This is a genomic window from Parabacteroides gordonii MS-1 = DSM 23371 (assembly GCF_000969825.1).
GTDB lineage: Bacteria > Bacteroidota > Bacteroidia > Bacteroidales > Tannerellaceae > Parabacteroides > Parabacteroides gordonii.
The window spans coordinates 643,958-701,628 of sequence record NZ_KQ033919.1 but is presented as its reverse complement, the minus strand read 5'-3'; the positions used below and the strand labels follow the sequence as shown (position 1 = coordinate 701,628).

Genomic DNA, 57,671 nt, shown 5'->3' with positions numbered 1-57,671 from the left:
TAAGTCATACAGAGCTTCGTATTGTGCCAGTTGCTTTTCGTTCAGCTCCGGAAAATAAGTCTTTATAAGTTCCATAAATTGTTTTTAAAATGCCAGATGAGCGATCGGACTGTCTTTTTTCAGCAGGTATTGTATCTCTTCGTACGGAAGATGTACGTTAGTTGCCCCCACTACATAGGCCGCGATCTCGTATTCATTAAATGTATAGGTAATACCATAATCGTCTATCAGGAAGTTTCCGTTGGGGAAAATCTCTTCCACGCTGAAGAAACCTACGTTTTCCAGTTCTTTCGGATTATCCACATTGTTTTGTTTGGCGATCCGGTCTACCAGTATCTGTGCCAGGTCGTCCTGATAATTATCAATAAATATATCTTCTTCTTTGATCAGATCACCAGTTTTCAGGTCGATGACATTGTTGCTGAAACTGTGCGCTCCATGTGCTCCCCCCGTGTAATTATCGAAATTGACTGTATAGCTCAGGATTCCATTTTGGTTATAAGCAATATCGTTCGACGACATTTCGTAGTAACCGAACCAGGCTCCCACCGGAGTTTCATCCGATTTGGCTACTTCATCCTTATATTCCTCTTCCAGTTCCTTGTAGCTATCCAGGTAGTCTTGTGTATATTTGGCTGTTGCCTCTTCGGGGGATAAAGCATCATAGTTATCTCCGAAGTAAGAGGAGACGAACTGTTTCTGAATCTTTTTCAGTATGTCTTTATTGTCGTATTTGACCGGGAACGTGAAGTTTATCTGCAGGTTACAGTTTGGATTTTCTGGGTTTTCCAGCAAATGATAGGTTTTGTCCACACTGATCGAGTCGAATTTTATATCATTATCCGCCGTCTTTTTTGTTCCGGTATTACAACCACTGACAAAAATACTAATGAGAAATAGAGCCACCAGTTTTTGGCATAATTGCGTCTTCATCGTGATACAGATTTAATTTTATACTTATAAGACGCAAATGTACAAGTTTCTCTTCGAATTACCGAATAGATAACTGATTTTATCAATCTTCTTCATCTATCAAATTGTCATTACTATACTATGTTATTGAGATTACTATAGCGGATATTTTAAATTACCCTTGCGAGTAATATTTTTTTTGAGAAAAATTGATTATTGAAATCTTCTGCTTATCTTTGCCCTGCGCATGAAATGCAACGAGTTGCAACGTGTGTCGTTTTTTGTTGGACATAAGCGTTTTAAATATTATTTGGCATTGAAATCTCGACAATTTCATACCTAACAAATAATAGACAGTAGATGCAAATGTTCTTATCTGTTTATGCACAATGAGAATTGTTTGAAATTGATTCGTGTATATGGACAAGAGCGTGGTACTGTGATATATTTGTTGGGGGGCCTGTCGAGAGCCTCAATGTCTATATATCAACAGTATCCACGCTTCTTTTTTCTTTGTCCGGTCGGAATGTTTAATGGCTGGTCGAGCCATCCGGGATTAGCAGGGAGTATCTTCCCACAAAAATATCATATATTTTTTACGATGTTATTCATATTCTTGAAAATCAAGAAAGTTTAGTGTAAATGTACATTTTGTCCGAAGCAGTCCGGAAGTGTATGTAAATGTGATCTTTTGTTTTATAAATTAGCTTTAAATGAACTAAATCAACGTTTGCTTGTTCTATAGATGTGGCACGGGATAAAAAGCCACAACCTGAGGAAAAAACAATTCAAAATTTTACAGTTAAAAGTTTATCGGATCCATCGTCTGGTTCCGGTACTGGATTATACTTGTCTGAACTACCGGTTCAGGGAGATAATATCGCTGTATTATAAACTAAAGATATATGGCAAAAATAGAAATAAAAAACTTATCCATCCTTTTCGGGCCTGAGAAGACTAAAGCGAAAAAGATGATCGTGAAAGGAAAAAGTAAACAGGAAATCCTGAAGGCAACAGGGTGTACCGTGGCGGTACGCAATGCCAATCTGGAAATAGAGGAAGGAGAGATGTTCGTTATTATGGGACTATCCGGTAGCGGTAAGTCGACTTTACTCCGGTGTATTAACCGGCTGAACGAACCTTCGATGGGGGAAATTCGCCTCAATGGTGTCGATATAACCCGCTCGTCGGATAAGGAGCTGTTGCAGATACGTAGAAAAGAAATGGCAATGGTGTTTCAGCATTTCGGACTTCTGCCTCATCGTACGGTGCTGAACAACGTGTCGTTCGGGCTCGAATTGCAGGGTGTCCCTAAGGATGAACGCATGCGGAAAGCACAGGAGAGTGTTTTGCTTGTAGGGTTGAAGGGATACGAAAACCAGCGGGTAGATGAATTGTCGGGAGGTATGCAACAACGTGTCGGACTGGCTCGTGCACTGGCGAATAATCCTGAGGTGCTTCTGATGGATGAGGCTTTTTCGGCTTTAGACCCGCTTATCCGCGAACAGATGCAGGATGAGTTACTCCTTTTGCAGGAGAAGATGAAAAGAACGATTGTCTTTATTACGCACGACCTGGATGAAGCGATCAAATTGGGTGACCGTATCGCGATCATGAAGGATGGTGAGATCGTGCAGGTGGGAACGCCTGAAGAGATCCTGACCGACCCGGCGAACGCTTACGTAACGCGCTTTACCGAAAGTGTAGATCGTGGACGCATCGTTACGGCTTCTTCCATCATGCTGAAACAACCTATCGTAGTAAGGCTTAAAAAAGACGGGCCGGAAACGATTCTCCGTAAGATGCGTGAGAAGCATTTATATGCTTTGCCTGTTATCGGGAATGAGGATCAGTTTATCGGTGAAATACAATATAAAGATGTATTGAGGTTGCGAAAGGAAGGTAGCAAGGATGTGAGTTCTATCGTTATAAAGGAAGTTCCTTCTGTATTGGAAAATACTACGGTAGAGGATATGTTGCCGTTACTTCCTAAAGTACGCCAGGCTTTACCCGTTGTCGACGAGAATAACCGCTTGACAGGCGTTGTTTCTCCTTCGGCCATCATTATCGAGATGACAGGTAAAGACCAGAAAGAAATAGAAGAAATAATTCAAAACGCAATAGACTTATGATCAATATCGGACAATATATAGAGATAGCCATCAACTGGCTGACGGAACATTGGGCACCTTTCTTTGATATAATAAATAATGGCATCGGTGGTTTTATCGATGGCTTCCAGCACGGGTTACTTTGGATTCCCTTTTATGTAATGATCCTGGCATTAACCGTTTTAGCTTGGCTTAAGGCCGGGAAAGGAACGGCTGTATTGACTTTACTCGGCTTGTTCCTGATCTATGGCATGGGATTCTGGGAGCAGACGATGCAAACAGTGGCATTGGTTTTATCCTCTACCGTTATCGCTTTGGTTTTAGGCGTTCCATTGGGGATATGGACGGCACGCAACCATATTGCCGCAAAAATAATCCGTCCGCTGATGGACTTGATGCAGACGATGCCTGCTTTTGTCTACCTGATACCTGCTGTTTTATTCTTCGGGTTGGGGCCGGTGCCGGGAGCTTTTGCGACAGTGATATTTGCGATGCCACCGGTTGTCCGCCTGACCGATCTGGGGATTCGCCAGGTGCCGGAAGATATTGTCGAGGCTACCCGCTCATTCGGGGCTACTTCACGTCAGTTATTGTTTAAGGTGCAGTTGCCGTTGGCTTTGCCAACTATTATGACAGGCGTTAACCAGACGATTATGATGGCGTTGTCTATGGTGGTGATTGCCGCTATGATTTCAGCCGGAGGGTTGGGTGAAATTGTCCTGAAAGGGATTACCCAGATGAAGATCGGTCTTGGATTTGAGGGCGGTATCGCAGTGGTGATCCTGGCTATTGTTCTGGATCGTATAACTCAGGGGTTTGTTCGTAAGAACTGATCCTTAGTCATTAATTAAAAAGAGATTTATATGAGAAGATTTATTATACTTATCAACCTGATCCTGCTTCTGGCTGTGATCATGTTCCTGGCTGGATGTAGCCGTGCCAAAGACCCGAAAGAGATCTCTATCGGGTATGTGAACTGGTCGGAAGGGATTGCCATGAGTTATCTGGCAAAGGCGATGCTGGAAGAACAAGGATATAAAGTAACATTGAAGAATGCCGATATCGCACCGATCTTTACCTCGGTAGCTGCCGGAAAGGTAGACCTTTTCCTGGATGCCTGGCTTCCGGATACGCATGTCGATTATATGCGGCAATATGGCGACCGGTTGGAAACGATCGGCGTCCCGTTTGAAAATGCCCGTTTGGGATTGGCTGTCCCTTCGTATGTGACGATCAATACGATCGAAGAACTGGAAACGAACCGGGAACATTTCAAGGATGAGATCATCGGTATCGATATCGGCGCCAGTCTGATGAACCTGACGGAACAGGCGGTCGATGACTATGGCTTACATCTGAAGCTGATGCCTTCGAGCGGCCCGACCATGACTGCCTTCCTGCAAAAGTCGGTCGAGCATAATGAATGGATCGTTGTCACCGGCTGGATGCCCCACTGGATGTTTTCGCGCTATGGATTGAAGTTCCTGGAAGACAAAAAAGGTATTTATGGAGAAGCAGAACATATAGAAGCAGTTGCAACAAAAGGTTTCTCGGAAACTCATCCTTATGTAGCCGAGTTCTTCCGGAACTTTAAATTTACGGGCGAGCAATTAAGCGAGCTGATGGATATAATGGAGGATTATCCGATGAGGGAACTGGAAGGAGCAAAAGTTTGGTTGAAAAAACATCCGGAGGTAATCGATTTATTTTTACCTTCGTCAGCAAATCAATTAACTCTGTAAAACGAATATGAAACTGATCGGGAAAATAACTTGTTTGTTGCTGGGACTGGCAATCGGTAGTCCCTTTATGAAGGGGGAGAATATGAAAAATGTAAATGTTGTATTTATAGGCAACAGCATAACGCAAGGAGCGCTGATACAGGATCCTGTGCATGATGCGCCACCGGTGAAGGCGGCCCTGTATCTGACCAAACAGCCTTCGATCACTTCCATCAAGTATTCTAATCAGGGGGTGAGCGGTTGCACGACAACCGATTACCTGCCGCAGACGGAAACACTTTTTCCGAAAGCAAAGGCCGCAGCCGATAAATTTGCCGATGAAACATGGGCGACGCTTGTCTTCTCTATCATGTTGGGAACGAACGACAGTGCGATTACCGGCCCGAACGGTGCTCCGGCTTCTCCGGAGAAGTATGAAGAAAATATGAAAGCGATTATAAACCAGCTGCTGGCCTTGTATCCGAGCTGTAAGATCGTGTTGCATCGTCCGGTCTGGTATAGTCCGAATACGTATAATGGTGCGATGTACCTGAAAGAAGGGCTGAACCGCCTGCAAAGCTATTACCCTGTCCTGCAATCCCTGGTGGCGGATTACGCTAACCGTTTCCCCGGCCAGGTCTTTATGGGCGATACGGAAGGTTTCGATTATTTCAAAGCCAACTATCAGACGGATCTGTTCCCCGAAGACGGTAATGCCGGAACCTTCTATCTTCACCCGAACGTAAAAGGAGCCGCCGTATTAGGTGAGCTTTGGGGAAAGGCGATCATGAAGATCCTGGAATAACAGGAACGATTTGGAACAATAAAAAAAATCCATCCGAATGAAATTTGATTTTCTTTCGGATGGATTTCTTTTTTCTACCGGATGACCGGCTTTCCGTTATCTTTTAGCTAATTGATGATCCATGATCGCTACATGATGTTCGCCATACATTTTGAGTTTCTCAACAATGTTCTTGGCGGTAGCTTCTTCTTCCACCTGTTCGCGGACGAAGCCCCAAAGGAAGTCCTGAGTCGCTTTATCTTTTTCGGCTGCGGCAACATCAACCAGTTTGTCGATCAGTTCGGAAACATGTACTTCATGCTCATACACGTGTTCGAATATTTCGAGCGGCGTGCCGAATGCTGTCGGAACCACGTTGATCTGTTCCAGTTTAACCTGGCCACCGCGTTTGATCGAGTAATCGATCATTGTGTAAGCATGTTCCAATTCTTCCTGCGACTGTTTTTTCATCCAGTGTGCAAAACCGTCCATACCCAGCTGGGAAAAATGGATTGACATGGACAAATAAAGGTTGGAAGACCACATTTCTGCAAGAATCTGCTCGTTAAGAGCATCGGATAATTTTCTACTAAGTGTCATAATTGTATGTTTTATGTATGTTCGTTGTTTTATTTATAGAACAAACTGCTTTTCGATTTGTTTTGTTATTCTGCTATTTCTTATGACATGCAATAAGAAATTCTTATCTTCGTTACCAATTAATAAACATTGTTTGATATGAGAAAGAAACTGGAAATACTTGCCGCAAGGTTACGGCAAGCCGTCCGGATGCATCCGGTAGAAGTTTTATTGTCCGTCGCTTTCAGCCTGCTTGGATGTTTCCATTATGAGAACGCCTTTGCCTATCGTTTCCTGACAGCTCCACTAGCTTATTTCCCGGTACTGTTTCTGGTCACTTTTACATTAAACGGATGGACGGCACAGCATAAGTTCCGGCCTTTATATTATCTGTCCGCTTTCTTCTTTATCCCTTTCCTGTGGATAGAAAGGGATAATTTCTGGACAGCCACCTATCTGGTTTCGCTGATTGTAGTGCAGTTGTTTTATCTGGTAAGCGGATGGAAACGGGATAATGAAGCCTTTGTGTCTACCGGCCTGCGTTATCTGCGGGCATTGTTTTCTGCGGGGCTGTTGGCCGGTATTGCTTATCTGCTGGCTTTATCGATCTACTATTCGGTGCAGTATATATTTGAAATAGGACATTCGTACGACAGGAATTTTAATACCGATTCCGCTTTCCTTATTTTTATGTGCGGGATGCCTTTGCTGTTCCTGATGTTCATCCAAAAGAAGGAGGGGGAGGAGACTCCGAACCGCTTGTTTGAAGTATTGTTGAACTATGTCCTTTCGCCGGCCTTACTGATCTATGCGGTGATCCTCTACCTTTATTTTATAAAGATCGCCATTCAATGGTCGCTGCCGAAAGGGGCGATCGCCTATATTGTCGTCAGTTTTATTTCGGCTACTTTTATATTGAAGGGCTGCCAGGCATTCTTAAGGAAACGGTATTATGATTGGTTTTACCGATTCTCCAGTTTGGCCGTACTTCCGGCTTTGGTGATGTACTGGGTAGGAACTTGTTACCGCATCAACGAATACGGATTTACCGAGCCGCGTGTGTATCTCGTAGTGACCGGCTTGATCCTGACTGCTTTAACCCTGCTGTTCTTTACGAAGCGGTGGGGGCGTTACCTGTATGCAGCCTGCCTGGCCATCGTGTTCCTGTCCGCCGTCACTTATATACCCGGCATTACGGCCAAGAATATCGAAATCATTTCGCAGACACGGCGCGATAATTATCCGCCGAAGGAAAAGGGGTACGATTACGACTCTTATATACAGATTAACTACGACAACCCGGTCGATATATCCGGCTACCGTACATTGATACCGGTCACCGGATATAAAGGCAATGCCCTAATGTGGACTTCTGTCGATCGGGATAGTTTTTATATTTTTAACAAGCCCGAGACGCTTGTTTATGGTGAAAGCCTTTCTACTTTCTGGAACAACCAGTTGAACAAAGCAGGCATCAACCCCGGCGACACCATCCCCGATGCGGCTTTCCCCATTCTTCTTGAGTTTGATATGGATTCGGCGAAGCTCATTTTCCAGCAGATCAGTTTATACCGGAACTCTCCCGATTCGGCTTATGCCATTTCCTATATAACTCCATCCTATTATCTGAAAAAGAAATAGCAGATCAAGGTGTCCGGCAAGGTCGGGCACCTCGATTGCGCATCCGTTTATCAACGGAAAATCGTACCTTTGCAATTCCTTAAAATTATATTTATGAAGAGATATTGTCAGACACTGGATTTAAAAGACGACGAAACACTGATACAGGAATACATGTATTGGCACTCACCCGAACACTCCTGGCCGGAAATCAGTAAAGGTATTCGCGAAGTAGGCATCCTGGATATGGAAATATACCGCCTGGGTAACCATTTATTTATGATTGTGGAAACCCCCGACGACTTCGACTGGGACACCGCCTTTGCCCGTCTCGCCACCCTCGACCGTCAGGCCGAATGGGAAGCTTTCGTGGCCAAGTATCAACAGGTCGCTCCCGGTGCCACATCCGCCGAGAAATGGCAGTTGATGGATCGTATATTTAAACTACCCGAATCAAAATAATCCGATGGAAAAGAAAAACAAACAAAGCTTATTCGCCGCCCCCAATGGGAAATCTTACATTATACCGTTTATACTGATCACCAGCCTGTTCCTTCTGTGGGGATTTGCGCATGGGTTGCTCGACGTGCTGAACAAGCATTTCCAGGGCGCGTTTACGATGACGAAAGCCGAGAGCGGCCTGGTGCAGTTCTCTACCTATATCGCCTATTTCCTGATGGCACTCCCGGCCGGAATGTTCATGAAACGCTACGGCTATAAGAAAGGGATCATCCTGGGATTGCTGTTGTTTGCCGCCGGCGCATTCGCTTTTATCCCGGCAGCTTTCCTGCATTCGGCCACGCCTTTCCTGGTGGCACTGTTCATTATTGCCTGCGGGCTTTGCATACTGGAGACGGCTGCAAATCCCTATTCGACCATCCTGGGGCCGGCGGAGTCGGGGGCACAACGCCTGAACCTGTCGCAATCGTTCAACGGACTGGGCTGGATACTGGGGCCGTTGGTAGGAGGCGCCCTGATCTTCGGGGGAGCGCAAGACGATCCGTTCGCCCTGACGAAGCCTTATATCCTTGTCGGCAGTGTCGTGCTGCTCGTGGCTGTCCTCTTCTTTTTCACCCGGCTTCCGGAAGTGAAGGTGGAGGAGGAAGAGGTGCAGGAAGATGTAAAGTTTCCTGCTACTTCGATCTGGAAGCACCGTCAGTTTGTTAGAGCCGTAGTGGCGCAGTTCTGCTACTGTGCGGCGCAGACCGGGATATTCAGCTTCTTCATCAACTACGTAACGGAACTCGATCCGCAAATGACGAATATCGAAGCCTCGCGCATCCTGGCATTTGGCGGGATGGCCTTGTTTATGATCGGCCGCCTGTCGGGAAGTTTTACGATGAAATGGATGGCTCCCGGTAAGCTGCTTACCTGGTTTGCGTTGGCGGATGCCATCTGTATGGCGCTGGTCGTTGTTTCGGCAGGGACGGTTTCGCTGTATGCCCTGTATCTTTCTTTCTTTTTTATGTCGATCATGTTCCCAACCATCTTCGCGCTGGGGTTGGAAGGGATGGGCGGCTATACGAAGAAAGCCTCTTCTTATATCGTGATGGGAGTTGCAGGCGGCGCATTCAGTCCGATGCTGATGGGATATATCGGGGCGGACAACATGGCGATGGGATTTTTTGTCCCGCTGCTGGCCTTCCTCTACATCCTATACTTCGCAATGAAATGTAAAAAGGAGAATAGCCGGTAAGTATATCCGGTATCGTTTTTATATAAAAAAGGGTGTATCAAAAAGGTTAAATACATAGGAACTGAGAAATTTGTGTTTACCATATAATTATATAGGAGATGTCCTACTTAACTAACCCTTTGATACACCCTTACGTAGGGACCATTTCATGTCATCACGACATAAAATGCACTTGAAACCTCACGGTTTCTTTCATCTAAAATCTATCTGCCACCCTCTGTGGGCAAATAGGGTATCGTAAACCAAAAACAGGTCCATTTCCCGACCTCGGAGTTTACCCATATCTCGCCTCCCAGCGTATGCACAATCATTTCACAGATACTTAACCCGAGCCCGGCTCCCTGAACAAAAGTATTCAACTGTGTAAACCGTCCGAATATATCATTCATCTTATCTTTCGGTATGCCGATCCCTGTATCTCTTACGAAAAACCTTAACTGTTCTTCATCCGGCAAATAATCGTAACCTATGCTGATTGTTCCTTCTTTTGTGAACTTCATCGAATTGTTCAGTAAATTGATTAACACTTGCATCACTCGGCTTCGGGAAGAACGGATTATATAATCTGAAAATCCTTTGTTACAAAGGATCTCCACTTTATCATTATTATGTCTGAGCAGAGCCGAATGTACCACCTCATCAAGAAGTTCATTGACCGAAAAGGTCGTTTTACTAAAGTCGAGTGTTCCCGCTTCGATCTTTGCCAGGTCGAGAATATCATTTATCAATTGCAGCAAAAGAGAGTTGTTACTTTCAATAATGCTGATATATTCATTTCTCTCCTCTTCAGATTGGGCAGAGGGCAGGAGACTTGAAAAACCGATAATGGCATTCAATGGTGTCCGTATCTCATGGCTCATATTGGCTAGGAAAGCCGACTTCAGCCTGTTTGATTCTTCTGCCTTGTTGAGCGCATTACGCAAACTTTGTTCAAGTTGTTTTTGCTCCGTGATCGGCAGGAAGATCCCCGACAATTCTATTACATTTTTGTCGGAATCGTACTCGGCTTCGGCAACCATTTCTTCCCATCTTCCTTCTACGTTATAAAAATTTCGCAGATTACTCAACTCATATTCAATACGTCCCTTCGCTATCTCCCCTTTTAGTAACTGGTTGAACAAATAGCGAACCTTGGGACGGTAGTCGATATGCACGACTAACAATGCATCTTCCAACGAAACCTGTATATTCTTTTTCAGACTTTTCGTCTCTTTACCGGTCACAGGATCAATATTTGTTTCCAGCATTTCTATCGTGACGAGATCTTCACTGATATCATAAAACCAATAGACTATATCTGCCGCATCGATCGCCATTAACAGTTTATGGTTGTACTCCTCCAGGTTTTTCCTGATATATCTTTGTTCCGTTACATCGATGAAGAATATATCGATCACATCTTTTTCTTTCGCAGGTGTGACGATTGTTTTATAAATATTTTTACCGATATGGTAGTCACCTATATACGGTTTCCTTGTTTTAAGTACATCCTTTGTCACCCCTATATATTTTTCCAGCGAACCAATCTTGGTCTTTTCAATTTCAGCTCTGTTTTTATACTGGATATCTTTTTTCGGGACTAATTGATCATTAAATGCCTTGTTGACATCCAACACTTCCGTATCGTTTACACCTTCGTTGTCGATTATTTTGCATCGTATATAAGGAATAGGCATGTTATCAAACAAATCCTGATATTTCAGAATCAATTTATGTTCATTCTTGCGCATATTTGAGCGCATACGCCTTACATATATAATATTCAAAAGGAATACTATAATTACTAGCAAAATACAGCAAATCAGTATCAAAAGCCAGTTAGATTCCATCGACTTTCAGGATTTTATTGGTACAGTTTATTCTATTACAGGCCTGTCGTCTTCGCCTCCTTTTCCGGAAGTAGACGGGCGCGTCGTTCCGGTGCTTGTTCTTCCTCCCATGCCTGCTCCCAGATTATTTGAGATCACAACACGGTAATGATCAATACGTGCATTCCACCAGGCGAAGAGTTCGGCATATTTATCATCACCGTTTACAATCGCCAATGCATTCAATTTTTCTACCAAAGCATTATATGCCTTCTCAAAGGCAGGACGTGTTACTTCGGTACTGCCTTTTCCCGACTTCACGGAGTATTCTTCTGTGCGTTTAATTGTAAGGGAGGAGCAAAGGTCGTTTACCTTCTGTAATTCCTTCATCCAGTCATCCAACTCTACCAGTGTAACATCTTCTTTATATTTATCGGAAGATAGTTCTTGTATAAAATTATTGATAAAACTCGTCTGATCGTCGAAAGAACGCCGTTGTGCTCCTACGAACGTATTTGTGAAGGCCATTAGCCGCTCTGCCGCACTCCGTTTTTCCGGTTTGAAATGCCGAAGAAAGTTCTTTATTTGTGAGATAATTGCCACGTGAAGATTCCCGCGTTGTTTATTGGCTTCGTTCATTTGGCTGGTATAGAAACTCTTAGCGATGTTGACTATACTATCATCAAAGGCTTGTAATTTTGCTTGATAATCCGGAAACAAATCATCAACTACAAGCTCCGCTGCTCCTTTTGCTTCGATTGCCGACTCAACCTCACGGCCAAACGTGAGGCTTTCATTATTCTTTAATCTGGTTTTCGTTCCAAATGTCTGTATTTTGGCCATAGATTTAGGTATTAATGAATAAATTTAGACTTAGAGAATACATCATTCTTTTATTTTTATGCCCTGCTTTAAGTTTCATCCTTCGATAAACTTATCGAAGGGCCATGTTGCTTATAAATGTTCTTCGATATAGTTATCGAATGATTATGTTGATCGTCTTGGCCTTTAAATATCAATATCGAAAGGCTTTGCTGGCGTCGGCGTTCATCCGTGTTTTTATCGAAGGGTTTTGCGGGCTGCATGGTCTTTCGATAAAATAACCGAAGAGATATTATTTGATAAATGGATCTTCCATATTTTGATTTTTTATATACATTAACAATTAGAATGACTAGATTAAACGATCGTTTTTTCTAGTCATGTTTTAACATTTATGAACAAAATTGATTTTTTAATCCAAAATTTTAAAGAAACAAAGAAAATCAATATTTTTGGAGAATTTTTATTGCGTTTTCTTTGCTCGTTTTACATTTTATAATACTTTTGTAGGTGACTAAGAAAAACGATCCTTAAAACTAGTCATTGCTATTTAACATATTATTCTTTTGAATATCATAGCTTGTATTGTGTTGAATATGGGTGATTTAACAGGTGTATCCGCTTAATAAACCTTATTGTTGTAAATTTATTTTTGTAACTTCTTGCTTTCCTGATAATGTAATCATTGTTCATAATAAAAAAGCCCACATGCAGATGAATGCATGCAGGCTTCCTTATTTATATAATGTATAGTCGGCTTATTTTAGAAACGATTCCGCTCTTCCCGGAGAGAACAACTCCCATAAGGAAGCGACCGTCCAACCCGGGGCGAAGATGTCGTTGTAATAGCCTTTACCATTTTTACCATAATCCCAGTTGGTGTGCTGCACGACTTCGGGGTAGTACCCTTTTTTCGCAACCCCGCACATATGTCCCTCGTAAGGTAACAGTTGTCGCATGGATGTACTGATAACCTCGGCGAAGGTGGAGAAGCGTTCTTCCTTATATTCCTTTGCCAGCCAGTGAAGTACATCTACGAAATCGAAGATGAAGACGTCAATATGGTTATTTTCAACAGAGACGTTTCCCCAACCGCGCGTTTTCAGTCCGATGTCGCCCAGCATTTGTCCCGGTGCGAAAGGCACGTCCCAGGTGTAATACCATGAGAGGGCGAAATAGGCGGCCTTGCGTGCCAGGGCGGCGTAATGGGCACGTTCTTCGCCTTTCGTGGCCAGTGCCAGGTAATAGGCGGCGGTGGAACCGTAGAGAGAGGCTTCCTTATCTTCGCAGTTGGCGTCGAGGGTGGAGGAGAAGTAATCCGATTTGGAGATCAGCTCTTTCTCCAGGTAGTCTACCGAACGTTTGGCGGCTGTCAGGTAACGTTTGTCCTTGAAGTATCTGGAAGCCATAATCAGCGGGAGGGTTGCCGAGGGTGTGCTGCCTCCGCTCTTATCGACGATGGAATAATCGTCCTTGAATTTGCGGGGGAAACTGCCGTCCTCGTTCTGCAAACGGAGGAAACTTTCCAACATACTCTTGATCCGTTGTTCCCATTCCGGGTGTTTGCGGCCGTGTTCTTTCTCGTAACCGAGATAATACATCAGGGCGTAGACGCCTTCAGATTGGCGGCGGATGCTATGCACGTCGTCCTGCTTGTCGTTCTTGTAATGGACTCTTTCGTTGAAGAAACCGCCCGTGGAGAAGCCGTTTTGCAGGTAAGTGTCGAAGATGGAGTTGGCATTTGCCACGAGGTCTGAACGCTGTTGCTTCTCGCCGTATTCAAGGGCATTGAAGGCATTGAGCAGGGTGCGGCCTACGAAGCCGACTTCGGCTACATCGGTGTTGTCGCAAGTCTCGGTGCGCAGTTCCACGCCTGAATAATAGTGGGTGGGGTAGTCGCTGACGTAACTTTCCACGAAGAAGTTGCTTAAGACTTCCTTCATCTTGTCGGGCGTGTAGGCGGTCTGAACGGGTTGCGGGCGGTTGGTGTCGAAACTGTATTCCCAGGCATGCTGCACGCATTCGGAGAAGTCGGCGGCATTGAATTCGTTCACTTCCCAGGTCAGCGTGATGCTTTCGTCCTTGCGGAGCAGCTGGAAGGCTTCGACGGCGGGGGCAAGTGTGAGTTTGCGGATATAGGTTTTCGGGGCTTCCTTGTAGGGGAAACCGAAGGAGAGGGCGGCTGCTCCCGCAAGGTTCTCGAAACCGGTGTAGCCGATGGAAGTCTTGCCGGAGAGGATCACTTCGCCTTCTTTATGGGTGGTCAGGGCGTCGGCCTTGAATTCGTCGAGACGGATCACGGAGATCGTTTTACCGTTTTTGGCATCGAAGATAGCGGTCATGGGGGTACTCAGGCGGTCTTCCCGTACGATCCAGCTGTCGGACGTGTGGAAAGAGGGGGCTTTCTCCGGCGAACGGAGGTTGCGACGGTACCAGAAGCCGGGCAGGTAGAACTGGCAGTCGTCGTGGCTGAAACCGGTCTTGATCTGCTCCGCGTAATTGAACCAGATATCTTCGTAGGCGGTGATGCAGACTGTGATCTGTTGTTTACCGTCCTTGTCTTCTACTTTCTGGTAGATCGAAAGGGGGAGTTTGTCTCCTGCCTTGAGCTGGTAATCGAAATAATTGTCCTGCAACTTCTGCATGGTCAACGGGTACTGCCGGGCATCGTTTCCGGGTACTTTCAGGGCAATCGAGGCTTTCACATTTTCCGGTGAATAGTTCACTGCTTCCACGCCGGTCGTTCCGGCCAGCAGCAGCAATGAAAGGGCTACGTTTTTCAAATTCATATTGATATATTTAAAAGTTAGAATACGGGTTTTTCTGATTTCAAAGAGGGTGAATCGGTTGCGACGGCAGGCCAGCCGTCTTTCCAGTTGATACGATCCAGCATCAGGACGCGGCCGGATGGGTCGTTCACATTGACTGCGTGGTAGAACGTCCAGTCGTTGCCGGCCTTATCTGTAAGGATCTCCGAGTTATGGCCTGTTCCGACGAAAGAACCGTTCTTGTGGATCAGTACTTCGTGATGGTTTTCCAGCATCGGTTGTCCGCTCTTGTCCACATAGGGGCCGAACAGTTCCTTCGAACGTCCTACGACTGTCGTGTAGGTGCTTTTCAGTCCCTCACAGCAGGAGCCGATCGAGGCGAAGAGGTAATAATATCCGTCCTTTTTATGGATATAGGTTCCTTCGTAAGCCGTACCTGCGATCTGCACAGGGCGGGAGCCTTCTTTCAATGAGAGTCCGTCGTCACTCAGTTCGATGCCGTAAATACCGCGGAAGCTTCCCCAGAAAAGGTATTTCCGGTTGCCTTCTTCTATATAAAAAGGATCGATAGAGTTCTGTACATTGATCTCGTTGCTACGGAGCATCATCCCCTGGTCGCTGAAAGGGCCTGACGGACGATCGGCGGTAGCACAACCGATACCGCAAGTCCATTCGCCTCCCCAGACCGACATGGAATAATAAAGTACGTATCGGTCGCCGACCTTATTGATGTCGGGAGCCCAGAGTCCGCCGTCGGGCTCAAAGTCCGGGCGTGTCTGATCGGTGAACGCAGTGCCGACCATTTCCCAGTTAACCAGGTCTTTCGATCGGTGGATAGGTAAATTGCGAATATCCTCCGTCGCATACAGGTAGAAATAACCGTCGTCCCCCCGGATAACCGAAGGGTCGGGAAGGCTGTAAGCAATTACGGGGTTTTGATAGGTTTCTGCCTTTTCTCCGGTGTTTCCGCCATTGCCTTCGTCTTTAGAGCCGGACGAGGAACAGGCCGCAAAGCCACATAGTGCCAGTAGTAATAATTCTTTTTTCATTTTGCCAATTTAGGGGTTATATATTCTTTACTGATTCGCATCCGGTCGATACCGTCGACTTTCTCGAAACTGACGTTACCGATGTGCATGGCGCGCGGATGAATATTCTCTTTATCCTTATGCGCATGATAAACGATCCGGAGGTTTCCCTCTTTATCCGTGAACATCGCGCTGTGCCCTACACCGACCAATTCTCCCGGCGACTGTAACAAGGGGTTTTCGTCATATTTCGTCCATTCTCCCATAATATCCGTAGCCGTTGCACAACCTACTCCGTATAAAGGGCTTTCATAGCTGTTGGCGGAATAGGTCATGTAATAAAGTCCGTTGCGCTTAAGCACATAAGGGCCTTCATTTACGCGCGGCCAGACGGTTTCCCATTCCTGCGAGACATGGATGCAAGGGTGGGAGGTGCCTTCCTTTATGGTAATGAGGTCTTCCTCCAATCTGGCCACCCATATATTATTCCCGTCGTTGAAAGGGACATAGAAGAGATAAGGTGTACCGTCATCATCGATAAAGAGTGAGTTGTCAATGCTCTTCTCGGTGGCTATCATCGGCTTCTGTTCTTCCTGTCTGAACGGGCCCAGAGGGGAATTGGAAGTGGCAACGCAAATATGTTCATCCGCGGAGTAATACATATAGAAGGTATCATTTACTTTATATATCTCGGGGGCCCAAAACCATTTGTCGGCCCAGCTGTCTTCTTTATTCAATGCCAGCCCGGCGAGTTTCCAGGTATTCAGGTCATCGGAGGTGTACACCTCGATCCCCTGGTCGGAATGTGTCCCATACGCGTAGTAAACCCCGTTGTGCAGCAGAATGAACGGATCACCCAAGGGGACTGTTTCTGCTGCTATCTCCACATTTTCTTTTTCCTTTGCTTTGTTGGATGAACATCCGACAAGAGCACTCAATACTAGAATTCCAATGTAAACAAAACTTTTTTTCATGGTCTTATATTTTCTATGAATAATTTACTTTCCAATATGATATCGCAAAACACCATTATAGGTCGGCTGACAACGTTCTGAATAAAGTCCGACTTTTGATAGCGGGTAAGCAGCCTCCAACTGACATATTTCCTTTCCGTCTATAAACAGATAGAGGTTATTGTCTTTTTTAACGGCACGTATATTATAAGAGGTCTTCAATAATTCATTGATCCGGATCTTGTCTATATGCCGTGACAGATCCTGCGGGTCTTTATTGATGAATCTCAATGCATCGGTCTTTACCGGAGAGAACGACAACTTGTTATAGGCCGGATGAGGGGCAATTTCACTTTGGCTGTTCTCCCCAAGAGGATACCATTTCGCGTCTTTCGCATATTCTATCACGAACCGGTCGAACATATTCTCCGCGAAATCATTCTTATCTCCAACATCATGGCGATTCAAATAAAAAGCATCTAACCAGACAGGGCTTTGAAAGCGATAGCCTTTCTCTATAAAGTCTGTATATTTGACATCCGGGTAAATGGTTTTCAGGCATTCCAGAGGAAAACTATATTTCTGTAAGGTTTTACCGTTTTTTACCATTGTAACATCCAGCGTGCGTGTACTGCCGTTAATTACAGCTTTCACATAGTTATCTTTATCTATATAGACCGGATAACCACCTGCAAGACCCTTTTCGGAGAGGTTGGATACCTGAAATGAATATTCATAATTATTCAGCATATCGCCCTTCAGTATCTCTGTTTTATTATTATCCGAAACTTTCAAGCCCTTTGCCGTGCTTTCATATTTTCCGCTGATACATTCCCAACCGGGCATGGTACAATCATAATCATCAAAGCCAAGCGTATATACAATTCCGTCAAAAGCAGCCTTTCCCTCTTTAACAAACAGACCGGGGACACCGGCTTCTGATCCCGGTAGTATTCCTTCAAACCATGACTTTCCCGGAGCAGGAATGCCATCCAGAAGTACTTTCATATTATCCATATTTTTTTCTATTGTAAAGGTATGGTATACTCCAAAGATAAAATCTTCCGGTAAATTAAAAAACTCTTTCCGCTCTTTTCCCTGTATACAAGTTTGCAGATACCAACCGGAGCGGGTTGAATCCAAACCTACATTTATATAATTCTCCGCATCTTTCCAATAGGCTATGACTCCGGCTTCATTTGTGGCATTCACTCCGGCTTCAAACAAATAGGATGTGCCTGATTGTACCTTGTCTAGTAATCCATAAGATGATTCCTGATTTTGCCATACCAACTCGCCATCGGTAACGCCCCATTGATCGTTTGCCGGGAAAGTCCAGCTTTTTAGTAAAGACGCATCATCAAAAGTATCACCATAAGTCGGTTTGGCCGGTTCCGGATGATATCCTTTTGTGTTGGGGCCGGTTATTCCGTCTACATAAAGTGTTTTATCGAAGAATTGCACACGGTTTATGTATTGTCCACGAGGTTCATAGTTCTTATTCGCCATATAAATAAGCCACCATTCAAAACCGTTCGGGCCACGCAAAATATTAGGTTGTCCGGGAGTTAAAAGGATGTCGTCTGCTTTATCATCTTTCATATCGAATAAAGAAACATCAAAGAAGTTCGTTCTACTGCCTTTATTCGTTTCAATAGCCAGGACGTTGGGAGCATCATTCCTCAATATGGCAATCTGCTTTTCACTCAAATTAAGGATACAATAATCCGCCCCTTGCTTATTATAAATCCGCTCTCCGTTCAAATATATCTTAGTATCTCCGTCATGGGTTACACGCAAAGCGGCATTCTTTATCGTATTACTTATCTGGAAGGTCTTGCGCAACCATAAGGAAGACGTCTGCCATTTTGTTCCCAGATGACGTGTAGTCGATCCTTCCACATCTTTTGAAGCAAATCCGGATTCCCCCTTTTTCCAACCGGAAGCATTATAATCAGGTTGCATCCAGTTACCTTCCGGCTGTTCTTCCATATAAGCGAAGTACGGCTCATAAGCTTTACCATATCTTAATACATCCACATAGTTCTCTTCCAGGGAAGTCTGATTGGATAAAACTACCGGATAACTATACTTTCCCCCATTCTGGAAAGTCAGTGGAGAATCCGCCTCTGCTACACCTAATTGGTAATTCCCCCATTCTGTCGATGTATGATTAGCATTATACATCATATAATAACGATCTCTGTACTTCATTACCCAGGGGCCTTCAGCTACGCGATTGTCCATTGTTTCCCAGGTGTCGGGTAAGGGAGCAAACTGACATACCGGTTCACCGGAAAACTCTGCCGGTGATTTCATTTTACGTCCCCAGATCGTATTTCCGTCTGTAAAGCGAACCATATACATATATAATTGTCCGTCATCATCTTTAAAGACCATAGGATCGATCCGGTTATCCATCCAGGTTGTTTTGTCCGGTTCTGTATAAGGCCCTAGTATATCTTTACCCTGTGCATGTACAATATGTACGGCATGTTTGTCTTTCCCCCAATAATTGACAGACCAATATAAATGAAAATCCCCGTTCAAATAGAACATATCGTTTGCGTGGATCTGATTATCTCCAGCTCCGCTTCCTTTTGTCCAATCGTTATCCATTGACACTACATGCACCGGAGTCCCCCAATTAACGAGATCTTTAGAGATGTAAAAATCACCATTCGTAAAAACACCTCCGATATAATATTTTCCATTATACTTCACTGCTCCGGCATCAGCAACTCCGGGCAACACTGGGTTCTGGATGTTTTGTGCACACAGGTCTAAACAACAGGAAAGAGCTAATAATAGTATCGCTTTTTTATTGATATTCATGGCAAAGATTATTATAAAAGTATCCTTTAATCTCCATACGAACAATTAGAGTACGAAGATAAAGGATACTTTGTTAACATAAAAAATTAATACATCGGATTCTGCGTCAGTTGCCCTTCACTATTATCCACTTCTATTTGCGGGATCGGCATACGTTTATGTTTACCTATAATGAAATTGTTAAAATCAGCATCCCGGCTTTTCAACTCGTCAATGCCGGCCTGGGTATCCAGAAGTCCCCAACGTTTCAGGTCAGCCCAACGCCAGCCTTCAAAGCAAAGTTCCAGCGAACGTTCCATTTGCAGACGTTTCATAAAAGTATCTTTTGAATTCAGAGAACTTTTCCACTGGCTTTCTGCTAATTTGACAAGTCCGGCACGTTCTCTGACTTTATCTACATACCCGGCAGCCTCTGTAATCGAACCTCCTGTTTCCACAATACATTCTGCATAATTCAACAGGATGTCGGCATAACGCATGATGCGATAATTGTTACGGGCAAAATAGTCTTCCGTTTCACGATAATAAGAAGTATTATATTTACGGATATAGCAATCTTCCTTACTTTGTCCCCAGTTATCCCATTGTGTGTTATCATCTGCATCCGCTATTTTATAATATTTTCGGGGCTGTTCCGGGAAATCCTGTGAGAAGCCGTGATACAAAATGCTGCTATACAGACGAAGGTCATTCGAACCATCAGCTCTTTTCTCCTTTAAGAATTCATCCACCAACCATCTGCGTGCTTTTCCGTCTCCCCAGCCAATGCCACTCGGTGCATAAAATTGTGTACGCTGGAATCCCATAGCCATACTTGCGTCATTACCTGTTCCTCCTTTATTCTGATCGTCAAACTGAATTTCAAAAATACCTTCTTTATTATTTTCATCCAGATCCGTAAAGTTATTTTCTCTGTTATCGATCAATCCGTATAAAGATCCTTCCTTATCTATCAACCATTGAAGTTGTTCTTTGGCCTTGTCGAATTTGTGTTGCTGCATATAAGCTTTACCCAGTAAAGCTTTCGCTGCTCCTTTTGTAGCTCTGCCGACATTGGCTGCATCCCATGCTTCCGGTAGATTTTCTGCAGCAGATAGTAAATCTTTTTCTATCTGTGTCCAGATTTCTTCTTCTGATGCATCCGAAGGCACATAATCAGCATTTGCAGGTTCTAATATCAATGTCCCTTTTTCCCACAGCAAATTGATCTGAAAATACCATAAAGCCCTCATAAAAGAAGCCTGAGCCAATACTTTACTCTTCTGGGCTTCATCCATTTCAATTTCAGGAACATATTGTAAAACCTGGTTACAGCGGTAAATTCCCATGTAGAAGAATTCCCAGTGTTGGTTATTCCCTTCATTGAAATTGTAATTGGTATACAGAAAACGTGTCCAGTCGCCGAGTTCAATCCACGGAGAAGAACTCCATCCTTCATCGGAAGATAAATCGTAACGAAACGATAGCCAACGCATCCAGGTTGGTTCTTTGTAAAGTGCACTATAACAGGCTTTCACTCCGGCTTCTGCATCTGATGCAGTTTTCCAAAAGGTTGGGACAGTTGCTTCATTCGGATTATCTATATCCAATAAATCCGCACTACAAGCTGTACATAATGATAAAGCGCCAACAACTAATAATTCATATATTTTTTTCATATCTTCTCTTGATTATAAATTAAAAGGTTAAATCCAATCCAAACATTACAGAACGGGTGTTAGGGAATGCAAAACTGTCTGTTCCTCTATTCCATACATCCTTATTCACAAAATCAGGATCCAAACCGCTATATTTTGTAAAAGTAATCAGGTTGTTCCCTGCTACATATAAGCGAAGTTTATCTATACCAAAGTTGTTCACTAACTCTTTCGGCAGACTATATCCCAATGAAATATTTTTCATTCTGAAGAATGAACCATTTTCAAGGAAACGATCACTATCCATCGAATTACGCTGGTCGCCATATATGATACGAGGTGTATTTGAATCTTGATTTACCTGATAAGGTTCTTCCCCTTTGTCGTAACGAATGTAGTTCGAGTTATCGGAGAACAAACGTCCCTGCCATTTCGTAACATTGTAAATCTTGTTTCCGAATTGTCCATACCACATCATTCCAAAATCAAAATTCTTCCATTCGGCATTCAGCATGAGTGAGAGTTGCATTTTAGCCCATGGACTTCCACATATTTGACGGTCATCCGCAGTGATATTGGCATTATCATCGGTATCAATATATTTAACATCACCTAATTGAGGACGTTTGCCGTTGATCATGATCGGTTCACCCTTTGAATTCACATAATTGTTAATCTGTTCCTGGGTTTTAAAGATGCCATCTGTTTTATATAAATAGAACATAGATAAAGACTGGCCGATTTCGCTTTTAGCCTGACCTGAGTAATAGACATCTTTTCCATATCCCAGATCTATGACTTTATTGCTTAAGGTTGTTATATTCATATTTACATTATATTTGAAATCTTTTACCTGATCTCTCCAACCGACAGTCATTTCAAATCCCTGATTTTTTAAACTTGCTGCATTAGCTTTCGGAGCTCCTCCCTGATTACCTGTAGACAAAGCAATTGGCATATCGGTTAATACATCATGGGTTTTAGCCACATAATATTCAGCACTCAAACTTAATCGTTGATCTAAGAAAGCGGCATCAAAACCGTAATTCATTGTTTCTTTAGTTTCCCATACCAAGTTGTTATTTACGATTTTAACTTGTGCAGCTCCCGGAACAATAGTTCCTCCCAACAAGGTTACAATACTTTGATTGATCGTTCCTAAATAATCCCATTCACCAATAGATGAATTACCTAGACGTCCCCAGTTTCCTCTGATCTTTAAATCATTGATCCAGGAAATATTAAAAAAGTTTTCTTTTGAAATTCTCCAGGCGGCAGAAACAGACGGGAAGTTACCCCAACGGTTTTCTTTCGATAAACGGGATGTTCCATCACGGCGGAATGTGCCCGTTACATAGTATTTATTATCGTATACATAATTGACGCGGCCTAAATAAGAGATCATTGCACTTTTCTTGATACTGTTAGTATTTTGCTGGTTGCTTTGACCGGCATTAAGTACTGTCAAATAATCATCGGTACCTAACTGTGGAAAGTTCAAACGAGATGCCCATAAGCCTTCCCATTCGTTTTTTTGATAGGTAGTACCTACCACGGCATCAATATGATGTTTCTTGATATCTTTATTAAAGTTCAGCGTATGCTCCACCAACATATTATAGGTATTATCACGTTGCTTCTGACTTTCCGGATCACGGTGTTCCTGGTTCTGAGTCCAGTTACCTTCTCCCCTAAACCATGATTTTTCATAAAAATATAAATCTATACCACCATTGAATTTATAAGATAGAAAATCAAACGGTTTAAATTCCAACCAAACAGAACCATTTAAACGATTTTGTCTTTCTTTCATCTTCTCCAGATTTTCACGGGCTATCGGATTTGTTCCAAAAGTATTATATTTTGCTGCATCTCCATAACCATATCCTCCCGGGTTGTTAGCATCATATACAGGAATTGTCGGCATCATACGAACCACATCATTATATGGGTTTGTCTGTAGAGGGTCTTTGTTTATTAATGAATAAGCCAGATTTTCGCCAAAAGAGAACATGCCTCTTTTACCCTGTGTATTGACACGGAAGCTGTATCTGTCGAAATTATTGCCATAAGAAACACCGTCATTATTATAATAACCGGCAGATACAAAATAATTACCTGAATCTCCACCACCGGAAAGCGATACATTATAATCTTGTACTAAAGCAGTCTTAAATACTTCATCTTGCCAGTCTGTATCAAATTCAGAATGCTGTTGTGTTGTTGTAATACTGGCAATGCCATCTTTTATTGCTTCATTATAGGCAATATCATTATACTTCCTATATTCGGCTGCATTCATTAAATTATAGCGCGGACTCCATTCCAATGTTTCCTTTACACTGAGACCCACTTTCATCGGGCCTTTAGTACCCTTTTTTGTTGTGATAATGATCACTCCGTTTGCTGCACGCGAACCATAAATTGCTGCTGCCGAAGCATCTTTCAATATTTGAATAGATTCTATATCTGAAGGGTTAAAATCCACACCCGGCGAAGTGATCATTCCGTCTACTACCCATAATGGGGTATTGTCACTTAATGAGCCGACGCCTCGAATTTCGATCGAAGCATCTTCACCTGCTTTACCGGTACTACGGACGTTTACACCTGTAGCCAGCCCTTGCAACTGATTTGCGATTGTTCCGGCAGCACTTTTTTTCATTTCTTTTGTGTCTACAACAGCTACCGCACCTGTTAAATCTGACTTTTTCACAGTCTGATAACCAATCACGACTATCTCTTCCAATGCTTTGGAGTCATCCACCATCACTACATACAATGGGTTTCCTTTATACGTCATCTCTTGAGAAGTCATACCTATATATGAGAAAACTAATGTATTACCACTTTCTCCCGAGAGAGAGAACTTTCCATCAAAATCAGTTGTCGTACCGACAGTTGTCCCTTTTATTAAAACATTAACACCGATCAACGGCATTTTTTCTGCATCCACTACTGTACCGGAAATAGTTACATTCTGGGCAAATGCTGTTGCCGTAAATACAGTAAAAAACAGAACTAATAATTTCTTAATCATTTTTTATAGAATTAGATTTTAAACTTTGCGAAAGCCGACCTTCCGCCTTTTCAGTTAATCAATATGTATGTGTTTTTTACATACATGAAATGTAAAGATTCAAAGATTACAATACTTATGTCATAGGCTTTTCTTTTTTCACGGTATTACTTATTTTTGTTTAGAACTCTTGGTCGCAAATGTATTTCAATATGACAATAACAGCTACAACTATTTTTCCAATTAATACAATAATAGAATCAAAAAACGCCTTCAGAATATACTCTGAAGGCGTTTGACCCTATTGTTCTATTTTATGATCAGATCGTCTTATTTCACAAAATCCTTAGGTAAGATACCAAATTGTTTTTGGAAACATTTGGTAAAATAGGATGGAGTATTGAAGCCTACCATATAGCAAATTTCATTTACTTTACATTCTCCTTCTTTTAATAATTGTGCTGCTTTCTTTAATCGCTCCAAACGAATGTAGTCGTTCGGAGTCATATCTAATAAGCCTTTTATTTTGCGATTCAAACTTGACCGACTCATATTTAACAAACCTGCCATATCGTCCAAACTGAAATCAGGATTTTGCATATTGTTCATAGTAACATCATTCAGTGTTTTCAGAAATGTTTCATCTGCTTTTGTCATAGCCATTGTATTTGTTTGAACAAATGGAGAATGTGCAAAGGCTGCATGCAATTTCTCACGATTCCTAAGAAGGTTTGCTATAGCCACTTTCAGATATTCAACTGAGAAAGGTTTGTCTACATAAGCATCTGCACCGGATTTTAAACCATCAATTTTTGATTGCATAGTAGTCTTTGCTGTCAATAAAATAATCGGTATGTGGCTGTAATTCAGATCAGACTTAATATGGTCGCACAACTCTAACCCGTCCATTTCCGGCATCATTATATCCGAAATCACTAGATTTACCGTGTGATTTTCAAGCACATTCAAAGCTTCTACTCCATTTGTAGCCGTTAAGACCAAATAAACCGGAGATAATTGTTTTACTACAAACGATAACATTTCCGGATTGTCTTCCACGATCAATACGGTATGGCGATTCTGTTTCTGAATTGTTTGTGGCTCTTCTTTTAAAATATTCTGAGTTTCCCGATCATTTTTCATTACTGCGATTGTATGTTCCTGATTAAGGGGTAAAGTTAAAAGGAAGCAATTATGCTCTACCGAATCATCCATTGATAATGTTCCATCATGAAGTTCTGCTAATGAACGGGCTAGGGCCAACCCAATACCTGTTCCTGATACCATATTCGACATACCATCTTTATATTGAATAAACGGTTCAAAAACCTTTTCCCGCATATCCAATGGTATAACATTGCCATCATTACAAACAGACAATACAAAGGTTTCATCTATAGTATTATGCAATAACTTCACATGAATATAGGTCTCAGAGTATTTTATAGCGTTTGAAAACAAGTTGCTTACTATCTTTGTCAGACCTTCGCGATCTACCGAGGCGTACAATTGTTTAGGATAATCAATTGTGAACTCCAATCCTTTTTGACGGGCTAAAGGGGTAAAACGTGTATATATTTGTTGTAAAGATTCCGCAATATCACAATTGACAAAGTTCAGCTTAAATTTTTGAGTCTCTGTTTTCCTGAAATCGAGCAACTGGTTGACCAGATCTAACAGACGGTTAGTATTCAGATCCATAATTTCAAGATCATCACGTATTTCCCCCGGTACGTTTTGAGAAACCAGTACATTTTCAAGTGGGCTTTTTATCAATGTCAACGGAGTTCGGATCTCGTGTGCCACATTTGTGAAAAAGTCGATTTTAGCAGTGTACAATTCACGTTCTTTTTCCCGCTCAAACTTTTCCATCGCTTGTTGATGCTTTTGTCTGTTTCTCTTTCTGAAATAATAAATAACCCCAACTATGGAAATTATAAGCAATAAGAAATACAATATATAGGCCCAGGTAGACAAATAAAAAGGAGGGCATATATGAATCTTCAAAGTACGCTCAATTTCATTCCACTTACCGTCACTATTTGAACCTTTCAAACGGAACAGATAAGTTCCATAAGGTAAATTTGAATAATTAATCAAAGCATTTCGTCCCACAGTATACCATTCCTGATCAAACCCTTCCAGTTTATAAATCAGCTGATTCATTTCAGGAGCCTGATAGCTTAATGCGGCCGTATGAAAAGAAAAAGAATTTTGATCAGCATCCAACTCTATTTCTTCCGAACAAGTGATACTTTTCTTTAATGGAGAATTATCCCTGTTAACAGGAAGTCGTTTATTAAATAAAAAGAAATCCGTAATGACTACGGGAGGAATAAATCTATTTTCAACAAATGTTGCCGGATCAAATGTTATAAAACCGTTTATACTGCCAAAATAAAGATGTCCTCTCTTGTCTTTATAGCCCGATTGATAATTGAACTGATTGCTGAGTAACCCATTAGCCGTAGTATACACCCGCTTATAATTAGTGTCCGGATTGAAACAGACCAACCCGTTGTTTGTTGTTAACCAGAAATTCCCTTGGTTGTCTTCCAACATCTTATAAATAATATTACAAGGAAAGCCTTTTGAGATATCATAACGGGTAAAATCTTCTGTTTGAGGATTGAAACGACAAAAACCTGCCCCTTGAGTCATAAACCATAAACGCTTCTGGCTATCTTCATAAATACTAATAACCTTATCATATGGTAAAGAAGTTGAGTCATTATGCTGGTAAACGAAGTTCTTCCATTCTTTACTATTGATATCATAGCGAAACACACCATTTGAGTAAGTGGCTAACCATAAATTACCATTAAAGTCTTCCAATATGTTATAAACAAACATATTGGTCAGTTCCGGGATACGTGTAAAATCATCTGTAGCACGATTATATTTTAATAACCCTGATGTAGTACCGATCCATAAATCTCCGGTCGTAGTTTTGTATATGGAAAAAATATTGTTCGCATCCAGAGAGTTAGCGTCAAGACCTTTCTGATAATGTTTAAGTTGTTTTGTGGATAAGTCTATACGTACTAAACCTCCGGAAAAAGTCCCGACCCACAAATAATTATTGTCCAGGCACAAACCATGTACATTATGATAAATTAACGGATGTTGAAATCGTTTTATCTCTCCTGTTGTGGGATCAAAATGAAACAAACCTTTATCTTCCGTTCCGATCCATAAAGTACCATCATTGCTTTCACAAAATTCACGAACACGACGTCCAAAGTTTTCAATATTTTCTCGTGGATAAAACTTTTCGAAATAAGTCCATTGCCGTGGATAATAATTCACCCCTCCAAAATAAGAGCCAATCCACATACCTCCTTCTTTATCGCGATACAAAGAATAAATTGCATTATCAGATAATGCATAGGGATCATATTCATTTGACTGCGTCAAATGAATATGACTTTCTTTACTCAAATCATAAATATATAAACCAGACTCTGTTCCTACCCATAGTTCCTTATCTGATTTAAACTGAAGATCACGGACATAATAATTCAACAGCCGGCGAACTTTACGCGTTGTCATATTGACTTCTGTCAATCCATTGGAAGAACCGATATACATACAATTGTGGGAGCCTATAATCCGGGTATTTATTATATCATCTTTAAACGGTTCATTGCCATCAACATCTTTAAAAGAAACAGGCTTGGTCTTAAAGTTATCTTCTGTATAGTATAGATTATCATCGTATAGACTAAACCAGCAAGTATTTCCATTAAACCAAAAACGGGTTACATTGGCTAATTTGTTTCCATGTTCATCTCTATCTAAATAATTAGTCAGTTGTTTATCCTGAAGGCGATAATGGAACAATCCCTGATAATCTACGGATATCCATATATCATTATTCTCATCCTCCCCAATCATAGTGACAGCTCGTTCAATCACACTCCCTGTATTGCTAACCACATCAAAACGGGTAAAAGTTTCTAATACAGGGTCGTATATAAATGCGCCGGCATCAGTGCCAACCCAGATTTTACCTGCTTTATCTTCATAGAGAGCCGTTATAAAGTTATTACCTAAATCTGTTTCTTCTTTTTTGAAAATACGAAAAGATAGTCCATCGAAACGGTTTAATCCGTCCTTGGTTCCGAACCACATAAAGCCTTGTTTATCCTGCAAAATAGTATTCACGGTATTTTGAGAGAGACCGTCTTTTATATCCAGTGTTTTAAAGTAATAATGAATATTACTCTGTGCGTGAAGAGTGAACACACACAGGAAATACAGATAAAAAACAAGATTAAAAACCCAAGGTCTTTTCATGATATCATACTGGTATTAAATGGTTCAAAACAATAAACTGTAGCTGAAGCATATTGCTATAACTGCAATTTATACTCTTCTATCTTTCGATACAACGTAGTCAGGCCGATACCCAGCAAACGGGATGTCTCGGTCTTATTGCCGTTCGTGTATTTCAGTACCTTCTGGATATGCATTTTTTCAACTCCGCTCAAGTCGAAGCCGGAATAGGAACCGGAATTTGCCATTTCAGGATGCTGCAAGTTCAACGGGAGCGACTCCGGAGTGAGCGTATTGCCATCGGCTATGATCAGGCTGCGTTCAACAACATTGCGGAGCTCACGCACGTTTCCTTTCCAAACATGTTGTTTCAGGATATTGATATATTCAGGTGAAATAGTTTGAATAATCTTACCCATCTTGGCAGACAGAGAGTCTACAAAAGACTTTATGTGAAGCGGAATATCTTCGATGCGTTCGCGTAGCGGCGGCAGGTGGATTTGAAACACCGACAAGCGGTAGAATAAATCTTCACGGAAATGTCCTTCGGCTATTTCCTTCGACAGATCACGGTTTGTTGCTGCAATGATACGCACATTTACTTTGATAGGACGGGTATCGCCTATCTTGATGAACTCTCCCGTTTCAAGTATACGAAGCAGTTTTGCCTGTAAGTCGAAAGCCATTTCGCCAATCTCGTCCAGGAAGATCGTACCATTGTTCGCCTCTTCAAATAAACCTTTTGTTTCTTTCAGGGCACCGGTAAAGGCTCCTGCCTTATGACCGAACATTTCACTTTCCAACAAGTCGCGGCTAAAAGAAGAACAGTTGATCGCAACGAAAGCTTTTCCTTGCCGGCTGCTATCCTGATGGATGGATTGTGCAAAGACTTCCTTTCCCGTTCCTGTCTCACCTGTCAGCAAAACCGGAACATCCGTCTGAGCGACTTTGCGTGCCAACGCCATCGCGTCCTGGATAGCCGGAGACTTCCCTACAATCGTATGAAAAGAGTATTGTTGCCCTACCGGTGACTTTGATGCTTTGAACTGGTTATAAGCCGCCGTTGCTTTTTCTGTTGCTTTTGCAATTAACGGAAGGATTTTATTATTATCGTCCCCCTTGGTTATATAATCGAAAGCTCCGTTCTTTATAGCTTGAACGCCATCGGGGATATTCCCGTGTGCGGTAAGTAAGATCACTTCTGAAAGCGGACGCAGTTTCTTGAGTTCAGCGACCAACTCCACGCCACTTCCATCCGGCAGGCGAACATCGCACAGCACGACTTCCGGACTTACTTGCTCCAGTTGTTTCAATCCGGCTTTGCAGCAAGTAGCCTGAAAGACCTCATAGCCTTCCAATCCGATAATACGTGACAGTAAATTTAATATTTGTTTCTCGTCGTCAATAATCAATACTTTTCCCATCTTGTCCGGTTTCTAAAAACAACAGCAAATGTACAATATTATTCGTTTCTACAAGAGGGCTATATATTATTATGTGTATTTTAAAGCAGACTGATCAAGGCTTGCTTATTTAGTATCTTTACTTTTCCACGGGAAATACTGATGAAGCCGCTGTCAACAAGTTTGCCTATTTCTTTGGAAAGTGCAGGACGCGTCACACCGAAATATTCTGCCAATTGCACCTGATTATGCTCCATATCCACTGTATCCTGCCCTTCTTTCAGGTGATCCAGTAAATAATATATATAACGGCTACGGATACCCCGGAAAGATAACACACGGAGACGAGTCATGGTGCATTTGTTACAGCTCGTGCTTACACACAAGAAGTTATGAAGCAGCAAAGGCATAGAATGCATCATTTTGAAAAAGGATTCTTTCGCTATTTTCATTAGAACGACATCTTCTTCAACAGAGAATGTGGCAGGGAAGAGGTTCTTTTCGGAAAAGACATGTGGTGTAGCAAAGGTGCGTGGAGCCTGGATCACCTCTACCCGGACTTCTACACCGGAAACATCGACTACATCTACGTTCAGTTTACCTTCCAGCAATACATGTATAGCCTGACAAGGGGAACCCTGATGTATAATGGTTTTCCCTTTTGAATGATTTTCAATTGTATACTCGAGGTTTTCAAGGAAGTCTTCCTGCATTTTCTGCGTAAAGTTCCTGAACAGAGGTATTTTAAAAATATCGGTAATATCCATTCAGTATCGATTTAGTGTCGGAAATGTTTATACAAAGTTAAGAACATTTCCGACACTGACAAATCACCACTTCGCCATAAATATGCGCGGGTTTATGTTTAACGACAGCCAACCCCAGTCCTGCCAACTGTCTTTACTGCCGCCTTTAACGGCCTCCATTGTCGATGTTCCGAACATGGTGGAATATCCTGCGGATAACTTAACATCTTTCATGATCTGCCAGTCAACCTGAAGATCGATCTCAGAACCTAAACCACGGTCTAAATCTTTCTTATCTACTGTCAGATCGCTGGTGATTGAGAAGTAATGGTAGGCTAATGACAAATTTACTTTTGATGAAGCGTTATAAGCCAGTTTCACCTGATTATCCCATAATCCCGGATTAAAACCTGTTTTGAAAGGAGTGGCATAATAATAGTCCATCGCTCCATAAAACTTATGATGTGTTCCATATAATGGATCAAAAGCCTTATAGTCGGCATCTGGGCCGTCTGTATTACTTGCACCGCTCAAATAATCACTGCCAAGAGCTATGCTCCACTGTGAATTGATCTTGTAAGCAGCATTCAAAGCCCAAAGGAAAGCTGATACATCGCGATTAGCCATGTTCTTTCCGAATTCATAATAGAAAGTTCCGCCAAATGTCCAGTCGCCTGGTGCATAATACAGGTTTGTACCGAGTAATTGCATATATTTAGTGTCGGACTTTTGTGTTTCCGGATCACCGGCTTCCAAACCCAGATTCATGAACATAAAAGAAGCATTGAACGCCTTGCTGCAAACATGTTTATACCATAGTGTCTGCATATTCTTATAAGGTTGCGCACCCGGGTTATAATAAGTTCCACCTGCATTCCTGCTGTCATTGTTCTGATTAAAAGCTAAAATCAAATGTAGTTTGTTTTGAGAGTTTTCATACCCTAGCTTTAGAGCATCATGATAACGGCCAGCTACATTCCAGTCTAATCCACCCAAGATACGCTCATCATCATAGATCAGGGATTGGCGACCTAGTTTGGCAAAGATACCATGACCAAAATCAAGCTGTGCCCAGGCTTCGTTTAATATAAAACGACCATTCTTATCAATCTGCGGGTCTTGTCCCCAGACTCCTACATGTTGAGCGGAAAGGCCGAGAGACAAACGATCGCGTTCGTAGTTCATAGACAGGCGAGCACGATTGCTGATAAAGCCTGTAGCATCTTCTCCTTCATAACGAGGATTGGATGCTCCGTTACGGTATTCCGCCCGTGGACGTATCTGGGCACTCATGGAGAATGTGTTCTCCTTATCTTTAGCTGCTTCGTTTTCGTCAGCTTTCATCCACACCGAACCTAATAATAGTAATCCGGAAAATACAATCATCCGTTTTTTCATATCGATTATGTTTTAAGTTATATAAGTTCAATACTATACTAATACAATACACAAAAAGAATTCCTTTTATTCCATATTATAGACATGTACACTGTTTCCCTGTGCCGAAGGTAGGTAATTTACCCCAAACCAACATATCTGCAACAGGAAAAAGGCGAAGACTAACAATCCAAGAGCTGTCTTATATTTCATGCCCTTATGAAGCCTGAAATGAATATACAGCAAGTTACCCAGCCAGGTTGCAGCCGCCCAGGTCTCTTTTGGATCCCATCCCCAGTAATGCCCCCAGGCTTCTTTCGCCCAGAGTGCCCCGAAGAGCATACCGATGGTAAGGAAAGCCGTTCCCACATATACAAGGTTATCACAGAGACTCATCACATTCGAATCGATCGCCGTCTTTCTCGAACGGAACAGTAAATAGACAGCAACAACCGCTGCTGCCCCCAGCATCGCATAAGCAAACATATATACGATAACATGCGGAGCAAACCACGGACTTTGTAAAGCCGGCATCAATGTCTTATTATGTATCTCCGGTTTGAAAATGTTGATACAAATAAATACAAACGATAAGACCGTGCTAAAAGATAAGATCCATTTATACCGCCAGCGTACATAGGTAATGATCCCGGCTACAGGCAGGAAAAAAGAATACCATAAACGAGTTTCCCCCATCGTACGGAGCGGAGGACGTTCGAGCGACAACCACATCCCGACTATGAAAGTCATAAAAACAGCCAATCCCAATATCGTCCACAAAAGTACCTGCCCGAATTTATTCGGACGATAAGCCATTACAGCCCCAACTGCCCAGCAAGCTACAGCAGGCAAGGCGAAATATATAAAATGACTCCAGTCCATAATCGATCCCATAATCATATCGTTTTTGTAAAGAGACATACCGAACCGAGCAACATCATCAGGATGCCGGCATATACCACCGGAAGCCACGGATCCCTAACCAATTCAAAGATACTGGTACGGCTCCATTTCCCTTTTGTTTCATCATAGCTTAACTGATAGATTTTCCATCCGCCTATGCTTAGCGGCTTATTCACTTCGATAAGCGCATCTGTCCGTTCCCCTTCCTTGGTGTAAACCGTTACTTCAGAAGCAAAACGTTTTGGCTCGGGTTCCGGCATTACCAGGCTTACCGAGTCGCTTAACGGCAGAGAAACATAAGGAAACATAAAACTTCCACAACTTACCCAGCCGCTTTTTTCTGTCCCGTCCGTTTTATGCCGGGCTTTCACCATCAAAGCCGTTGTTGCCCCTTCCGAATGGAATGCCACAAAATTCATTGTATCGGTTCCACGTACACAAGCGGCCATCGGCAACGAGTTGGTAACTTCAATATCCCAGTCGAGCAAGCTGCCTGATAACGGAGCCGTTTCTACCAATATATTTTCAGGATTATTTTCCGGTAGGGCTTTTCCGGTCGTATTATCTATCGCCAGTAGTTTGGGTGGATATTCATCGATCGTAAACGATTTCAGTTCGATAGCCAGCGGGAGTTCTACCATTTCACCGGCATCATCCGTTGCACGCCATTCAGGGCCTTCCAACGAGGCAGTCATACGAAGACGTTGCAGATCTCCATTACCGAGAATAGCAGCCAGCAAGGTGATGAACAGTCCGGCATGGTTCAGTATAAAAGGAATATCTTTCAGACGGAAACGGCTGATCTTATGGATCGTAACCAATCCCAATACAGAAAGGAAATAAAGGAACAAAAGCATAAATGGCCACGAAACCGTCATTTGCATGAAACCTAACCCTGACAGTAGTCCCCCGTGAGTAACCGTTGCCGAGGGAGCCATCTGCCGGGTAAGTCCCATGATGATAACCAAAACCATCCAGGCCGTTAAAGACGTAATACTCGCCGTCAGGCTGTAAAACCATTGCAGGACAACGGCTTTACGGCTCGCGACATAAATCATTATCAAGAAAAACAAATACACTCCACCTGCTAAGGCGTTGAGGGGATACTGGAAAAGGGTCGCATCCACCTTCCCGGTTGTCAGTTGCAGAACGACTCCGGTAATGAACAGGCCGATACTGATCGCCCATCCTTCGGTATATCCCCACGGTTGCTTCCACATAATCAGATCTTATCAGCTAATCGTTTGTTCGCTTTTGCTTCTTTGATCCATTCGGGCACGACAGTGTTGAGGAACTTTTCCTTTGCCTGGCGCTCTGATGCAATATCTAGACCGATATACTGCTGTGCTTTATCTTTAGTAGAGATATCCGGCATCGGAACCTCATCCATGTAACCTAATTTAGCCAACACTTTAGATACAGCCAAACGAGCTTGCATCGTCTTATCCAGACCATTACCCAGGATGCGCTGTATTTCCTGCGGAGCATGGAAGGCTCCTCCGTGAGAAGCAACACCGAAGTCCCAGCGCCACTGTGCCTGACGGAGCAACTTCAATACCGGAGCCATTTGATCTTCCGATGCCCCCTTATCCCATGCAAACTTAGCTTCGATATGAGCTTTTGCCAATTCAGCTTCCAGGCGGTTACGCATTTCGTTCGCTTTGTTCTGACGTTCGTAAACATTGTTACGCAAAGTCTCTTCACTTTCGCGGTGACAAACCTGACAGGTACGGTCGATCATGGCCAACGGGCTCATAATATGGTGGTCGCTGTACTTCACGCCACCTTCGCTCTTGTAAGGCATGTGGCAATCGGCACACGATACGCCGCGCTGTGCGTGGATACCCATCATCGACAACTCATAATCCGGATGCTGTGCTTTCAGAATCGGAGTACGGCTCAACTTATGTGTATAGTCTGCGAAATCTTCTTCATCATAATAAGCTTCCATATCTTCCACGGTGAACCCTTTGTCCCACGGGAAAGTCAGGTATTTGCCATCCCCTTTGAAGTAATATTCCACATGGCACTGTGCACAAACCAACGAACGCATTTCCTGTTGGGTAGCTTTCGTAATATCACGTCCCTGACGCTGGAATGCTTCGATCAAGGCCGGACGGCTGATCTGCAGGTTCATTGTAGTAGGCTCGTGGCAATCGGCACAACCGATCGGGTTCACGATCTCGTCACCCATAGCCGCCCATTTTGCCTTATAGAAATTATCCACGCCGACAGCCTGCATCATACGGGGAACATCCGGACTTTTACAAGTCCAGCAAGTAGCCGGTTGAGGGCCTTCTTCGGGTGTCATCGGAGAACCGACACGCAAAGTATGACGCATATCATCGATCGCATGCATATGTCCGCGGGGAGTAGAATAATCTTTAGAGAAGGCATATCCTGCCCACAGGATCACCATTTCGGGACGGGCAGCCAATACGTCGACCGCCTGGCTTCCGTTGTACTTACTTTGGAAACTGGTATCCATCGTCTGTGTCCATGTGTCATATTCACGCGGATAGTTCGGCTGGAACTTTTCGTTCACCGCCTCGATCCCTGTGATTTCCACCTTCTTATTATTCATAACACTGGCGATCTCCGCCCTCCGTTCGTTGATCGAAGCGGCCAGTACACCCAGTACAAAAACGACTACCATTGTTCCGGCGAACAATAACCAGCCTTGCCATGATTTAAGTTTCTTTTCCATATTCGTTGATTTTTATTTATTCGTTTTACTTCAGCATATCTTTCAGCCATTCAGGCGTATTGGTTTTCGGGTAAGGAACAATGGCCGACGGGGTCGAGGAGAGGCTGTTCGAACCGCCGTGAGGCACATCGCGGTGGCAATCCCAGCAAGCCTTTCCGTCGCCTGCCATTGCCATATTGTGGTCGATCCGTCCGGTATTAACAAACTCGGTATTCAGTTGCGTGTGGCAACGGATGCAGTTGTTCATAATCACTTCGGCACTTTCGTCGATGGCCTTGATCACCTGCGGTTCGCCGCGCATCATAAAAACAGTGGCATGGCGCATACCGTCCATTCCTTTGAAGAACCATTTCTTCGCAGCATTTTCGTGCGGCACATGGCAGTCGTTGCAGGTGGCGTTACGGCTGTGCGAACTATGGTTCCAAGTGGCATAATAAGGCCCCATGATATGGCAGTTCACACAGGTAGACGGCTCATCAGACAAGTAACTCCAGGCCTTCGATACATAAAATGTATAAAAGCCTAAACCGCAGATCGCTCCCCCGGCAATAATGGCGAACAGTTTCCACCGCCTTGTGGGGAGAATCGAGTTTATTATCTCTTTTATCTTCATACAGCCTTAATTAAAGTTTAATTGATTGCAAATATCTTAATTCGGATACAAGTAAAGTGTAATAAATATTACATTGCACGAAAATTATGCATCAAATGAGAAAAGTTTTATTCATGGCAGTTTCCGCACTGCTGATATGCACATCATGTGTAACGAAAAAGAAATACTTAGAGGCTGAAAACGGGCGGCTGGAAGCTATCGGCCGCGGCAATGCATTGCAGGAACAACTTGTCGACTGTAAAGATACCGGTGACAAACTTAATGAACGGCTTGCCGCTCTCCAGCGCGATACGGTTCGGATGGGTAACAACATCCGTAATTACCAGACAATGCTCAATTCGAACATGACACAGCAAGAGAAACTGAACGCTCTCCTTAGCCAGAAGATGGAAGAACTGAACGAACGTGAACGGACGATCAACGAATTGCAGGACATGATCAATGCCCAGAATGAGAAAGTTCAAAACCTGCTAAGCAGCGTAAAGGATGCATTATTGGGTTTCGGCAGCGACGAACTGACCATTACCGAGAAGGATGGTAAAGTATATGTTGCCATGTCGGATAAGTTATTGTTCGAGTCGGGTAGTGCACGTGTAGACAAGAGGGGTAAGGAAGCATTGGCTAAATTGGCTGAAGTCCTCAACAAGCAAACGGATATCGATGTATATATCGAAGGCCATACCGACAGTAAACCGATCAACACGGCGCAGTTTAAGGATAACTGGGATTTGAGCGTGATCCGTGCAACTTCGGTTGTCCGCATCCTGACAAAAGATTACGGTGTTAATCCATTGCAGATACAGCCTTCCGGCCGCGGGGAATATATGCCGGTTGCCGATAACGAATCGGCTGAGGGACGCAGCAGGAACCGCCGGACGGAAATTATTATGGCTCCTAAATTGGATAAACTTTATCAGATGTTACAATAGTCGCTTTACTTTTCTCTTGATAGAAAAGTAATAAAAAAAACAAGGTTCCATCAGCTTCACTCTTCCTCTACATTAAATGTAAAGATGACCGAAAAGCCGGTGGAGCCTTGTCTCTTCTTAGTTGTTCTTCCTCTCAATTTCAAAAGCAGTCCATTCCAGTTCTTGGGGTGAACAAGGATACCAAATATCCATATCTTCCCCACCCTGTTCTTTTGTCAAATGGATCAGATAAGTATATATTTCCAAAAATATACGTCCATTTCGATCCTGTATACTGGAATAATAATTACCTATATCAGTCATTTCCGGTGTTGAATATCCCATCCTCATATCAGTAACCGGAAAAAGCATTTTATCTTCTTTTTCTTCCACTTTTACCATTGCTTTATGAATATAATATAGATATGATTTATCATACCCGGACTCCTTTACAACCAGTTCCGGTAATGTTCCTTTATAGACATTCAAAGCATAACAAGTATTAAAACCTTTTATAATCAGACTATCCCCGATTTCTATCGGCAAATAGGTTATTTGAGGTTCTGAAGGATCTACTTTATCTGCTGACTGTAAATCATCCTTTGAACAAGCCGCTAAAACCAAAACAAGCAACAGGCTAAACACAAAACATTGTTTCTTCATATAATTATATCATTAATATTTATACTAAAAACGGCATGCCTTGTTTTATATTGCATGACAGTAATATTATGTTTGTAAGACTATTCATTACAGGCTTCTGAATATTCATCAAAATATATCTTTACTAGTTTACCCTTTGACGGAATTAAAGGATGTTTTTTTATAAAGATATGAGCTTCGAAGCTGATAATGACTGATACAATTGTTTTTGGTGCAGTTGCTCAGGATTACTGACTCTAATATATTTAGACTCTGATTGAAATATTAATTTGATTTATTCTAGTGCGATAATCTGTCATAAAGTTTATTATATGGCTGTTTTAGTATCTGGTATGTTGGATGAATTGATTGAATTAGAAAAAGGATGATTACAATATTTAACAGTATTGCCATTGATATCAGTTCCTAAATCTCGTTTTAAACGAATTTGAACTTCGTTTAAAACGAAATTATTTTTCTTTTAAATGAAGTTAGGGTTTATTTAAGATGAAATATTTGTTAATTATGGTTGAATGCGATCGTTTTTGGATGATTTTATCACTTGATATTTATGTTATTTAGCAGAATTGTTTTCTGGAAGAGATGAAAATGTATGTGTAATTTAAATGACATATTTATGTGGAGACAGCTTTTTATAACCACTTTGTTTGTTTTATATCAACAAAATAGAATAAAAGCTGTATTTGCTTTGTAAAAAGCAGAATAAAGATGTTTTCAATCTTCTTTAGAATTGAATAAAAAACAATATGTCTAATCAGAGGTATGTACAGCCTGCTGACGATAAGGGTAAAATGACATTTTGATAAACAGAGTCAAATATTAGCTGTTTTGATTTTATTGCTAGACTGGATTATAGAAAGATAAGCCATCCCACTCAATTCCCTTATTTCAAGAACTCTTCCGTCTTTCGGAAAAACTCCGCAATATGTGCCCCGTCCACAAACCCATGATGTACGTAGATTGCAACCGGGATAACCAGCTTCCCTTCATGGGTCACTGCTTTTCCTACATTCAGCAGCGGATAGCTGGAGCCGCTTTTTCTTTCCTGCGTATAAGTGATAGAGGTAAAATAAAGGTCGGGAGTGGCACTTACCAGAATGACGCTATACCGGCTGTCTTCCGTTGCGATGTTTTCTGGCTCGTAGGGATCACCGTCTTCCGGTATCGTGTCGATGATGTGGCGCGCTTCTTTATAAAAGGTATCGAAATCCTCTATCCAGGGGATTCTCACGGTAAAGAATTTTCCATTTTGGTGCATACGTATCGGGCATAAAACGTCGACAGTATCATAACAGATAATCTGCCCGCTATTATTTATCCTGAACCGTAACTCCTTTATTTCATTGGCTGCCCGCAGGATTGCATACAAATAATGGAGGAAGAACGACTGCCCGTTCTCCTTCGCCCGCTGTCTGGCTCCGGAACATTCCACCTCGGAAGTGATGGATATGCTTGGATTTTCAAAGTTTCGGAAGAAATTGAAATTCTCTTTTCGTTCCCAACTCTCAAAATCAATGATTTGCTTCTTGGGATAAACAGGTTGTGAGTTCATTGTATATACTATGTTTTACAGATTGATTACAAAGATAGCTATTTCATTTTGATAAGCCGACCTTTTCAAAATGGAAGGGTTCTTCTTCCTGCTTATTTTTTCAGATAAACTATATCTTATTGATAACCTTTGTGTTACATGATTTGCCTGTTTTCTGGCACGCCTTTGGAATATAAGAAGGCGAACGAATAATAGTAACAATAAAAAAAGATTGAATTATGAATGACTATGTATCTTTTGGATTTTTATGTGTAGTGGGAGTGGCCTGCTACTGGTTTTTCTTTAAGTGTGTAGATTGGTTTGAGAAGATTTAAAAAAAGAAGGAGGAAAGGATGTTTACAGCTTTATTTATACTCTGTGTAGTAATCTTCGGGTATCTGATGTATGTGTTGATCAAACCCGAAAAGTTTTAATCGTAATTTAAGGTGAAAAGATGAATACGGAATTAATCGGTAGTATTGCGCAAATCGTACTTATGGTCGTATTGGCCTACCCGCTGGGGATGTACATTGCCAAAGTATATAAGGAAGAGAAGACTTGGCTGGATTTCATGGCTCCCGTTGAAAAATGGATTTACAAACTTTGCGGGATCAACCCGGATGAAGAAATGAACTGGAAGAGTTTCCTGAAAGCTCTTCTTACGATCAATGTTTTTTGGTTTTTCTGGGGAATGGTGCTGCTCTGCACACAGAAATACTTGCCGCTCAACCCCGACGGTAACGCAAGCCAGAGTCCTGATCTGGCATTCAATACCTGTATCAGTTTTATGGTGAACTGTAACCTGCAACATTATAGCGGTGAAAGCGGCTTGACCTATTTTACACAGTTGTTCGTTATCATGCTGTTCCAGTTCATTACGGCGGCAACCGGTATGGCGGCACTGGCCGGAGTCTTTAAGGCGATGGCGGCAAAGACGACGAATACGATCGGTAACTTCTGGAATTATCTGGTGAAAAGTTGTACCCGTATCCTGTTGCCTATGTCGCTGATAGTCGGTTTTATCCTGATCCTGCAAGGCGTTCCGATGGGATTCGACGGGAAAATGGCCGTGACGACTATGGAAGGAACGGAACAACTGGTTTCGCAAGGGCCTACGGCTGCGATCGTCCCTATCAAACAGTTAGGAACCAACGGTGGTGGTTATTTCGGGGTGAATTCTTCGCATCCGTTGGAAAACCCGACCTACCTGTCTAATATGGTGGAATGCTGGGCTATCCTGATCCTGCCGATGGCGATGGTCTTTGCACTGGGCTTTTACCTGAAGCGTAAGAAACTGGGCTATACGATTTTCGGTGTGATGCTGTTTGCTTACCTGGCGAGCGTGGCAATCAATACATATTATGAGATGAACGGCAACCCCAGGATAACGGAAATGGGGATCGACCAAACCTGCGGGGCGATGGAAGGAAAAGAAACCCGTCTGGGCCCGGCTGCCACTGCACTTTGGAGTTGCACGACAACGGTAACATCCAATGGCTCTGTGAATGGTATGCACGATAGCACGATGCCGTTGTCAGGAATGATGGAGATGCTGAATATGCAGATCAATACCTGGTTTGGCGGTGTAGGAGTAGGATTTATGAACTACTATGCTTTCCTGATCATCGCAGTCTTTATCAGTGGGTTGATGGTGGGACGTACGCCGGAATTCCTCGGAAAGAAAGTGGAAGCACGTGAAATGAAGATCGCTACGATCGTGGCGCTGGCTCACCCGTTCGTGATCCTGATCTTTACCGCTATTTCCAGTTATATATATGTCAATCATCCCGCTTTTGTGGAAAGTGAAGGAGGGTGGCTGAATAATCCGGGCTTCCATGGCCTCAGTGAAATGCTTTACGAATATACATCGGCTTCAGCCAATAACGGTTCGGGCTTTGAAGGATTGGGCGATAATACCTGGTTCTGGAATTTTACAACCGGTCTGGCGCTGATCATTTCCCGCTACCTTCCGATCGTAGGACAGGTTGCCATCGCGGGACTGCTGGCACAAAAGAAGTTCATTCCGGAAAGTGCCGGAACGCTTAAGACCGATACGGTGACGTTTGGTGTGATGACATTCTGCGTGATCTTTATCGTTGCCGCCCTGTCGTTCTTTCCGGCGTTGACATTAGGCCCTATTGCCGAGTATTTTAGCATTTACTAATTAGCTGATAGTTTAATAAAGAATAAGATGAAAGAGAATAAATCCGCTTCTTTGTTTCCGAAGGAGCTTGTTATAGAAAGCATGAAGCAGTCGTTCGTTAAATTGGACCCGCGGACGATGTTTCGTAACCCGATCATGTTTATCGTTGAGATAGTGACGTTTGTCATGCTGGTCGTTACCATCTGGGCTGCTGCTACGGGAGCAGAAAACCAGGGGACATTCGGGTATAACTTATTTGTTTTTGTTGTGTTGTTTCTCACCCTGCTCTTTGCCAACTTTGCCGAAGCGATCGCGGAGGCACGCGGCAAAGCCCAGGCGGACAGCTTGCGCAAGACGCGGGAAGAGACGCCAGCCAAACTGGTTATCTCAAACGGCTCTGTCTCTGTGGTGAGCAGTTCCAAGTTGAAGAAAGGAGATATCTTTATTTGTGAAGCAGGCGACACGATCCCGTCGGACGGTGAAATAATCGAGGGTCTTGCCTCTATCGACGAAAGTGCGATCACTGGTGAATCTGCTCCGGTAATCCGTGAAGCCGGGGGCGATAAAAGTTCCGTAACAGGTGGTACGAAAGTACTTTCCGACCAGATCAAAGTGATGGTGACTACCCAGCCGGGCGAGAGCTTCCTCGATAAGATGATCGCGCTGGTGGAAGGTGCTTCCCGGAAAAAGACGCCGAACGAGATTGCCCTGACGATCTTGCTGGCTGGCTTCACACTGGTATTCGTGGTTGTTTGTGGTACATTGAAACCTCTTGCTGATTATTCGAATACGCAGATCACTATTGCAGCTTTCATTTCCCTGTTCGTCTGCCTGATCCCGACAACGATCGGCGGCCTGCTGTCGGCTATCGGTATTGCCGGAATGGATCGTGCCTTGCGTGCCAATGTCATTACCAAGTCGGGAAAAGCGGTGGAGACTGCCGGGGATATCGATACCTTATTATTAGATAAAACGGGAACTATTACGATCGGTAACCGTAAAGCGACACAGTTCTATCCGGTAGCCGGTATCGACGAACAGGCATTCGTACAGGCTTGCCTGCTGGCTTCCCTTTCCGATGAAACGCCCGAAGGTAAATCGATTGTCGAACTGGGACGTGAGAAAGGTATCCGCATCCGCGACCTGAGCACTTCCGGCTCCAAGATGATCAAGTTCACGGCAGAAACCAAATGTTCGGGTGTCGACCTTAAAGATGGTGTCCGTATCCGTAAAGGTGCTTTCGACGCAATCCGCAGGATGAGTGAAGCGGCCGGAAATAAATATCCGCAGGAAGTGGCCGAACTTGTACAGAAAATTACGAGCAACGGCGGTACTCCGCTGGTCGTTTCGCAGGATGACTATATTATCGGTGTGATCGAATTGCAGGATATTATCAAACCCGGCATCCAGGAACGTTTCGAACGTTTGCGCAAGATGGGAGTAAAGACGGTAATGGTTACCGGAGATAATCCTTTGACGGCAAAATATATCGCTGAAAAGGCGGGTGTAGACGATTATATCGCCGAAGCCAAGCCCGAAGATAAGATGAATTATATCAAGAAAGAGCAGGAAAGCGGTAAGCTGGTCGCCATGATGGGTGACGGTACGAACGATGCTCCGGCACTGGCACAGGCAAACGTCGGGGTAGCCATGAACAGCGGTACGCAGGCGGCAAAAGAAGCCGGCAATATGGTGGATCTCGACAACGACCCGACCAAATTGATCGAGATCGTGGAGATCGGTAAGCAGTTGCTGATGACACGCGGTACATTGACTACTTTCAGTATTGCGAACGATGTGGCCAAATATTTCGCTATTGTCCCGGCCTTATTCATGGTGGCTATTCCCCAGTTGGGAGCACTGAATGTTATGCACCTGCATAGTCCGGAAAGTGCGATCCTGAGTGCGATCATCTTCAATGCGATCATCATTCCGATCCTGATCCCGCTGGCATTGAAAGGGGTTGCTTATAAACCGATCGGGGCTTCTGCCTTGTTACGCCGTAACTTATTGATATACGGTGTAGGTGGTGTAGTTGCACCGTTCGTTGGAATAAAATTAATTGATATGGTTGTCAGCCTGTTTATGTAATCAACAACAAAAAAATTAAAGATCATGATATCGAACTTAATAAAGTCATTAAAACTTACAATAGCCTTCTGTGTGCTGTTCAGTGTATGTTACATATTTATATTGTGGGCGTTTGCCCGGGTTGCTACTCCCAACAATGGTAATGCTGAAGTCGTGGAGTTGAACGGGAAGGTGGTAGGAGCTGCGAATGTAGGCCAGTCCTTCACCCAGGATATTTATTTCTGGGGACGCCCTTCCTGCGCGGGTGACGGCTACGACGCAACGAGTTCAGCCGGAAGCAATAAAGGTCCTTCCAATGAAGAATACCTGGCGGAGCTAGAAGCACGTATCGATACTTTCCTCGTACATCATCCGTATCTGAAACGCGCAGAAGTTCCTGCCGAGATCGTTACAGCCAGTGCTTCCGGCCTCGATCCGCACATCTCGCCCAAAGCGGCTTATGTACAGGTTCAGCGTGTGGCTGCTGCGCGCGGTGTTACTCCCGAACAGTTGATGGCGATTGTAAATGCCAACATTGAAGAACCTTTATTGGGGCTCTTCGGAACGGAGAAAGTGAATGTCTTAAAGTTGAATGTGGCTGTCGAAAAAGCCCTGGGTAAATAAGGATCCTTTACAAAACAAATAAATAACAACATGAAATCAATATTGAAAAAGATGGCTGCCGTAGCAGTGATATTCTCTGTAACTTCTTTGTCTTCTTCTTCCATAATGCAGGCGCAGGTAGGAGAAAAAGATGTAAACTTTACCGTTCAGGGGGATCTGGTCAGTTCATATGTATGGCGTGGAATGTACCAGACGAGTGCGAGCTTCCAACCGACCTTCGGATTGAGCATCGCGGGCTTTTCGCTGACTGCCTGGGGATCGACCGACTTCACCGGAGTAAACGAAAACTCCGGCCTGGGAGCTAAGGAGATCGACCTGACTGCCGCCTATACTTTTGGGAACACCGGACTAACTTTGTCGGTCGCCGATTTATGGTGGGCAGGACAGGGAGCCGGGAAGTATTTTAATTTTAAAAGTCATGAAACTGCTCATCATTTTGAAGGTGCTATTGCTTATTCGTTGCCGGTAGCGAAATTTCCGTTATCAATTGCCTGGTACACTATGTTTGCCGGTATGGATAAGAATAGCCATGATGAGCAGGCTTATTCTACGTATGTGGAGCTGAACTATCCGTTCAGTGTGAAAATGGTCGATCTGAATGTGACTTGCGGGTTTACTCCGTGGAATGCTCCGCAGTATTTGACGAATAGTTTTGCAGTAACGAATGTTGCGCTTAAAGGAACGACCGCAATAAAGTTCAGCGATTCATTTTCTTTGCCTATTTTTGCACAAGCCATTTGGAATCCTCGTCTCGAAGATGCCCATCTGGTTTTCGGATTCACATTGAAACCGTAATACAGAAAGACGGATGAACAGGGAACAGAGTGTACAGCACTTTCTCGACTTACTGAAAAAGTCGCGCCGTGGTAACTTCAAGATCTACATCGGTATGATTGCCGGTGTAGGCAAATCGTACCGGATGCTTCAGGAGGCACACGAGCTGCTTCGTAGCGGCATCGACGTACAGATCGGTTATATAGAGACACATGGACGGGTCGAAACAGAGGCGTTGGTAGATGGGTTGCCCCAGATACCGCGCCGTAAGTCTTTTTATAAAGGAAAGGAAGTGGAGGAGATGGACTTGCAGGCTATTCTGAGTATTCATCCCGAAGTTGTTATCGTAGATGAGTTGGCGCACTCCAATGTAGAGGGCAGCAAGAACGAAAAGCGATGGCAGGATGTGATGGATATCCTCGAAGCGGGTATCAGCGTGATTACCGCAGTGAATATCCAGCATCTTGAAGGGTTGAATGAGGAAGTGCAGGACATTGCCGGAATAGAGGTTAAAGAAAGGATACCGGATAGCGTACTGGAGCAGGCCGACGAAGTCGTGAATATCGACCTGACCGCCGATGAACTGGTGAAACGCCTGAAAGCCGGGAAGATATACCGTCCGGAGAAGGTGGAGACGGCCCTGAATAATTTCTTTAAGTCGGAAAACATTCTTCAGCTTCGCGAACTGGCCTTGAAGGAAGTGGCGTTGCGGGTGGAGAAGAAGGTGGAAAATTCGGTGCCGGTCAATACCGGGGTGCGGCATGAGAAATTCCTGGCTTGTATCAGCAGCAATGAACGTACTCCCCGGAAAGTGATACGGAAAGCTGCACGGTTGGCTACCCGTTATAATACAAAATTCTTTGTCTTATATGTGCAGACGCCCCGGGAGAGTATCGACCGGATACCGTTGGCCAACCAGCGTTATCTGTCGAACCATTTCAAACTGGCTACCGAATTAGGAGGGGAAGTGATCCGGATACAGTCCGAATCGGTCACCGACAGTATCGTTCAGGTGTGCAAAGAGAAAATGATAACTACTCTTTGTATCGGAAAGCCTTCCTTTAGCATACGTTCCTTGTTGTTTTCGTCGTATCGCTACCGGAATTTGCTGAATAGTTTGTCGCAGTTGAATATTGATTTAATAATAATAGCGTAGTATGAATAAGTCAGTTAATCTGAAGATTAAAACAAAGCTTATCTCCGGGATAGGTTTGTTATTCGTTATGATCGTATTGTTGGGAGGCCTGGCGGTAAAGAACATCAATAATATGTCTGTCGATACCCAGAATATCCTGGCGGATAATTACAATTCACTTCTTTATTCCAGGAGGATGTTGAGCGCCCTCGAACGTATCAAGACAGACCCGGTAGCCCAGGCAGAGTTCGCTAAGAACCTGGAACTGCAAAAAAAGAATATCACGGAGGTAGACGAGAATCTGGCAACGACGCATCTGGCAGCCCAGTATGAAGCCATGCATAAGGATCTGAACGATACGACTATCCAACGTGTCCGCATGGCCCTGAACGATATCATGAGCCTGAATATGGCAACCATCTACCGTAAAAGCCAGATTGCCGAACATACGGCCGACCGTGCCTTGTTGTGGATATGTGTGATCGCCATCATCTGCATCCTGACGGCTTTTGCCTTCCTGATCCGTTTACCCCGGTCGATCAATACGCCGATAAGGAAACTGACGGATGGCATCATGGAGATAGCCAACCATAATTATGAGAAACGGCTCGACCTGGGTAAGTACCAGGAGTTCTCGGAAGTCGCGAATTCTTTTAACCGGATGGCCGAACGCCTGACCGAATATCGTAAAAGTACACTGGCTGATATCATACAGGCTAAGAAATATATTGAAGCGATCGTGAACAGTATCACGGAGCCTATTATCGGTCTCGACGACAACCGCTCGATCCTCTTCGCCAACGACGAAGCACTTACGATCCTGAATCTGAAACGTGACATCGTGATCGGTAAATCCGCCGCCGAACTGGCCTTGAAGAACGACTTGCTCCGTCGCCTTGTCCGCGAGCTGATCCAGCCGGACGAGAAAAAGGAACCGTTGAAGATATATGCCGATAACAAGGAAAGCTATTTCCAGGCAAAATACATCCCGATCCGTGTGACCGACGAGAACGGAAAAGAAAACCAGTACGTAGGAGACGTGATCCTGTTGAAGAATATTACGGAATTCAAGGAACTGGATTCTGCCAAGACGACATTTATCTCAACGATCTCACACGAACTCAAGACTCCTATCTCAGCCATAATGATGAGCCTGAAATTATTGGAGGATAAACGGGTCGGAGAAATGAATGACGAACAGTTGGCCTTATCCCAAAGTATCAAAGACAGCAGTACACGTTTATTGGAGATAACCGGCGAACTGCTTAAAATGACGCAGGTGGAAACGGGTAAGCTGCAACTGAACCCGAAAATCACCAAGCCGATAGAATTGATCGACTATGCGATCAAGGCTAACCGTGTGCAGGCCGAACGCTTCGGTTGCCATATAGAAGTGGAGTATCCGGAAAAGATCTCGAAGCTGTTTGTCGACAGTGAGAAAATAGCCTGGGTATTGACGAACTTGCTATCGAATGCCATCCACTACACACCGGAGAACGGACGTATCATCATCGGTGCCCGTCAAATAGATAAGACCGTCGAGATCTTTGTACAGGACTTTGGGAAAGGTATCGATCCGCGTTATCACCAGAGTATTTTCGACCGTTACTTCCGTGTTCCGGGCACAAAGGTACAAGGCAGTGGCCTCGGACTGGCAATCAGCAAGGACTTCATCGAAGCCCACGGCGGCACCATCCATGTGGACAGCGAGATCGGCAAAGGAAGCACATTTGTTATCAGGTTTAACGTGTAAAAGAGAAGTGACCGGAACTATCTTTTTCTTATAAGACGAAAAAATGCCAGTACCGGCTGCTTAGTTAAGCAGTTGATACTGGCATTTATCTTTTGTTTATTTACTTTTTATCTTTCAGCAAATCGCGTATCTCTGTCAATAACTGAATGTCAGCAGGAGGAGCAGGGGGCGCAGCCGGAGCCTCTTCTGTCTTCTTCTTGTTCAGGGCATTCATCCCTTTGACCATCATAAAGATAGCAAAAGCAATGATGATGAAGTCGAAAGTGACCTGGATAAAGTTCCCGTAGTTGATCGTTACGGCAGGAGTGATCACTTTATCTCCTTCCATCACTGCGTGCTTCAGCACAATTTTCAGGTCGGTGAAGTTTACACCGCCAACCAGTACTCCAACGGCAGGCATGATGATATCTGCAACAACTGAAGATACGATCTTTCCGAAAGCACCACCGATAATGATACCGACAGCCATGTCGACGACGTTGCCGCGCATGGCAAACTGTTTAAATTCTTGTAAAAATTTCCCCATATATATTCGCCTTTTTTATGTTATAACCGTAATGGTTTGAATTTGGTTGCGAATATACAATATTTTGTTAAAAAAATCAGGCAAGAATTAGCTTTTCTATATCTTCATCCGGTGTGCTGATTGTCCCGATCCCGAAGTTTTCAACCAATACCTGCGCGATATTCGGTGAAAGGAATGCCGGAAGTGTCGGCCCCAGGTGGATGCTCTTAACCCCCAGACTCAGCAGGGCCAACAGTACAATGACGGCCTTCTGTTCATACCATGCGATATTGTAAACGATCGGCAACTGATTGATATCTTCCAACCCGAAGGCTTCCTGCAATTTCATGGCGATAACGGCCAGTGAGTAACTGTCGTTGCATTGTCCGGCATCCAGCACGCGGGGAATGCCGCCTATGTCGCCGAGCGGCAGTTTGTTATAACGGTATTTGGCACAACCGGCAGTCAGGATTACGCAATCGGATGGCAATTCGCTGGCGAACTCGGTATAGTAGTTACGGCTTTTCATTCTTCCGTCGCATCCGGCCATGACGACAAATTTACGGATAGCTCCGCTTTTTACGGCATCGATCACTTTATCGGCTAAAGCCATGACCTGATTGTGAGCAAATCCCCCGGTGATCTGTCCGTGTTCAATTTCCGTCGGAGCCGCACAACGTTTAGCATGTTCAATAATTTCAGAAAAGTCTTTTGTCTTGCCGTCTTCTCTCGATGGAATATGTTTCCATCCCGGAAAACCGGTCGAGTTGGTTGTATAAACACGATCCCGGTAAGAAGCTCCTTCCAGTGGGGGAACGATACAGTTTGTCGTGAACAGGATGGGGCCGTTGAAGCTCTCGAACTCTTCCCGTTGCTGCCACCAGGCATTTCCGTAGTTACCGACAAAATGTTTGTACTTCTTGAATGCCGGATAATAGTTTGCCGGCAGCATCTCGCTATGCGTATATACATCGATACCTGTCCCTTCCGTCTGTGCAAGCAGCTCTTCCATATCTTTCAGGTCATGACCGCTGATCAGGATCGCCGGATTATTACGTACTCCGATATTAACCTGTGTGATTTCCGGATTACCATAGCTGCTCGTATTTGCTTTATCCAGCAATGCCATTGCCTTGACACCCTGACTTCCGGTTTCTAGAACTAAGGCCGTTAGTTGTTCGGCAGAAAGGTCTTTCCGTAAGGTTTCGGCCAGCGCATATTGGATGAACTGATGCAGGCCTTCCTCTTCGAATCCCAGGTTTCCGGCATGTTCGACATAAGCTGCCATTCCCTTCAATCCGTAGATGATCAGTTCTTTCAAAGAACGGATATCGGGATTGGCCTCACGAAGTACACCGACCGTCAGCGCCTTTCCTTCAAAAGAACTTTCATCCCCTTTCCAGACCAGTTCATCGATAACCGGTAACTGAATACCATGTCTGCCGGCCTCTTCTTTTAGTTGATCTCTCAATAGCAAACCGTTGACAATCCGTTTAGTAATACTTTCTATATCGAAGTTTGCATTTGTAATAGTAGAGAAAAGAGCATCCACAACGAAATGATCGACATGTGCGGAAACTTCTATTCCCGCATTCCGCAGCCGGGTAGCAACAACGGATACGCCTTTGGTAACGAACAAGAGTAAGTCCATGCGGTTGGCGGTTTCATCATCTTTCCCGCAAACGCCCTTGATTGTACAACCTGTACCTTTCGCAGCTTCCTGACACTGAAAACAAAACATTTTAGCTTCCATACTTTATCTTTATTTATTGGTTTATTGTTTCTGGAAACAAAAGTAGGAGAGCCAGGTTTCTTATATTGTACCAAATGTTACAAACATGAATATTTTTTAGATAAATACGGTTGTACTTTTATTTGTATACAAGGAGGGATACATGTTTCAGCACTATGTCATTTTATCTATATGTTTACAAATCTGTTTCTTCTAGGTGAAACACTTGTTTCACCTAGAAGAAACAGTTGTTTCACTATGATGAAACAGTATCAATGATACTGCTTTCGTAAAAGCATATGGAGGTTGTTTATATGCACTACAGCGAATGTTTACTGCCAACAGTATCGGTAACAATTTACCTTTGCAGGAAAATAAGGTTTCTTCCATATCTTTTGTTATATTTGCCTGTATATATAATTGAATATGATTGCAATACTTTCTGAATCCGTACTGTTTAAAAATATCTCTGATAAAGAGATTGCCGATTTGCTGGAAACTGCAGCCTATCGGGTGGCTGCTTACCAGGCAAAGGATGTCGTAGCCCTTCAGGGAGCACCCTGCAATCACCTGATGATTGTCCTTAGTGGACTCTTGCAGGGGCAAATGGTGAATGACGCAGGCAAACTCGTTGTTATAGAAGAATTGCAGGCTTCTCAATTGCTGGCGCCGGCTTTTTTGTATGCACCGAAAAACAATCTTCCGGTAAATATTATAGCGATGGAAACGTCAGAGATTTTATTTATCCACCGGGATGATTTTACGCACTGGATGCAACTGAACAAACAACTTCTTCAAAACTTTCTGATGCTCATATCCGGAAGGAGTCATTTCCTGAGTGATAAGATCATGTTTTTGTCTCTGAAGAATATAAAGAATAAGATTGCGGATTATTTGCTGCGTAAATTATCGGATACCTCACCGGATGTAATTCATTTGACTGAAACGCAGCAGGAAATAGCAGACTCGTTTGGTGTTACCCGTCCTTCCCTGGCAAGGGCATTGGCAGAGATGGAGCAGGAGGGAATTATTGCTATAGACAGGAAAGTGATAAAAGTTTGTAATATGCAGCTTTTGAGACAGATGGGACAATAAAGAATCCAATTGTAAGAGATTTGCCAGCCAATATACTTAATAAGGATTAAAAGAAATTAATCCATCAGTCCAATATACCGACTTCGGTCGGCTTTTAATTATCTTTGTAACTGAATTTTAGAACAGCGCCACAAACCGACCACTTATAGTATCAAAACCAATAGTTTTCTGTTTAATTTTATAATATCAGTCAAAGTAGAACTTTATTTAATTACATGATGAAAAAGGATTTATTTATTAGGATACTAATTCTATGGGGATTATTAACTGGATTTACAGAGATACATGCAACCGGAGATGTGACGGGACCAGTTATGTCCAGTGATATTGTCTATACACTTCCAATAGAGAAAGTGACTCCGATTTATGGCAGTCGCTATAATGGTACAATTAATAGTTTTAATATTAATGACAATTGGGGAGGAAAGACAACACCTTCATTTGCACTGACTGAAGATGACTTTAATCTTATTAAATTATCGAATTTCGATTTCCACCCATTGACTTTTTATGGTTCACCAGTCGACTTATCGACGGCTACATACATAAATATAGATGCATTTTTTAGTAGGGATGTCAGTACTGTTGGAATAAAATTATATCCGTCAGGTGATACTGATTATGAGTTTACCAGTAATAAAACATATAAAAAGGGAAAATGGCATTCCATTCAAATCCCTTTAAATGAATTTATACGTGTGAAAGGAGATGAAGCACTCCAAAAAACTACTTCTATGCTATTAAGCGTACAAGGAGATGACGTGGGAGTTACTGCTTATCTTGACAATATCTATTTTTCTATGGAAGCTAATGAACCGATAGAAATACCGGCTGCTTCAACACCGGAACGTCCTTCCGCCAACGTTGTTAATTTCTATAGTACTCAATATGGAACAGATACTGATTTAGTGTTTTTAGATTGGGGAGGAAAATATACAGTTTCAAAAAAAAATGATAGTGAGGATAATGAATTGCTTAAATTCTCCAGGTTTAATTGGGGGGCAATCCAGTATGACCTCAATAATCAGGTACTGGAAATTGGGAATAACAATAGATTCCGTTTAAATGTGTATTCGGAAAATGCCCTTCCGGCTTTTAAAGTAATATTGATGCTTTATGAAAATAGGATAGGAAATGCCGAAAATATCGAATTTGAAACACAGGCATCTAATCTGGCTGCCAATGAGTGGCATTCTATTGATGTTGATATTAATGATTTTCTGGAAAAAACAGAACGTAAAATAAGTACAATTCAAATCCATACCGGTAGCAGTAATAATACGATCTATTTGAATCATATCTATTTTTATAATGATAAAGATATCACACCTGTAGAAAGTGCCCCAGAAAATATGGCCTATCTTCCTCCCGTGCAATTAAATCCGGCGAATGTAATTTCTATATTTAGCGATTCTTATACAAACGGACTTTCGACTGGCTATCCCGAAGTTGTTGATAAGGGGCAAACCACTGTAGAAGCAATTGTCCGGCGGGGTAATAATTTCTTTTATCAGTTAACGGAAACAGATCAGTTTCCTTTAGACCTGGGAAACGTCGATCTTTCGGGAATGGATTCTTTGCATATCGATATCTATTCGCCGGATGCAACATCTTTGAGTATTACTCTTGATGGCGGGAATAAACATTCTATTCCTGTAACGCTTATTCCGGGAGAATGGAACCGTATGAATTTTGCATTATCTGAGTTTGCAGATGTGTCTTTGGATGACGTTGATTATTTGTCTCTTGAAGGTGGAAATGGGAAAACATTCTTTATTGATAATATTTATTTCTTCAGGAAAAAGGAGCTATTCACTCCTACTCCGATTGAGAATTTGAATAAGAAGTTGGGAAAAGGGATAAATTTGGGAAATATCTATGACCAATCGAATCTGGAATGGAATGATGCTTACATTGCGATGGTAAAAGAGAAAGGATTCACGCATGTTCGTTTGCCTATCCGTTGGGATAATGACGGAAGAAGTTTGAATGAAGAGCCTTATAATATAGATGAAGCATTTATGCTGAAAATGAAAACAGTCATAGATAAGATTCTTGCCGCCGATTTAAAGCTTGTAATCAACATGCATCATTATAATCCTTTAATGGAATTATCGGGAGAAGAACAGACGAAAGAAATGGAACGTTTCCTTGTTTTGTGGGCGCAAATTGCTGAATACTTCCAAAATTATCCGGAAGATTTAGTCTTTGAAATACTTAATGAACCCAGAGATAATATGACGGTTGCGCTATGGAACGAATTACTGGAAAAAGCTATAAATACCATACGGGTAACGAATCCGAATCGCGCCATAATGGTTGGTACGACGGATTGGGGAACGGTTTATGGATTGGAGGGATTGAAACTTCCTCAGGATAACCATCTTATTTTGACAGTTCATTATTATAATCCAATGCCGTTTACCCATCAGGGGGCTGAGTGGTCCGGTAATCCTCCGATTGGATATAAGTGGTATGACTCACAGAGTGATAGGGATGCTGTAATAAATGAATTTAATCTCATCCGAGATTTTTCTGCGGCTAACAATAATATACCCGTCCATATCGGCGAGTTTGGTACTTATGACAGAGCGGACATAGATTCGCGCCTGCTCTGGACTACCTTTGTCACACGTACGATTGAGCAGTATGGTTACAGTTATGCCTATTGGGATTTTGGAACTGACTTTGGAATTTATGACGTTGCTACCGGACAATTCCGTCAGCATTTATTGGATGCTTTATTTACAAATAAGATTCCGGAAAAGCCAATGGACTTCCATATTGTTGGAAGCGAAACCGTCTACGACAGCAATATTAATAAAGGTAGCAACTGGAACACCGGCTCAATAGGGTATTGGACAAACTCTTGGGATAATGGTGAGCTAACAGTTTCTATTACTAACGAAAGGGAAAATGCATGGGATGTTCAACCTATTTTAATTACCGGCATTGAAGAGGGAGCAATATATACTGTTACATTTACTGTCAGTGGAGATACTGAAGGTTATACTTTTTCACACTATATCGGGAAAAGTGGTGCCGCTTATGTTCCCTATGGTCCCAATGTATCATTCTCTCCCAAACTGCAGGAGGAAACATATTCTTATACTTTTACAATGTTGAGGGAGACGGATAATGAAGCACGTTTTACTTTAGATATGGGAGGTCAGGGAACAGGTCGTTTTACATTTAAAAATATCTCTATAACGAAAGGTTTTCTAGCAATTAGTTCTGCTACTATCCCTAAAATGAGTGAGCCGGATGTATCTACTGTCTTTAGTTCGTTCTATAATAACGGTCTGTCGACAGTCGCATTTCCTTCAATGGGAGGGACAATTAAGGGGGAAGAAAAAGATGTGAAAGAAAATGAGATTATTAAGCTGGATAATTTTGATAAACAAGATGTCACGCTGGGAACATCACTTGTACTGAATGATAAAGATCATCTTCACCTGGATGTTTATCCGCGAAGTGGATTGAAATTGGTTGTAACAGCGGGAAACGAAGGTACAGTACAAAAATATAGTTACACTTTAAAACCTCACACATGGAATGCGCTTGATATTGATTTAACCGGTCTTCTGGCTAAAACAAAGGGAAAGATCGATAATATTAGCCTATCCTGTGATCTCGGAGGACGGACGCTGTATCTGGATCATATCTATTTTTCCTGAAAAGATTCGGGAACAGATCCATCTGAACCGGAAGAGCCGCTTGCTCCTTCTGAAGCTGCTCCTGTTCCTACACAGGCTGCAAATAGAGTTGTTTCTATCTTTAGCGATACTTATGCCAATATTCCGTACTCTTTTGATAGTCAGGATGGACAAACAACAGAAGTTGACTATGTTCGGATAAATGGTAATAATACCTTGAGACTGACCAACACTAACATCTTGTTCATTAATTTGGATAATGTAAAAGTAGACCATATGGAGCAATTACATCTGGATGTGTGGACAGCAGAGACGGAAACATTTAATTTATACTTGTCAGACGGGAACTATGAGACACCGGCTATAAACATGTCAAGTAGGGGAGAGGAGTGGAAGTCATTTAATATACTTCTGTCTGATTATGAGAAGTATATAAATTTAGCGAATCTGTATTCTATCCGGATGGAGGCGAACAGGCAAAGTATTTACTATGTTGACAATTTATATTTTTATTCAACCCCGCCTACCGATAATTCTGTCATTCAACAGGGGAGTGATATAACTTATAAAATTCAGGGTAATCAATTACTTCTAGAATCGCAAATTCCGCTTCAATCTGTAGTAGTCTTTGATGTTACCGGACGTATTAGCTCCAATATAAGAACGACTGCTGTTTGTGTGACTATTGACCTGAATCAGTTGAATAGTGGAGTCCATTTCTTGCAGATGGTTGACTCGGAAGGTAAAATGAAAACAATCAAATTTGTGAAGAGATAAACATATAATAAAAAATAAACCCACAACTTTCGTTAGAAAGGAGTGGGTTTACTTTTTAAGTAATTTATACCGGACTGGGTATTACTTATTTAAGAAAGAACTTTTCATTCTGGCGATATCTGTCAGATAATCCTGTAAATCCTGTTCGTGTTCTTCTTCCATTGCCAGGATATGTTTGGCAATTTCGCAGGTTGTAAAGTCTTTGCCATCTGTAAATTCGGCGATTTGTTGGTATCTCACGATTGCACAACGTTCTGAAGCAATATTCTGGTTTAGCAGGCTGACAACATCAAAGTCATTTGGTACATCATATTTACATCTGGCCAGTTCGAACCATTGTTTAGGATCGAGAACAGGAACACCTTCCAGTTCGATGATACGGTCTGCCAGCAATTTAGCGTGGCCTAGTTCCTGTCCGGCATGTTCTTCAAATTCAGCCTGTACGTTTGCACGCATAGCGCCTTCTGCAACTAATGCTCCTACCCAATATTGATAGTATGCTAACCATTCTTCTGATAATGCAGCGTTAAGCTGTGATAGTAAACTTTCTACATCCAATTTTTTCTGTAGGATCTTAACACTTTCTTTTGCCATAACTGTAAAATTTAGTTTAGTATAATGCTCGTTTGTATTGTTCAAACAATGCTATTGAGCGTTTGTTCATACCGGAACTTGATACAGTTCAGATTTATTGTTTTTTTCAATAATGTTAGCGATCAGTCGTCCAGTTCACCGAATTTACCGGTTCCCAGATCTATATAAGCCTGTTTTAATTCTGCTACATTGTTCATGACGAATGGGCCGTATGCTGCGATAGGTTCTTTGATAGGCTCGCCACTCAGTACAAGGACAGTTGCTTTGTTTACAGCCTGGATAGTGAATGTTTCTCCCTTGTTTTCGAATAAGGCGAAATAGTCGGTTGGAACCAATTCGTTGTTATTGATCTTTACGGAGCCTTCAACAACCAGGATTGCTGTGTTATAGTTTGCCGGAAATGAAAATTCTGTGCTTGCACCTTTATTTATTTTTGCATTGAACATATTTATCGGAGTAAAGGTGGATGCTATCCCGGTTGTATCCTGGTACTTGCCGGCAATCACCTCGATCAGTCCTGCATTATCTGGTAATTCAACTTTGGGGATCTGGCTGTTTACAATAGATTGATAGTTGGGATCCGCTTTTTTATCTTTAGCCGGAAGATTGATCCACAATTGTACGACATGGAATTCACCGCCTTTCTGACTGAAATTCTCTTCGTGATACTCCTTATGAAGTACTCCGGAGGCAGCTGTCATCCATTGGATATCACCCGGGCCGATTACACCACTATTTCCTCTGCTGTCATGATGGGCTACCTTTCCCTGATATACGATCGTGACAGTTTCAAACCCGCGGTGAGGATGTACTCCGACACCTCTTGGTTCTTTACGCGGTGAGAATTCCATTTTTGCATTATAATCCAAAAGGATGAAAGGATTCATACGTTCTCTGCTTAATTGTTCCAAATGTGGAATGAAATTATGTACCCTGAATCCGTCTCCAACCATATGGGGAGCAGGCGGAGCTATGATGTTTTCGACTTTTTTTGTTGTCATATAATTATCTCCTTATTTTTTAGTAAAAACAAAAAAGGGAAGGGCTTTGTTGTATCTGCTGGCTTTTCCCATATAATAATGTATAGGGAAAGGTGCTTTTTCAGGTATTTGAGAGGTGATAGCGACTGAATTTAAAGGAGAGTCCCCCGTTTGGGTATTTGTTATTTTTTTTTACTCCGTAATCGTCAGTGCTTCAGAAAAGTAGTGTATTTGGTGCGATTTTAAGTAAAAAATAATGCGAATAAAGTTTGGAGTGTATGTTGTAAAGCACTACTTTTGCATCCGCATTCGAGAGAGAACGGCACTGCAAAACATGATGAAAAAAACTTTTAGAAAAACTTCCGAAAACATTTGGAAGTATGAAATAAAAGTTCTTATCTTTGCATCCAC

The 57,671-nt window shown here is 42.8% G+C and carries 43 protein-coding genes (1 of these 43 cut by a window edge); 18 read left to right on the top strand and 25 right to left on the bottom strand.

Annotation, left to right across the window (positions count from 1 at the left end; translation table 11 throughout):
- Nucleotides 1–75: the beginning of a 16S rRNA (guanine(527)-N(7))-methyltransferase RsmG gene (gene rsmG, locus HMPREF1536_RS02730; RefSeq protein ID WP_028727849.1), read on the bottom strand. It extends 546 nt beyond the left edge of the window; the window shows 75 of its 621 coding nt (coding positions 1–75); it begins with the start codon at nt 73–75; the stop codon falls past the left edge of the window.
- Nucleotides 76–84: 9 nt separating this feature from the next.
- On the bottom strand, nt 85–933 hold the full coding sequence (locus tag HMPREF1536_RS02725) for a DUF3298 and DUF4163 domain-containing protein (RefSeq protein WP_028727848.1): 849 nt from the start codon (nt 931–933) through the stop codon (nt 85–87).
- 884 nt (nt 934–1,817) lie between these two features.
- Between HMPREF1536_RS02725 and HMPREF1536_RS02710 the strand changes: the two genes are divergently transcribed.
- From HMPREF1536_RS02710 to HMPREF1536_RS02695, 4 genes are read left to right on the top strand one after another with little or no spacing between them, the layout of a single operon-like run.
- Entirely contained in the window at nt 1,818–3,044 is a 1,227-nt protein-coding gene (locus HMPREF1536_RS02710; protein WP_028727845.1) for a quaternary amine ABC transporter ATP-binding protein, read from the top strand.
- Nucleotides 3,041–3,856 carry an ABC transporter permease gene (locus tag HMPREF1536_RS02705; protein WP_028727844.1) on the top strand — a complete coding sequence of 272 codons (816 nt, stop codon included), beginning with the start codon at nt 3,041–3,043 and terminating at the stop codon, nt 3,854–3,856. The genes HMPREF1536_RS02710 and HMPREF1536_RS02705 overlap by 4 nt, the downstream gene beginning before the upstream one ends.
- A 30-nt stretch (nt 3,857–3,886) precedes the next feature.
- Nucleotides 3,887–4,765, top strand: a complete 879-nt coding sequence (locus HMPREF1536_RS02700) for a glycine betaine ABC transporter substrate-binding protein (protein ID WP_028727843.1) — start codon at nt 3,887–3,889, stop codon at nt 4,763–4,765.
- 7 nt (nt 4,766–4,772) lie between these two features.
- The gene (locus HMPREF1536_RS02695; RefSeq protein WP_028727842.1) at nt 4,773–5,549 is read left to right on the top strand and encodes a GDSL-type esterase/lipase family protein; all 777 of its coding nucleotides are present in this window, start codon (nt 4,773–4,775) and stop codon (nt 5,547–5,549) included.
- Nucleotides 5,550–5,645: 96 nt separating this feature from the next.
- Here HMPREF1536_RS02695 and HMPREF1536_RS02690 read toward each other — a convergent pair whose 3' ends face one another.
- Nucleotides 5,646–6,128 (bottom strand): ferritin, encoded by a 483-nt coding sequence (locus HMPREF1536_RS02690; protein WP_028727841.1) that lies wholly within the window; start codon nt 6,126–6,128, stop codon nt 5,646–5,648.
- 138 nt (nt 6,129–6,266) lie between these two features.
- Here HMPREF1536_RS02690 and HMPREF1536_RS02685 point away from each other — a divergent pair, with 138 nt between their 5' ends.
- The 3 genes from HMPREF1536_RS02685 (at nt 6,267) to fucP (ending at nt 9,423) form a co-directional block, all read left to right on the top strand.
- Nucleotides 6,267–7,748: a DUF4153 domain-containing protein gene (locus HMPREF1536_RS02685; protein WP_028727840.1), complete on the top strand. Its 1,482-nt coding sequence runs from the start codon at nt 6,267–6,269 to the stop codon at nt 7,746–7,748.
- 93 nt (nt 7,749–7,841) lie between these two features.
- Nucleotides 7,842–8,189, top strand: a complete 348-nt coding sequence (locus tag HMPREF1536_RS02680; RefSeq protein ID WP_044192220.1) for an L-rhamnose mutarotase — start codon at nt 7,842–7,844, stop codon at nt 8,187–8,189.
- Between the two features lie 4 nt (nt 8,190–8,193).
- On the top strand, nt 8,194–9,423 hold the full coding sequence (gene fucP / locus HMPREF1536_RS02675) for an L-fucose:H+ symporter permease (protein ID WP_028727838.1): 1,230 nt from the start codon (nt 8,194–8,196) through the stop codon (nt 9,421–9,423).
- A 203-nt stretch (nt 9,424–9,626) separates the two neighbouring features.
- On the opposite strand, the gene HMPREF1536_RS02670 is transcribed toward fucP, so the two are convergent.
- The 16 genes from HMPREF1536_RS02670 to nrfH all read right to left on the bottom strand — a co-directional run bounded on the left by HMPREF1536_RS02670 (nt 9,627) and on the right by nrfH (nt 36,320).
- Nucleotides 9,627–11,165, bottom strand: a complete 1,539-nt coding sequence (locus HMPREF1536_RS02670; RefSeq protein WP_167331502.1) for a sensor histidine kinase — start codon at nt 11,163–11,165, stop codon at nt 9,627–9,629.
- Nucleotides 11,166–11,279: 114 nt separating this feature from the next.
- Complete coding sequence (locus HMPREF1536_RS02665) at nt 11,280–12,074, bottom strand: DUF6261 family protein (protein ID WP_028727837.1); 795 nt, start codon at nt 12,072–12,074, stop codon at nt 11,280–11,282.
- A 737-nt stretch (nt 12,075–12,811) separates the two neighbouring features.
- Nucleotides 12,812–14,842, bottom strand: a complete 2,031-nt coding sequence (locus HMPREF1536_RS02660) for a glycoside hydrolase family protein (protein WP_028727836.1) — start codon at nt 14,840–14,842, stop codon at nt 12,812–12,814.
- A gap of 17 nt (nt 14,843–14,859) precedes the next feature.
- A complete protein-coding gene (locus tag HMPREF1536_RS02655) occupies nt 14,860–15,870 on the bottom strand; it encodes a family 43 glycosylhydrolase (protein ID WP_028727835.1) in 1,011 nt (336 codons plus the stop codon).
- Complete coding sequence (locus tag HMPREF1536_RS02650) at nt 15,867–16,823, bottom strand: glycoside hydrolase family 43 protein (protein WP_028727834.1); 957 nt, start codon at nt 16,821–16,823, stop codon at nt 15,867–15,869. Before HMPREF1536_RS02650 ends, HMPREF1536_RS02655 begins: the two co-directional genes overlap by 4 nt.
- A gap of 24 nt (nt 16,824–16,847) precedes the next feature.
- Nucleotides 16,848–19,637: a glycoside hydrolase family 43 protein gene (locus HMPREF1536_RS02645; RefSeq protein WP_028727833.1), complete on the bottom strand. Its 2,790-nt coding sequence runs from the start codon at nt 19,635–19,637 to the stop codon at nt 16,848–16,850.
- Between the two features lie 86 nt (nt 19,638–19,723).
- Nucleotides 19,724–21,295 (bottom strand): RagB/SusD family nutrient uptake outer membrane protein, encoded by a 1,572-nt coding sequence (locus tag HMPREF1536_RS02640; protein ID WP_028727832.1) that lies wholly within the window; start codon nt 21,293–21,295, stop codon nt 19,724–19,726.
- Nucleotides 21,296–21,314: 19 nt separating this feature from the next.
- Nucleotides 21,315–24,314, bottom strand: a complete 3,000-nt coding sequence (locus HMPREF1536_RS02635) for a SusC/RagA family TonB-linked outer membrane protein (protein WP_028727831.1) — start codon at nt 24,312–24,314, stop codon at nt 21,315–21,317.
- 309 nt (nt 24,315–24,623) lie between these two features.
- Entirely contained in the window at nt 24,624–28,592 is a 3,969-nt protein-coding gene (locus HMPREF1536_RS02630; RefSeq protein ID WP_028727830.1) for a hybrid sensor histidine kinase/response regulator transcription factor, read from the bottom strand.
- Between the two features lie 56 nt (nt 28,593–28,648).
- The gene (locus HMPREF1536_RS02625; protein ID WP_028727829.1) at nt 28,649–29,995 is read right to left on the bottom strand and encodes a sigma-54-dependent transcriptional regulator; all 1,347 of its coding nucleotides are present in this window, start codon (nt 29,993–29,995) and stop codon (nt 28,649–28,651) included.
- Between the two features lie 80 nt (nt 29,996–30,075).
- Nucleotides 30,076–30,741, bottom strand: coding sequence for a Crp/Fnr family transcriptional regulator (locus HMPREF1536_RS02620; protein WP_028727828.1), 666 nt, complete (start codon nt 30,739–30,741; stop codon nt 30,076–30,078).
- A gap of 63 nt (nt 30,742–30,804) precedes the next feature.
- On the bottom strand, nt 30,805–32,118 hold the full coding sequence (locus HMPREF1536_RS02615; protein WP_028727827.1) for an alginate export family protein: 1,314 nt from the start codon (nt 32,116–32,118) through the stop codon (nt 30,805–30,807).
- Nucleotides 32,119–32,184: 66 nt separating this feature from the next.
- Nucleotides 32,185–32,979, bottom strand: a complete 795-nt coding sequence (ccsA, locus tag HMPREF1536_RS02610; protein ID WP_028727826.1) for a cytochrome c biogenesis protein CcsA — start codon at nt 32,977–32,979, stop codon at nt 32,185–32,187.
- A gap of 14 nt (nt 32,980–32,993) precedes the next feature.
- Nucleotides 32,994–34,220: a cytochrome c biogenesis ResB family protein gene (locus tag HMPREF1536_RS02605; protein ID WP_028727825.1), complete on the bottom strand. Its 1,227-nt coding sequence runs from the start codon at nt 34,218–34,220 to the stop codon at nt 32,994–32,996.
- Between the two features lie 2 nt (nt 34,221–34,222).
- Nucleotides 34,223–35,707, bottom strand: coding sequence for an ammonia-forming cytochrome c nitrite reductase (gene nrfA, locus HMPREF1536_RS02600; protein ID WP_028727824.1), 1,485 nt, complete (start codon nt 35,705–35,707; stop codon nt 34,223–34,225).
- A 25-nt stretch (nt 35,708–35,732) separates the two neighbouring features.
- Nucleotides 35,733–36,320: a cytochrome c nitrite reductase small subunit gene (gene nrfH / locus HMPREF1536_RS02595; protein WP_028727823.1), complete on the bottom strand. Its 588-nt coding sequence runs from the start codon at nt 36,318–36,320 to the stop codon at nt 35,733–35,735.
- A gap of 95 nt (nt 36,321–36,415) precedes the next feature.
- Between nrfH and HMPREF1536_RS02590 the strand changes: the two genes are divergently transcribed.
- A complete protein-coding gene (locus tag HMPREF1536_RS02590; RefSeq protein WP_028727822.1) occupies nt 36,416–37,249 on the top strand; it encodes an OmpA/MotB family protein in 834 nt (277 codons plus the stop codon).
- A gap of 117 nt (nt 37,250–37,366) precedes the next feature.
- Here the strand turns inward: HMPREF1536_RS02590 and HMPREF1536_RS02585 are convergent, their stop codons facing one another.
- Nucleotides 37,367–37,891 (bottom strand): hypothetical protein, encoded by a 525-nt coding sequence (locus HMPREF1536_RS02585; protein WP_028727821.1) that lies wholly within the window; start codon nt 37,889–37,891, stop codon nt 37,367–37,369.
- Between the two features lie 883 nt (nt 37,892–38,774).
- Nucleotides 38,775–39,443: a CatA-like O-acetyltransferase gene (locus HMPREF1536_RS02580; RefSeq protein ID WP_028727820.1), complete on the bottom strand. Its 669-nt coding sequence runs from the start codon at nt 39,441–39,443 to the stop codon at nt 38,775–38,777.
- 332 nt (nt 39,444–39,775) lie between these two features.
- Here HMPREF1536_RS02580 and HMPREF1536_RS28415 point away from each other — a divergent pair, with 332 nt between their 5' ends.
- From HMPREF1536_RS28415 to HMPREF1536_RS02550, 7 genes are all read left to right on the top strand, one after another.
- Complete coding sequence (locus tag HMPREF1536_RS28415) at nt 39,776–39,856, top strand: potassium-transporting ATPase subunit F (RefSeq protein WP_081693321.1); 81 nt, start codon at nt 39,776–39,778, stop codon at nt 39,854–39,856.
- Between the two features lie 20 nt (nt 39,857–39,876).
- Nucleotides 39,877–41,586, top strand: a complete 1,710-nt coding sequence (kdpA, locus tag HMPREF1536_RS02575) for a potassium-transporting ATPase subunit KdpA (protein WP_028727819.1) — start codon at nt 39,877–39,879, stop codon at nt 41,584–41,586.
- A 27-nt stretch (nt 41,587–41,613) separates the two neighbouring features.
- Nucleotides 41,614–43,656 carry a potassium-transporting ATPase subunit KdpB gene (gene kdpB, locus HMPREF1536_RS02570; RefSeq protein ID WP_028727818.1) on the top strand — a complete coding sequence of 681 codons (2,043 nt, stop codon included), beginning with the start codon at nt 41,614–41,616 and terminating at the stop codon, nt 43,654–43,656.
- Between the two features lie 27 nt (nt 43,657–43,683).
- Nucleotides 43,684–44,259 carry a K(+)-transporting ATPase subunit C gene (locus tag HMPREF1536_RS02565; RefSeq protein ID WP_028727817.1) on the top strand — a complete coding sequence of 192 codons (576 nt, stop codon included), beginning with the start codon at nt 43,684–43,686 and terminating at the stop codon, nt 44,257–44,259.
- A 105-nt stretch (nt 44,260–44,364) separates the two neighbouring features.
- A complete protein-coding gene (locus HMPREF1536_RS02560; protein WP_225608077.1) occupies nt 44,365–45,054 on the top strand; it encodes a hypothetical protein in 690 nt (229 codons plus the stop codon).
- A 13-nt stretch (nt 45,055–45,067) separates the two neighbouring features.
- Entirely contained in the window at nt 45,068–46,189 is a 1,122-nt protein-coding gene (locus tag HMPREF1536_RS02555) for a sensor protein KdpD (RefSeq protein ID WP_028727815.1), read from the top strand.
- Nucleotide 46,190: 1 nt separating this feature from the next.
- Entirely contained in the window at nt 46,191–47,921 is a 1,731-nt protein-coding gene (locus HMPREF1536_RS02550) for a HAMP domain-containing sensor histidine kinase (RefSeq protein WP_028727814.1), read from the top strand.
- A 100-nt stretch (nt 47,922–48,021) separates the two neighbouring features.
- Here HMPREF1536_RS02550 and mscL read toward each other — a convergent pair whose 3' ends face one another.
- The gene (gene mscL / locus HMPREF1536_RS02545; protein WP_028727813.1) at nt 48,022–48,447 is read right to left on the bottom strand and encodes a large-conductance mechanosensitive channel protein MscL; all 426 of its coding nucleotides are present in this window, start codon (nt 48,445–48,447) and stop codon (nt 48,022–48,024) included.
- Nucleotides 48,448–48,523: 76 nt separating this feature from the next.
- Complete coding sequence (gene hcp / locus HMPREF1536_RS02540; protein ID WP_028727812.1) at nt 48,524–50,179, bottom strand: hydroxylamine reductase; 1,656 nt, start codon at nt 50,177–50,179, stop codon at nt 48,524–48,526.
- A gap of 405 nt (nt 50,180–50,584) precedes the next feature.
- Here hcp and HMPREF1536_RS02535 point away from each other — a divergent pair, with 405 nt between their 5' ends.
- From HMPREF1536_RS02535 to HMPREF1536_RS26525, 3 genes are all read left to right on the top strand, one after another.
- A complete protein-coding gene (locus HMPREF1536_RS02535) occupies nt 50,585–51,253 on the top strand; it encodes a Crp/Fnr family transcriptional regulator (RefSeq protein ID WP_028727811.1) in 669 nt (222 codons plus the stop codon).
- A gap of 215 nt (nt 51,254–51,468) precedes the next feature.
- Complete coding sequence (locus HMPREF1536_RS26530) at nt 51,469–54,930, top strand: glycoside hydrolase family 5 protein (protein WP_081693320.1); 3,462 nt, start codon at nt 51,469–51,471, stop codon at nt 54,928–54,930.
- A gap of 255 nt (nt 54,931–55,185) precedes the next feature.
- Complete coding sequence (locus HMPREF1536_RS26525; RefSeq protein ID WP_028727810.1) at nt 55,186–55,686, top strand: T9SS type A sorting domain-containing protein; 501 nt, start codon at nt 55,186–55,188, stop codon at nt 55,684–55,686.
- Between the two features lie 81 nt (nt 55,687–55,767).
- Here HMPREF1536_RS26525 and HMPREF1536_RS02520 read toward each other — a convergent pair whose 3' ends face one another.
- Nucleotides 55,768–56,280, bottom strand: coding sequence for a ferritin-like domain-containing protein (locus HMPREF1536_RS02520; RefSeq protein WP_028727809.1), 513 nt, complete (start codon nt 56,278–56,280; stop codon nt 55,768–55,770).
- Between the two features lie 122 nt (nt 56,281–56,402).
- Entirely contained in the window at nt 56,403–57,281 is an 879-nt protein-coding gene (locus HMPREF1536_RS02515; RefSeq protein WP_028727808.1) for a pirin family protein, read from the bottom strand.
- Between the last annotated feature and the right edge of the window lie 390 nt (nt 57,282–57,671).

What these genes read in the sequence shown, in the direction of transcription:
- nrfA (WP_028727824.1), bottom strand. Translation starts at nt 35,707, where the DNA reads ATGGAAAAGAAACTTAAATCATGGCAAGGCTGGTTATTGTTCGCCGGA.
- HMPREF1536_RS02580 (WP_028727820.1), bottom strand. Translation starts at nt 39,443, where the DNA reads ATGAACTCACAACCTGTTTATCCCAAGAAGCAAATCATTGATTTTGAG.
- HMPREF1536_RS02620 (WP_028727828.1), bottom strand. Translation starts at nt 30,741, where the DNA reads ATGGATATTACCGATATTTTTAAAATACCTCTGTTCAGGAACTTTACG.
- kdpA (WP_028727819.1), top strand. Translation starts at nt 39,877, where the DNA reads ATGAATACGGAATTAATCGGTAGTATTGCGCAAATCGTACTTATGGTC.
- nrfH (WP_028727823.1), bottom strand. Translation starts at nt 36,320, where the DNA reads ATGAAGATAAAAGAGATAATAAACTCGATTCTCCCCACAAGGCGGTGG.
- HMPREF1536_RS02640 (WP_028727832.1), bottom strand. Translation starts at nt 21,295, where the DNA reads ATGAAAAAAATATATGAATTATTAGTTGTTGGCGCTTTATCATTATGT.
- HMPREF1536_RS02560 (WP_225608077.1), top strand. Translation starts at nt 44,365, where the DNA reads ATGCAGGCGCAGGTAGGAGAAAAAGATGTAAACTTTACCGTTCAGGGG.
- HMPREF1536_RS28415 (WP_081693321.1), top strand. Translation starts at nt 39,776, where the DNA reads ATGTTTACAGCTTTATTTATACTCTGTGTAGTAATCTTCGGGTATCTG.
- HMPREF1536_RS02625 (WP_028727829.1), bottom strand. Translation starts at nt 29,995, where the DNA reads ATGGGAAAAGTATTGATTATTGACGACGAGAAACAAATATTAAATTTA.
- HMPREF1536_RS02615 (WP_028727827.1), bottom strand. Translation starts at nt 32,118, where the DNA reads ATGAAAAAACGGATGATTGTATTTTCCGGATTACTATTATTAGGTTCG.
- mscL (WP_028727813.1), bottom strand. Translation starts at nt 48,447, where the DNA reads ATGGGGAAATTTTTACAAGAATTTAAACAGTTTGCCATGCGCGGCAAC.
- HMPREF1536_RS02665 (WP_028727837.1), bottom strand. Translation starts at nt 12,074, where the DNA reads ATGGCCAAAATACAGACATTTGGAACGAAAACCAGATTAAAGAATAAT.
- HMPREF1536_RS02645 (WP_028727833.1), bottom strand. Translation starts at nt 19,637, where the DNA reads ATGAATATCAATAAAAAAGCGATACTATTATTAGCTCTTTCCTGTTGT.
- HMPREF1536_RS02630 (WP_028727830.1), bottom strand. Translation starts at nt 28,592, where the DNA reads ATGAAAAGACCTTGGGTTTTTAATCTTGTTTTTTATCTGTATTTCCTG.
- HMPREF1536_RS02635 (WP_028727831.1), bottom strand. Translation starts at nt 24,314, where the DNA reads ATGATTAAGAAATTATTAGTTCTGTTTTTTACTGTATTTACGGCAACA.
- HMPREF1536_RS02700 (WP_028727843.1), top strand. Translation starts at nt 3,887, where the DNA reads ATGAGAAGATTTATTATACTTATCAACCTGATCCTGCTTCTGGCTGTG.
- HMPREF1536_RS02710 (WP_028727845.1), top strand. Translation starts at nt 1,818, where the DNA reads ATGGCAAAAATAGAAATAAAAAACTTATCCATCCTTTTCGGGCCTGAG.
- HMPREF1536_RS02550 (WP_028727814.1), top strand. Translation starts at nt 46,191, where the DNA reads ATGAATAAGTCAGTTAATCTGAAGATTAAAACAAAGCTTATCTCCGGG.
- HMPREF1536_RS02690 (WP_028727841.1), bottom strand. Translation starts at nt 6,128, where the DNA reads ATGACACTTAGTAGAAAATTATCCGATGCTCTTAACGAGCAGATTCTT.
- HMPREF1536_RS02605 (WP_028727825.1), bottom strand. Translation starts at nt 34,220, where the DNA reads ATGTGGAAGCAACCGTGGGGATATACCGAAGGATGGGCGATCAGTATC.
- hcp (WP_028727812.1), bottom strand. Translation starts at nt 50,179, where the DNA reads ATGGAAGCTAAAATGTTTTGTTTTCAGTGTCAGGAAGCTGCGAAAGGT.
- kdpB (WP_028727818.1), top strand. Translation starts at nt 41,614, where the DNA reads ATGAAAGAGAATAAATCCGCTTCTTTGTTTCCGAAGGAGCTTGTTATA.
- HMPREF1536_RS02670 (WP_167331502.1), bottom strand. Translation starts at nt 11,165, where the DNA reads ATGCGCTCAAATATGCGCAAGAATGAACATAAATTGATTCTGAAATAT.
- HMPREF1536_RS02535 (WP_028727811.1), top strand. Translation starts at nt 50,585, where the DNA reads ATGATTGCAATACTTTCTGAATCCGTACTGTTTAAAAATATCTCTGAT.
- ccsA (WP_028727826.1), bottom strand. Translation starts at nt 32,979, where the DNA reads ATGGACTGGAGTCATTTTATATATTTCGCCTTGCCTGCTGTAGCTTGC.
- HMPREF1536_RS02685 (WP_028727840.1), top strand. Translation starts at nt 6,267, where the DNA reads ATGAGAAAGAAACTGGAAATACTTGCCGCAAGGTTACGGCAAGCCGTC.
- HMPREF1536_RS26525 (WP_028727810.1), top strand. Translation starts at nt 55,186, where the DNA reads ATGGAGCAATTACATCTGGATGTGTGGACAGCAGAGACGGAAACATTT.
- HMPREF1536_RS02705 (WP_028727844.1), top strand. Translation starts at nt 3,041, where the DNA reads ATGATCAATATCGGACAATATATAGAGATAGCCATCAACTGGCTGACG.
- HMPREF1536_RS02725 (WP_028727848.1), bottom strand. Translation starts at nt 933, where the DNA reads ATGAAGACGCAATTATGCCAAAAACTGGTGGCTCTATTTCTCATTAGT.
- HMPREF1536_RS02695 (WP_028727842.1), top strand. Translation starts at nt 4,773, where the DNA reads ATGAAACTGATCGGGAAAATAACTTGTTTGTTGCTGGGACTGGCAATC.
- HMPREF1536_RS02555 (WP_028727815.1), top strand. Translation starts at nt 45,068, where the DNA reads ATGAACAGGGAACAGAGTGTACAGCACTTTCTCGACTTACTGAAAAAG.
- HMPREF1536_RS02660 (WP_028727836.1), bottom strand. Translation starts at nt 14,842, where the DNA reads ATGAATTTGAAAAACGTAGCCCTTTCATTGCTGCTGCTGGCCGGAACG.
- HMPREF1536_RS02590 (WP_028727822.1), top strand. Translation starts at nt 36,416, where the DNA reads ATGAGAAAAGTTTTATTCATGGCAGTTTCCGCACTGCTGATATGCACA.
- HMPREF1536_RS02520 (WP_028727809.1), bottom strand. Translation starts at nt 56,280, where the DNA reads ATGGCAAAAGAAAGTGTTAAGATCCTACAGAAAAAATTGGATGTAGAA.
- HMPREF1536_RS02585 (WP_028727821.1), bottom strand. Translation starts at nt 37,891, where the DNA reads ATGAAGAAACAATGTTTTGTGTTTAGCCTGTTGCTTGTTTTGGTTTTA.
- HMPREF1536_RS26530 (WP_081693320.1), top strand. Translation starts at nt 51,469, where the DNA reads ATGATGAAAAAGGATTTATTTATTAGGATACTAATTCTATGGGGATTA.
- HMPREF1536_RS02515 (WP_028727808.1), bottom strand. Translation starts at nt 57,281, where the DNA reads ATGACAACAAAAAAAGTCGAAAACATCATAGCTCCGCCTGCTCCCCAT.
- HMPREF1536_RS02650 (WP_028727834.1), bottom strand. Translation starts at nt 16,823, where the DNA reads ATGAAAAAAAGTTTTGTTTACATTGGAATTCTAGTATTGAGTGCTCTT.
- HMPREF1536_RS02655 (WP_028727835.1), bottom strand. Translation starts at nt 15,870, where the DNA reads ATGAAAAAAGAATTATTACTACTGGCACTATGTGGCTTTGCGGCCTGT.
- fucP (WP_028727838.1), top strand. Translation starts at nt 8,194, where the DNA reads ATGGAAAAGAAAAACAAACAAAGCTTATTCGCCGCCCCCAATGGGAAA.
- HMPREF1536_RS02680 (WP_044192220.1), top strand. Translation starts at nt 7,842, where the DNA reads ATGAAGAGATATTGTCAGACACTGGATTTAAAAGACGACGAAACACTG.